Consider the following 57,036-nt stretch of genomic DNA (forward strand, 5'->3'; position numbering starts at 1 on the left):
AGGTCGTGCAGCTGGCCGGCCAGCGCTTCGGCCTCCTTCAGCAAGCCGTCGGCCTGCGGAGATTCCTGCTGCAGTTTGATGCCCGCCAGCTGAGCCAGCGCCACTACCTGCCCGGGCAGGTACGCCAGCCGGCGGGCGCGCACGAGCAGCGAATCGGCAGCTTCGGCGGTGCCGACGGACGCACTCAGCGCCGCTTTCAGGCGCACCACTTCTCGGGGCAAGGGCGTAGGCGCACGCGGGGGCGCCGGCGGCCGTTCGGTGCTGTCGGCAGCGGGCACGTCCTGCGCCCGTCCGGGAAATCCCCCCAGCCCCAACGTGAGCATCAGGAGAAAAAAGCCACCAAAGCGACGGAGCTGCTGCATGAGAAGGGGCACGAAAAGCGCCTGAAAAACCTACACACTATTCTGAGTAAATATATTAATTTATATTGTTATATACTTCAGCTTTATGAGCGCGGCTAGACCAATGGGCACGGACCTTAATCGCGCTCCTGGTCCACGCTGATGCCACCGTTGGTGGTCACAGCCTTCACGGTAGCGCCGCCCTGGCCCAGGCTGGCTTCCACCTCTTTGTGGAACATGCCCGACTTGGTTACCGGCAGCTCGGTGCGGATGCCGCCCATGTTGGTGCTGGTGAAGAGGCGGGCCGAATACGTGCGGGGCAGCTTCCAGTGAATGCCGCCGTTGGTAGTGGCCACATCCAGACCTTTGCCGTCCCACTTGCTGCCCGTGAGGGTGATGTTGACGCCGCCGTTGGTGGTTTCGCCCTTCACCTGGCCGCCCAGGTTGGCGAGGTTTACGCCGCCGTTGGTGGTTTCGAAGGTGATGGCCGAGTTGAGGTTATCGAGGCTGATGCCGCCATTCACGGTATTGAGGGCCAGGGCGGTGGTGCGGGGCACGAATATTTCGTAGCTCACGCTCCAGTTCTGGTCCTTGTCGGGGTCAGCGGCGCGCAGGGTGTTGTTGGCCGTGCCGATGGCGATGCGCTTGACGCGGTCGGTGGCTTCTTTTTCGGTGGTGGCCCAGGCCTGCACCCGGGCGCGGATGCGGACGTTGGGCCCATCCCAGCCGTGGACGGTGATGCCGCCGTTGGGGTCGGCGTTCACGCTCAGGGGCTGGCCGGCGGGGGCGCTCATGGTCAGGTCGCGGGTTTCGCAAAAGCCTTTCATCAATTTGTCGCCCCGGTTCCAGGAGTTGTTTTCGCAGGTGGTTTTGAACTGGGGTTCGGTGGTTTGGGCGGTGGCGGCGAAGGCACCGCACACCAGGGCGAGTACAGAAATCAGGTTTTTCATGGGGGTTGGGAAGTGAAGGTTTGGGGACGAAATAATGATGCGCTACGGACCGGGCCAGTTGTCAGTGGAGGCGGCCAACAAAAGGATTACCGGGCTTCGACCGATTCGTTACACGGCCCAGTCAAACTATTTTTCATCACCCCAACCAGCCGCTCACGGAGCGGGAAACATATCCCGCCGGCAAAATCTGCGTACAGATTTGCTCCACCAACCCATCTCCCGCCCTATGGATACCCTAGCCGCCGGCGTCACGCAGCTTCGCATTCAGCGCTTTGTCAACGTTTATTTTGTTGAAACCGGCACCCCCGGCGAGTGGGTGCTGATTGATACCGGCCTGCCCGGCAGCAAGAAAACCATCCTCGCCGCTGCGGACAAACTGTTTTACCCCGGCTCCCACCCCGAGGCCATCATCCTCACCCACGGCCACCTCGACCACCTGGGCTCGGCCAAAGAGCTGGCCGACCACTGGAACGTGCCCATTGTAGTGCACCCGCTCGAGCTGCCCTACGTAACCGGCCAGGCCCTGTACCCGCCCCGTGACCCCACCGTGGGCGGCTCGCTGGCCTTCATGAGCCGTTTCTTCCCCACCCAGCTGCCCAACCTGACCGACCGCGTGCAGGCCCTCGACGCCGACGACCCCAGCACGCCCTTCCTCATGAACTGGCGCTGGCTGCACGTGCCGGGCCACGCCCCCGGCCAGCTGGCCTTCTTTCGCGAAGCCGACCGCGTGCTGATTGGGGCCGATGCCTTCGCCACTTGCCACCACGACTCCGTGCCGGCCATTTTGCTGGCTGCGCCCAAAATCAGCCGGGCCGGCACGCCGTTCAACTACGATTGGGAAGCCTCGCGTAAATCGGTGCAAACCCTGGCTGCGCTGGAGCCCAAGGCCATTGGCTGCGGCCACGGCCCGGTTATCATCGGCCCGGAGGCAGCCGCTGGCCTGCACCAACTGGCCGATAACTACCCAATTCCGACCCACGGCCGCTACGTGAACGAGCCCGCCCGCACCGATGCCAGCGGCGTGGAACACCTCCCGCCCGCACCCAAAGACACGCTGCCGCTGAAAGCCGCCATCATCGGCGGGAGCCTGTTGGCGGCCGGCGCGGCGTGGCTGCTCACCGGCCGCCGCAAACACAAGAAGTCGAAAGCCTATAAAAAGGCCTACAAAGCCGCCAAAAAATCTGGTAGCTATAAGTCATTCACTCCCCCGCCGCTCTACCGAGGCGGCGTGGGCAGCTAAGCGCTGTTATGATTTCAACTGCCCCGCCACGCCCGTCAGATAGGCGGTGATGATGGTGGCGGCTAAGCGGGCGGTCTGGTTGTCGCGGTCGTAGAGCGGATTTAGCTCCACGATTTCGAACAGCCGGACCGCTTCTTTTTGGCCGGCCAGAAACGCGGCTTCCACCGCCTGTCGGGGCGTGAAGCCATCGGCACTTGGGGCCGAAACGGCCGGGGCGAAGGCTTCGGCGCAGCCATCAATGTCGAAGCTCACGAAGGCGGGGCCAGCCGTGGTGGCACGTTGCAGGGCGTGGCCGACGTACAGCTCCATACCGCCCTCCTGCACATGGGCCAGCGGCACAATGTGAGCCTGCTGCCGGTGCAGAAACTCGATATCTTCCCGGGTATTGAGGTTGGAGTGCAGGCCAATTTCGGTGAACCGCTCGCCCGGCAAAAACCCTTCGCGCAGCAGCCGGCCAAACGGGGTGCCGCTGCTGATTTCGGGCTTGTCCTTCACGTCGGCGTGGGCATCGAAATTGATACCGCCCACCGGCTGCCCGTCATTGGCATCCCAGAGGCCGCGCACGGTGGAGTAGGTGCCGTCGTGCGAGCCGCCCAGCACCACCACGTGCGGGTACTGGCGCAGCAGCTGGCCCAGCCGCTCCCGGATGTGGGCGTGGTTCTGGGCGTGGTCGGGGTGGCGCAGGGCAAGGTTGCCGGCATCGGCAATGCGCAGGTTGTCAAGGCTAATGCCGTGCTCCAGGTTGTAGGTTTTGTGGTAGCGGCGCAGCTCGCGGCGGATGGCGGCGGACGCACAGGCCGCACCGGCCCGGCCGCCTTCCAGCACGGTGCCGAAATCAATGGGCAGGCCCACGAGGCACACGTCGGCTGCGGGCAGTTCGGCGGCGGGGTGGATAAGTTCGCGAAGGAAAGTAGGCATGCCCCAAAAGTACGGAACCGGCCCGGCGAAGCAGTCGGAATGGAATTTCCTGGCTACTGCCGCGAGTAGGCCATGCCGTTGAAATTGAACAGCGTGACCTTGCCTTTGCCGTCGCCCACCGGGTAGGCCACGTTGCGCACCGTGTGGCCCTGCGCATCGGTGAGGGTCAGAAACCAGCCATCAAGCCGCCAGTGGCCGGTATTGGCCGAGGTGCCGCCAGTTTCGGCCACGCTGCGGTCCGTGACGGACGTGACCGTGGCTACGCCACTGCCCTGGCACGTGCCGTCGGCCTTGAAAATGAGCGCTTTCGAAACCGTGGCCTGCCCCATCGCCGAAGCAACCGTGGAGGTGCCGCCCTCAAATTTCCCCACCAGTTGGCTGGGGCTCTTGAACGGCCCCACGGCCGAGAAAATGCTCGCCCCGCTCCAGCTGAAGCCGCCGCCCAGCATGTTCATTTCGGCTGTTTCGGGCTTGGGATAGCCGTTCCAGGCAATGGACAGCGTTTTGCCCGTCACCGAATAGCGGCCCTTCGATTTGGCGGGCGTGGAGGCCAGTTCGGCCGCGCTCAAGCCCACGGGGTTCTCATAGGCCAGGCCATCGGGGCCGAAGTAATAGCTCATGGTCATAAAATTGCCCAGTACCGACTTCGTGACAAAAAACAGGCCCACGGGCTTGTTGCCGACCATATGGCCGGCCACCGGCGCAGGACCGGGCGCCACGGCCAAATGCGCCTGAGCGCGGCCCGCAATCAATAAACTTAGCAGGACGAAGCGAAAAAGGGCGGGGTGAAAATGGAGCATGAGCATAAGGTTGTAATTAGCAGCAGCTGATAAAGAGCTTTGAGTTTCTACTGGGCCGTGGTTTTGTAAGTAGTTCCGTTGAAACGGAAGTAATAGGCCTTGCCCGTTTTTTCGTCCAGGCTGGTGGGGAAGGCCAAGTTGCGAATGGTGCCTTGCCCGTCAGTCAGAGTCAGAAACCAGCCGTTCAGGCTCCAGCGGCCCGCTTGTTTGGAAGCCGACGAAACGTTGGTGACCGAGCCGGTATTCGCTTCCAGGTGCCCGTCGGTGAGGTTGTCGCGGGTGAAGGTGCCGTCGGCCTTGAAATTGAGCGTGCGGTACACCGCCAGCGAGCTGGCGGTAACGCTCACGGCGGCATTGCGGCCCTCAAACGTGCCCAGAAGCTGACGAGCGTTGCTGAACGGCCCCACGCAGACAAACCCGCCATTCCAACTGAAACCGCTTGGGTCGGACTTATACTCGTAGGTTTCCGACTGGCCGGCGGCCCAACGCACTGTCATCTGGTTGCCGTTCACGGCGTAGGTACCACGCCAGCGAGGGTCGACGGCGGCCAGGCCCGCGGGCGAAAAATTGGCGGGGTCCACATACACCTGACCTGCCGGCGTGAAATAGTAAATTCGCTCATTACTAAACACATTCATAAAGAAGAATAGCCCTACCGGCTTGCCGCCCGTGGTCCGGCCGGGCAGGGGCGCCACCACAGACGCGGGCGCAACGGCGGGAGCCGGCCGGGCCGCAACGGGTGCCGGAGCAGGTGCAGCCGGGCGTGGGGCGACGGCCGCCGGGCGCGCGGCCGGGCCACGGGCCGCGCCACTCAGGGCGTTTTTGCGAGCCAGCGCTTTGGTCATGCCATCGGAGTCGTCCACGCTCATGTAGGCTTCGTAGGCCTGCTGGTAGGCGGCGGTGGCGGCGGCTTTGTTGCCGGCGGCTTCCAGCTGCTGGGCTTTGGCAAAAACCGTGGCGCCGGGCGGCCCCTGATAGGCCGGCTGGGCGGCGGCACTCATCAGGCTAATGCTCAATAGCCCTAAGCTTAGCACGGCGAGCCGCCAAGTGCTGCGCAGGGAGAGTCGGGCCGAATTGGGTTGATACTGCATCTGAGGTTCGGCTTGCTTACAACCGCTTGTAGGCCACGTTATTGAAATAAAACCGCGTCACCTGCCCGGTTTTGTCGTTGGTTTCGATGGGGTAAGCCACGCCGCGCGTGGTGCGGCCGGCGGCATCGGTGAGGGTGAGTGTCCAGCCGGCCAGGGCCCAACGGCCTGCCGCCTCCCCTGAGCTGCCGACGTGGGCATTGCTGCCGCTGGTGTTGGTGGTGAAGGAGGAAGCGCTGCTGCCGCTGTAGCTGCCGTCAGCCCGGAAGTTTAGGCTGCTCACCGCCGCCGCTGCGCCGCTGCTGCTGCTCACCGAGTTGCCGCCCTCGAAAGTGCCCACCAGCTGCCGGGGGTTGGCAAACGGACTCATGCCCACGAAAATGCCCATATCCCAGGAAAAGGAATTGGTCGAAGGATTCTCAAAAATGGCCTTTGAGGTGTTGCCATCGGCCCATTTCATCACGAGCTGGCCGCCGGCCAGGCTATAGGTACCCCGGGCGTTGGCGGGCAAGCCGGCCAGACTCGTCGGCGTGAAGTCGACCGGATTATTATACACCTGCCCGGCCGGCGTGAAGTAGTAAGTGGCTTTTTCGAGCGAATGAAACGCCATGAGGTAGCGTGTCATGAAGAACAGGCCCACCGGCTTCCCGCCCACCACCTTGCCCGCCAGCGGCGCGGCCGAAGCAACGGGCGGAGTAGTGCATGCCACAGCAGGCCAATCCTCCGCGGCAGCGTCGCGCGGCGCGGCCGCCATCGAAAGCACCGCGCCAAACAGGGCACCGCAGCGCACGGCGCTACGCCAAAAGACGAAGATTCTCATGAGCTTGCCGGAAATAAAGGTTGCTAAATACCGTGAGTCATTTTTTTAAAGACCAATCATTCATCAGAGAAATTAGCTACCCAGCTTCACCGTGCCATCGTCGTTAAAAGTGCGCTTCACGGACTCTGAGCCTTTCACTACCAAGCCAAATACTTCACGGCCGCCGTTGGCATCCTGGTTCAGTATCATGCTCAGCGAGAGGGCGGGCTCGCTGTAGCTGAAGGTGCCGCCATAGGTTACCGGCTTGCCTTTCGAATTGGTATAGGTGAACTCGATGTTCTGACCCTTGATGGTGTACCGCCCCGTTTCGTCGAAATGGTAGCTGCCGTAGGGCCCCGGTATTTGCAGCTTTTTCTCGTAGCTCCCCGCCGCTCCCAACGTGAGGGTGCCCCCCACCCCACGCGTGTTGGTGGGCTTCTGGCCGTGGGCGGGGTCGTACACCAGATACACCGTGTAGGTGTACGTCCCGAAGAACTTGGGTGGCAGCCCGGTAGCCCATCCTAGTTGGGAGGCCGCCGAAGCCGTGGCACCGGTAGGCTTTTTAGGGGGTGCGATGGTCTGGCAATGGGCCGCTTCCGACATCGTTGCCAGCAGCAGGACGCAAAACAGTTTGTTCATGTAGCAGATAGGAGGAGAAATAGTGAGCAGAAGCAAGGTAAGGCCGGCACTCTGGGAAGAAAAGTAGCCGCGCGTTACCTTGCGCCGACAAGGAAGTCGAGCAAGGCTGATGGAAAGTCGATGTACTTGCTCCTTGGTCGATAAACCGGCGCCGCGGCGTTCTCCTTCTGCTCATGTCTGCTTCTCCCCCCTTCAGTTGCCTGGTTCTGGACGACGACCTGCTGGTGCGCGACCTAGCCGTCGGCTTCGTGGAGCAAATTCCTTCCCTGACGCTAGCTGGCAGCTACGACGACCCGCTGCCGGCTTTTGAGCACCTGGCCCGCACGCCCGTCGACCTGCTGATAACCGACATCGAGCTGCCCCGCCTCAACGGCCTCGACTTGGTGCGTGCCCTGCGCCAGCCGCCACTGGTCGTTTTCATGACCTCGCACCCGCAATACGCCCTGCCCACCTACGACCTCGACGCCGTCGATTTCCTGGTGAAGCCCCTGCGGTTCGACCGGTTCCTGCGGGCCATTGATAAGGCACTGCTCCTGCTGCGCGCCCGCGCCGCCAGCCCTGCGGTGCCTGAGCCAACGCCGTCGCCCCTTGCCGATACCGACGCGTTTTTCATCCGCACCGAGTTCCAGTATCTGAAGCTGCGCTACGCCGACGTGGCCTACGTGGAAGCCATGCGCGACTTTGTGAAAGTACATCTGCTCGACGGCACGGTGCACATCACCTTGGTCAGTCTCAAGCACATGGAAGAGCAGTTGCCGGCCGCGCTGTTTGTGCGCACGCACCGCTCTTATCTGGTCAACGCTCAGCACATTGCCGCCGTCACGGCCCAGGATGTGCGCGTGGGCAAGGTAGACGTGCCGCTGGGCCACACCTTCCGCGAAAGCGTGCTGGCGCAGGTGGTGCAGCAGCGCTTGCTCAGCCGCCACCCCGGCAAGGCTTCGTAGCTACTTGCTGGTCAGGATTTTCGCTAATTCCGAACCGCTATTTCAGCCACTGCTGGTACTTCTGCCAGCGGCAGCCCCAGCGTGAACGTGCTGCCTTGGCCGGGACCAGCGCTGGCCATCCACAGCTGGGCGCCGTTGCGCAGGGCCACGTCGCGGCTCAGTTTCAAGCCCAGCCCAGAGCTGCGGGGCTGGCCGGCCCCGGCGGCGCGGCGCTCCGGCGTTTCGGCCGGCACTTGCTGGCGGGGCGTGGGCACGGGCAGGCCCAGGCCAGTATCAGCTACGGCCAGCTGCCAGGTGCCGGCCTCGCGCCGGGCCGATACCCGCACGGTACCGCCTAGCGGCGTAAACTTAATGGCGTTGGATAGCAGGTTGCGCAGCATCAGACGCACGGCCGACGGGTCGGCCCAGACGTGTTCCTCGCCGGTCAGGTCGTGGTGCAAGGCCACCTGGCCGGCCTCCGCAGCGGGGCTCAGCAGGTCAAAATTTTCTTCGACCACGGCGGCCAGCGCCATGTTTTCGGGCTGGGGCGGGCCGGTGGCGCGCATTTGCAGCGCGGCCCAGTGCAGCAGGTTTTCGAGCAGGGCCAGCGTGTGGTCGAGGGTGCGGGTGAGGCGCTGGGTGTATTGGGCCAGCTTTTCGGGCGGCAGCGGCGGGCCGCTCAGCAGCCCCACAAAGGCGTGCAGCGAGTGCAGCGGCCCCCGCAGGTCGTGGCCGATGATGGAAAACAGCTGGTCTTTGGTCGCGTTAAGGGCGGTGAGCTCGGCGCGCTGCTGTTCAATCTGCTGGTTTTTGCGGCCCAGCAGGCGGTTCAGCCGCCACAGCACCAGCCCGCCCACGGCGGCCGCCACCAGCCCCAGCCCCAACCCCCACAGCTCGCGCTGCTGCTGGCGCAGGCGCAGCTGCTGGGCTTCGGCAGTGCGGGCCAGCATCTGGGCATGGTCGCGCTCCTGTCCAAGCTGGAAGTCGCCCTGCAAGCGCCCGATTTCTTCGGCTTTAGCCTGGCTGAACAGGGTGTCGTGCGCGGCCTGGGCCTGCTCGGCGTAGGCCAGGGCCTGGCGGTAGTCGCCGCGCTGCTTGAGGACGTGGGCCAGGGTTTTGGTGGCTTCGTATTTTGCGTTGGCACTGCCAATGCGTTGGGCAATGGCCAGCGCCTGACGCGCCCGAGCCTCGGCCAGCGCAGGCTGGTGGAGGCGGTCGGCCATGTCGGCCAGCTCGTTCAGCACGTACACCGAATTATCTTGGTCGCCAGCGGCTTGCAGCAGCTTCAGGGCGCGTTCGCGCACCTGCTGCGCTTCGGGCAGGCGGTGCTGCTGGTCGAGCCAGTCGCCGAACGAGCTCAAGACCACCCCCAGCTGCGCCTTCTCGCCAAAGCCCTCCGACACCCGGATGGCTTCGCGGAACAAGCCTTCGGCCTTCGGCGAATGCAGAGCCATGTAGCCGCTGGCCAGGTTGGTGAGGCAGTCGGCCAGCGCGCCCGGGTTGGCCGACTGCCGCACCAGCGGCAGGGCCTGTTCCAGATAATCCACCCCGCGCTGGTACTCAAACCGCCGCAGGTACACGTTGGCAATATTGTTCAAGCAATTGACCTGCAGCAGGGTATCGCGCAGCACCCGGGCCTGGCGCAGCGCGGGCAGCAGTGCCGCCAGCGCGCGGGGGAAGTCGCTGCGGCTGCTATAGATGATGCCCAGGCCGTTGCGCGTCTGAGCCTCGCTACGCACGTCGCCCCGGGCGTGGTAGAGGCGCAGGGCTTCTTCGCAGGCGCGCAGGGCCCCGGGGTAGTCGTCCTGCTCGTTGGCGGCCTGGCCCAGGGCCAGCAGCAGATTGGGCAAGTCGGGTTGGCCGGGGGTGCGGCGCGCCAGGGCCACGCCTTCGGTGAGGTAGGTGCGGGCCCGGACCAGATTGCCGTGCACCAGTTCGGCTTTGCCCAGCATACGCAGGGCCAGGGCTTCGCCTTCGCGGAAATTCAGACGGTGGGCCAGTTCTTTTGATTGCAGCAGCAAGGGCTGGGCCTGGTCAAAATGCCCTTCGCGTAGCAACAGCTGGGCCTGGTGGCGCAGGGCGCGCACCTGCGCGGTATCGGCCGGGGGCAGGCCGGCGGCCAGCAATGCCAGCAACACGACGGCTCCGCCCACGCGCCGGTACATAAAACAAAATCTTATGATTCGCCCAACCGCGTGCTTCAATTCATTACCAAGGCTTTCCATCCCGCATAGTTAAATAGAAATCCGGCAATTGCAAATATGCTTTTCCGGGCGCAGTCTTTGCCTGAACGGTGCCTGCTTCCAACCGGCCCAAACCCTATCCGGACCTACCTTCGAAAAACCATTTCGGACGCTGCTCATTCCTTCGCTTCCATGTTTTCTCGTTTTTCGCTGCCTTTGCTTGTTGCCCCTGGTCTGCTTCTGGCTTGGCCGGCAAGTGCCCAGGCGCCGGCCCAATCCGCTGGAGTTCCCCTGCCTACTTTTTACACCACCTACCGCTACACGGCCTATACCGTGTACGACACCACCAGCCTCGACCCGCCCACCCGGGTGAGCGGCGTGGGCGGCACGCTCACCCTGCGCCCGGCCGGCACCTACGAAAAACGCTTCACCATTCCCGGCAACAACAACGTCCCGATGCTGTTCAAACAGGATGGCACGTTCACTCTGGCCGGCGACAGCGTCCGCTTCGCCTTCCACGACCAGAAAGGGGCCGATGTGCAGCGCGGCACCTTCCGCTTCAACCCCGCCACCCGGCACCTCACCATCACCATCCTCGGCTACCCGGCCGGCAACCGGGGCGTGTACGAGCTGGTGGCCACTGAGCCCGCGCCTGCCGCCAAAATCGAAAAAAAGCGCCGCCGCTAGCCCCCGCCGCGCCCGGCATTTGGCTCCCCCCGCGCCTTCTGGCTAACTTGCGGCCTGTTTCACCGAAACCCACTTCGGTGAAGCCCGCGCAGCCCCGGCTTCGCGCCTCCAACCCTCATTCACTCAGTTACTCAGTCACAGCAAATGGGACGCGCATTCGAATTTCGCAAAGGCCGCAAAATGAAGCGGTGGGATAAAATGTCGAAAGACTTCACCCGCATCGGCAAGGAAATCGTGATGGCCGTGAAAGAAAACGGCCCCAACCCCGACACCAACGCCCGCCTGCGCGCCGCCATGCAAAACGCCAAGGGCGTGAACATGCCCAAAGACCGCGTGGAAGCCGCCGTGAAGCGCGCCAGCAGCAAGGAAGAAAAAGACTATTCCGAAGTGGTGTACGAAGGCTACCTGCCCCACGGCGTGGCCGTCGTCATCGAAACCGCCACCGACAACCCCACCCGCACCGTGAGCAACGTGCGCCTCATCTTCAACCGCAACGAGGGCACGCTGGGCACCGCCGGCAGCAGCGACTACACCTTCACCCGAAAGGGCGTGTTCAAGCTGGCCGCCGAGGGCCTCGACCGCGACGAGCTGGAGCTGGAACTCATTGATTTCGGTGCCGAAGACGTGTACGAAACCACCGAAGAAGACGAGCACGGCGCCGAGCACAAGTTCATCGTGGTCGAAACCGCCTTCACCGATTTTGGCCAGATGCAGAAGGCCCTCGAAGCCCAGGGCCGCCACGTGGTGAGCGTGAACCTGCAGCGCGTGCCCAACACCACCGTTACCCTCAACGACGAGCAGCTCGACGAAATCATGACCATCATCGAGAAGTTCGAAGACGACGAGGACGTGCAGGCCGTGTACCACACCGTGGGCTAAGGCTGTATTAAATTGTCATGCTGAACGCAGTGAAGCATCTGAGCAAACGGTAAATTAACCGGCATTGCTCAGATGCTTCACTGCGTTCAGCATAACAGGGCTTCCGTTTACCACCCCGATTCCCTCCCCGCCATGCCGCCCACCGCCCGCCCCCTCGCCTACCGCCCCGGGCTGGACGCCGTGCGTGCCGTGGCCATTCTGCTGGTCGTCGTCGGCCACTGGACGCTGCCTTCCTTCCCCATGAGCCTCATGGGCAGCATGACGTTTTTCGTGCTCAGCGGCTATTTCATCTCGGGCATTGTCTGGAAACAGGAAGTGTACGTGGGCGCGCCTGGGCGCTGGGGGCGGCGGCTGGGTGTGTTTTACCTGCGGCGGCTGGTGCGCACGCTGCCGCCCTACTACCTGTCGCTGGCGCTGGGCTTTGCGCTGCCACTCGTCACGCTGCACCAGTACCCCGGTTGGTTTCTGGTGCCGGTGTCTAACCTCTTGTTCTACCGCTTGCAGCACTGGGGCGAAGGCGTGGGCCACTACTGGACCATGGCCGTCGACGAGCAGTTCTACCTGCTATGGCCGGTGCTACTGGCCGTGGTACCCAGACGGGTGCGCTGGCTGACGCTGGTGGCAGCCGCCGGCCTCATTTTCCGCATTGCCTGGAGCACCTGGGTACGGCCCAACCTGGCCTTCGCCCTGCTCCCCGGCTGCCTCGATTTGTTCGCCGCCGGGGCCATCCTGCGCCACGCCGAGCAGCTGCCAATGGTGCGGCGGCTGGCCCGTTTCCAGTGGGTTGCGCTGGCCTGGCTGGCCTGGGCCGCCCTCTGGGCCGCGCTCTACCTCACCGGTTCGCACTACATCTGGCAGCTCATCTACGCCAGCGCCGGCTGCCTGCCCGCCGCCCTTACCCTCAACTGGGCCCTGCACCAGGCCACCCGCCCCGCCGCCGAAAACCGCCTGCTCACCGCCCTACGCTGGGTGGGCCAGCGCAGCTATGGTTGCTACCTCTACCACTTGCTGCTGCCTGTTTTCTACCAGCGGGCCGTGTTCCGGCTGTTTCCGCTCGCGGGCGAGCACGGCGCGAGCTCACGGGCTTTCTGGCTGAGCCCAACTATGCTGGTAGTAGTGCTGCTGCCCCTGTTGCTTCTGATGGCCGCTGGCTCGTGGCGCTGGCTCGAAGCCCCGCTCAACCGTTGGAAAGAACGGCTGGCTTATTCCTAAAACCGCCAAAAGCGCCCCTTTTTCGTAATCCTGCATTGGCATTGCGTTAGGCGCAAGCTCGGGCTGCAACCCAAACCACCCGGCAAAACCTCCTACATTTGGTCTGCCAATCCTTCGTCCTGCTCAAAACCAGCCCCAACCCTTATGCTCAACTACCTCATCAATTCCTTCAAGCGGAAAATGGCCCGCCGCATCACCCAAAAGCACCCCATGGTGCTCGATACGTTTGCCATTCCCGGCATCGGCAACGGGCAAGTGCAATTTGCTAACTGGGAAAATCCGCTGGTTGAAAAGAAGGTATTCACGAAGGAGACGGTTGACTTTTTCAAGAAATTCCTCCACCCCGGCGACTTCGCCATCGACATTGGGGCCAACATTGGCCACACCACCGTGCAAATGGCCCTGGCCACCGGCCCCACTGGCCTCACCCTCGGCTTCGACCCCAACCCCTACGTCTTCGAAATCCTGCAGCGCAACGCCACGCTCAACCCCGAGCTGGCGCGCATCGGGGCCCACAACCTCGCCATCTCCGAGCAGGACGACGAGTTCTACTACAACTCTTCCGAAGCCTCCTTCAACAATGGCGGCATCTCCAAAACGCCGAACAACAAACACGGTAAATATGCGCTCAGCACGAAAATAAAGGGAGTTAATCTGGAGTCATTTCTGGAAAAAGAATACCCCGATTTCCTCAGCAAACTCACGCTAATCAAAATCGACACTGAAGGCTACGACAAGGAAATTATCCGTTCCATTTCCAGCCTCATCACCAAATACAAGCCGGTAATCATTTCCGAATGCTTCGGCAAAAATTCCGATGAAGAGAAATTCGAGCAATTTAATCTGCTGGAATCCCTGGGCTATTCACTGTTCTATTTCACCGATTTTGTCGCTACCACAGAGATTATTCCTATCAAGCGCAAAGAAGATATGTTGAAATACAAACACTTCGATTTTTACGCGACGCCCAACGCTTAAATTTCAATAATTACCTTATAAAAAGGCCGCCGCTGAAATTTCAGCGGCGGCCTTTTTAATTAGTCGGGTCTAATTAACTAATCCACGTTGTCGTGCAGAAACCGGTTATCGCCCAGCAGCTCATTATCATCCGATAAGTTGAAACGGGAAATATTCTGGGCCGAGCTAGGCTCCACGTTTTCGAGTTTCACCTGGCGGCGCAGGTAGGCGGGCGTGTCGTACTGGCTCACTGCCTCGGGCGGCAGGCCGTTGCTGAGCTCCTGCAGGCGACGGCGGCGCTCCAGCGCCTGGGCATCCATGGCAGGACGCGGGCGGTGTGCCTCTGGACCGATGGCGGGGACAGCGGCGGCGCTCGACGTGAGCACGGGCTCGGTCGGGGCGCTGGCCGGAATACCAGCCAGCGGCGGCGCGTTGTGCGCCGAAGGTCCGTTTAGGTCATGCATCACGCGAGCCGGCTCCGGCGCGCCGAAGCTAGGCACGAACGGGGCCGAAGTAGCCGGCGCACTCGGCGCAGCCTCCGGACGCGGAGCTTCTGCCACCGGAGCCGGAGCTACAATCGGCTCCTGCGAGGCGGCGCCTCCCATTGCCGGCGTGGTAATGGAATGTGCCTCGCGGGCAAAACCTGTGGCAATTACCGTCACCCGAATGCTCTGACCCAAGCTGTCATCGATGCCGTGGCCGAAAATCATTTCGGCGTCCTGCCCGGCTTTCTCCTGGATGTACTCCGTGATTTCCGTCAGCTCGTCCATTTCCAGCTCGTGCTCTACGCCCGACATGATGGAAAGCAGGATGCGCTGCGCCCCGTGAATGTCGGTGTTATTGAGCAGCGGCGAGTTCAGGGCTTCCTCGGCAGCGCGGCGGGCGCGGTTTTCGCCTTCGGTCACGCTGCTGCCCATCACGGCTGCCCCGCTGTCCTTCATCACCGTTTTCACGTCTTCAAAGTCCACGTTCACATCAGCCGTTACCGTAATGATTTCGGCGATGGACTTGGCAGCCGTGGTCAGCACGGTATCGGCTTTGGCGAAGGCGGCACCCATCGTCAGGTTGCCGTAAATCTGCGGCAGCTTGTCGTTGAGAATCACCAGCACCGTGTCGCAATGCTCGCTCAGCGCCTTGATGCCTTCTTCGGCCTGCTGGCGCTTCTTCTTGCCTTCGAACATGAACGGGGCCGTCACGATGCCTACCGTGAGGATGCCCAACTCCTGCGCCACCTGCGCAATTACAGGGGCAGCGCCAGTACCGGTGCCACCGCCCATCCCGGCCGTGATGAAAAGCATCTTGGTGCCTTGGTTCAGCAGGTCGCGGATTTGCTCCTTGCTCTCAATGGCGGCCTGGCGGCCACGCTCGGGCTTGGCACCCGCGCCGAGGCCTTCGGTGAGGTCGACGCCAATTTGCAGCTTGTTGGGCACCGTGGAGCTTTGCAGCGCCTGGTGGTCGGTGTTGCAGATGATAAACTCCACGTCCTTGATGCCCTGCTTGTGCATGTGCTTCACGGCATTGGAGCCACCGCCGCCAACCCCAATCACCTTGATGATGGACTTGCTCTGGGCGGGAATATCGAATTTGTAATTCATAATTTTTGAGTTATGAGTTTTGAATTATGAGCTATGAGTTATGAATCAGCGACCTTTTCGGTTTGCCAATTCATAACTCATAATTCATAACTCATAACTAAATACTAGTAGGATTTATCGTCGTAATCGTCAATCAGCAGCCCTTTGGTGCGGGTGATGATGTCCTTGAAGAAGCGACTGGCGGCACCGGGCTCTTTGGGCTTGGCGGGCTGCGGCGCGGGGGCCGGAGCCGCTGGCGTAGCAGCACGCGTTTCCACAGGCGCGGGCGCAGCCGGAGCTACGGGTGCAGCGGCTGCCGGGGCGGCATAGTAAGAAGGCACGACTACCTGCTCCTCTTCGTAGCTGGGGCGCGAAATCTGACGCTCGTCGAGCGAATGGTAGCCCGACAGCACGAGGCCTACGGTAGTAGCGTACATCGGCGATTTTACGGCCTCAATACGGCTCTTGCCGAGGTGCTGGTTGGGGTAGCCGATGCGGGTATCGAGGCCGGTGATGTACTCGGTTAGCTGCTCCAGGTTTTGGAGCTGCGAGCCGCCGCCGGTGAGCACGATGCCGGCCGACAGCTTGTCGTGCAGGCCCATGCGGTAGATTTCGGCATAAACCAGCTCCATGATTTCCGACATGCGGGCCTCAATGATATAAGCCAGATTTTTCAACGAAACCTCCTTGGGCGGGCGGTTAGGCAGGCCGGGGATGCTCACGATTTCGTAGTCGCTGGCTTCCTGGGCAATGGCTTTGCCGAACTTCACTTTCAGCTGCTCGGCTTGGCCGGGGGCCACGTTGCAGCCGGTTTTGATGTCCTGCGTGATGATGTTGCCGCCGAAGGGCAGTACCGCCGCGTGGCGGATGATGCCATCTTTGAACACCGCCAAATCGGTGGTGCCGCCGCCAATGTCAATCAGGGCCACGCCAGCCTCTTTCTCCTCCTCCGAGAGGATGGACATGGAGCTGGCGAGGGGTTCGAGAATCAGGTCGGCGATTTCGAGGCCGGCCTTGGTCACGCACTTGTTGATGTTGTTGATGGCCGTGCTCTGGGCCGTGATGATGTGGAAGTTGCCTTCCAGGCGCACGCCTTCGTAGCCCACGGGGTCGGAAATACCTTCCTCGTAGTCCACTTTGTAGTCCTGCGGCATCACGTGGATGATTTGCGAGCCGGGCTGGGTCACCAGCCGGTACATGTCCTGCGTGAGGCGCGCCACGTCGTCCGGGCCGATGGTGTCGTGCGAGTTTCGGGTGATGCTGCCGTTGTGCTGGAGGCTCTTGATGTGCTGGCCGGCGATGCCGACGTTTACCACTCCAATGCTAATTCCGGATTGTTCTTCGGCCTGCCGAATGGCCCGTTTGATGGCGTCTACGGTCTTGTCAATATTGAGCACGATGCCGCGCGAAACCCCTTCGGACACGGCTTTGCCCATGCCCAGAATTTCGAGTTTACCGAACTCGTTTTTGCGGCCCACCAGGGCAACGATTTTTGTGGTACCAATGTCGAGCCCGACGACGATTTTGTCTTGTTGCATAGGATGCGGTGCTGGCGAGCAGTGAAAAAGCGGTGGGTTGGGAATGAAAATCAAAGACCTAACGGTCTATTTTTCAGCAAATTGCTATTCGCAAATAATCTGATTTTGGTATTCGACGTTTACGCGGTGGTAGGTGTCCCACCCCAAAACTGACGGAATTTGACGGTAAAATACCATAAGCTTCGCGAATTTTTCAGAAATATTTTCGGGGAGCCCGAATTCAATACGTTGGTCGCCCACTTGCTGCGTGAACGACAGCTTGCCGCCGGGCTCAATAAACACCTCCGAAACCTGCGCTTTCCAGAATTCGTGCTCGTCTACGTAACGCAAAAACTCCAGGTAGCGCCGCCCGGTGCTATCCTGGAAAAATCCAGTTGGCAGACTACCTCCGCCGGGTCGCGCCACAGTGGCCACGCGGGCCGTAAACAGGGGCGAAAGCGGCAAGGCGCGCCCTTCGGCATCGACGTAGGTATCGAGGCGGGTGTCGGGGTGCGTGAGGCGGGCGATGGGGCGGTTCTGCCGCACATCGGCGTGCAGGTTGCCGGCGAGGTCACGGTACACCTGGGCATCGCGCACGAAGGCGTGCGCTTTCAATCGAGCTTCCAGTTCGCGCAGGCGCGGGCCTTCGGGCTGGGTACCGATAACGGGCTCTTTACCGCCCTTGGTGAGCAGGGCCGTGACTCCGCGCTCAGAAATAAAATAGTTATCGAACTCGTTGGCAATGTTCACCTTCACGGCATCAACCGAGCGGTTGGCCTGGCGCACGGCGGCGAAAGCGCCCAGCGCGCCCAGCACCAGCAGGCAGGCAGCGGCCACGAGTAAGTTTCTAACGGTGCGTTCCAAATTCAGGGTATGAGGGTGCGAGGGTAGGCGGGTATGAGTTGGAATTTTCTGTCATCCTGAGCGGAGCGAAGGGCCTTCTCACGCCATAACAAGCTGTTCAACGGTGGGAAGGTCCTTCGCTCCGCTCAGGATGACAGGCGATTTAAGGTTCTATTTCCACCGTTCTGTTAGTATCAATTTAAGCTGCGGCACTAGTGTGTCGATATCCCCCGCGCCTACCGTGGCCAGCACATCGAACGACGGGTCGGTTTGGGCGGCGGCGAGGGCTTGTTCTTTGGTCACGAAGGCCTTGGTGGGAGCGGTAATTTCGGCCAGGAGCATTTCGGCGGTTACGCCGGGTAGCGGCTTCTCGCGGGCCGGGTAAATATCCAACAAAAACACCTCATCTGCAATACTTAAGCTCTTGGAAAAACCAGCGGCAAAGTCGCGGGTGCGGGTGAATAAATGAGGTTGAAAAATGACGCGCAACCGTTTGGTGGGGTAGAGTGCTCGCACCGAACGCAGGAAGGCCTCGATTTCGCGTGGATGATGGGCGTAATCGTCTAAATAAACGTTTTCGGGGGTGGTAACCACGAATTCGAAGCGGCGTTTTACGCCCCGGTAGGCGGCCACAGCGGCGCGCAGAGCCTCCTCCCCTACACCCTGCAGCTGGGCCACGGCGGCGGCGGCCAGCATGTTTTCGACGTTGTGGTAGCCGGGTACTGCCAGCTCCAGGCCGGGCACGGCGCTTTCGGGACGGTGCAGGTCGAAGTGGAAACGGTGGCCTTCGGCGGTGATGTTGGCGGCGTACAGGTCGGGGCCTTGCTCCGGCGTGAGGCCATAGCGGATGACGCGGGTGCCGGGCGGCACGGCGGCGGCCACGCTGGCATCGGCAGTGTGGTTGAGGAGCAGGATGCCGCCGGGCTTAATCTGGGCCACGAAGCGGCGGAACGACTCAATCAGGGCCGACTGGTCGCCGTAGATGTCGAGGTGGTCGGCATCGGTGCTGGTCACGATGGCCACGTCGGGGAACAGCGTGAGGAAGCTACGGTCGTACTCGTCGGCCTCCACCACGATGGGCGCTTCGGGCGTGGCGGGCAGCAGTAGGTTGCTCCCCAGGTTCACCGAAATACCGCCGAGGAAGGCGCCAGCGTCGAGGCCGGCGTGGTGCAGCAGGTGGGCCACCATGCTGCTGGTAGTGGTTTTGCCGTGGGTGCCGGCTACCGCAATGGTGTAACGCCCTTCTGTGAGCACGCCCAGCACCTGGCTGCGCTTACGAATGTCATAGCCCTCAGCCTTTAGCCAGGTCCACTCCACGCTGTCGGCCGGGATGGCGGGCGTGAGGACCACCAGTGTCTGTGCGCGATGTTCGCGGACTTCGGCCGGGATGTTCGCCACGGCATCGGCGTAGTGAATGGCAATGCCTTCGGCGGCGAGGGCGCGGGTAAGGGGCGTTTCGGTTTTGTCATAGCCGCTCACCTGGTGGCCGTTGGCGCGGAACCAGCGGGCCAGGGCCGACATGCCAATGCCGCCAATGCCGAGGAAGAAAACGTAAGGAAACTGATTCAAGGGGTTGTTTTTGTATTGTCTGAACGTCATGTAGAGCGTAGCGAAGCGTGACGTTCTATTTCTTAATCAGCTTCAACAGTTCGTCCACAATTGTTACGGTTGCATCGGGCCGGGCCAGTTCGCGGACGCGGGTGCTGAGCTGCTGTTGCCGCTCGGAGTCGCTTAGGAGGCGGAGGGCTTCGTCATACAGGCGCTCAGGGGCGTGCTCGTCGGTGATGAGCACGGCGGCACCTTTGCTGACAAGGGCCAGGGCGTTTTTGGTTTGGTGGTCTTCGGCCACGTTGGGCGAGGGAACCAGGATGCTGGCCTTGCCGGTGAGGCAGAGCTCGGACACGGACAGCGCGCCGGCACGGCTGATGACAACATCGGCGGCGGCGTAGGCCAGGTCCATGCGCTGGATGAACTCCAGGGCGTGGAGGCCGGCGGCCTGGTCGGCCTGCTGCCGGGCTTCGGGAAAGTAGAGTTTGCCGGTTTGCCAGAGGAGCTGGATGCCGGCTTCGCGCAGGCGCGGCAGGGCGACGGCGGTAGCTTGGTTGAGGGTGCGGGCGCCGAGGCTGCCCCCAATGATGAGTAGGGTTTTCTTATTGGGGTCGAGGCCGAAGAACTTCAGAGCTTCAGCGCGGTCGCCGTGAGAAATTTCGGCGCGGACGGGGTTGCCGGTGAGCACGAGCTTATCGGCCGGAAAGAACTTCTCCATGCCATCATAAGCCACGCAAATTTTATTCACTCGCTTGGCCAGCAGCTTATTCACCAAGCCGGCGTAGGAATTCTGCTCCTGAATGAGCGAAGGAATGGCCCGCGATGTGGCCGCCAGCAGCACCGGAGCCGAAGCGTACCCTCCTACCCCGACCACGGCATCGGGCCGGAACTCTTCAATCAGCTTGCCGGCCTTGCGCACCGAGCGGAATACGCGCACCGGAAACAGCAGGTTCTGGGGCGTGAGGCGGCGTTGCAGGCCCGTGATGTCGAGGCCCACGATTTTGTAGCCGGCGTCGGGCACGCGGGTCATTTCCATACGGCCGTTGGCCCCCACGAAGAGGATTTCGGCATCGGGCAGGCGGCGGCGCAGCTCGTTGGCAATGGCTACGGCCGGGAAAATGTGCCCGCCCGTGCCGCCGCCGGAGATGATAAAACGAAGGGGAGAATTGTTCATGGGTAACGAAACGTCGGGGAAAGCGTCGGGCTGAGCGTGGCCGCAACCCGACGGTGACCATTACGCATACTGGGCGCGCTGGCTGGGAATCCGGGCCGTGTCTTCCGGCTCACCTGTCATGGGGCGGATTTCACGCTCGCCGCGGCTTACGGCCAAGATGATGCCGATGCTGATGCCGGTGAAAATAAGCGAGGTACCGCCCATGCTCAGCAGCGGCAGCGGCAGGCCCGTGATGGGGCCAAGGCCCACGGCTACGCCCATGTTCACCAATGCCTGGAGCACAAGGCTGAAACTCAGCCCCGCCGAGAGCAGCCCACCAAACGCGCCGTAGCTGTTCATCACCGTTTTCAGCCCTCGGTAAAGGAAGGCGAGGTAAAGGAACAAGATAGCAAAACCGCCCAGCAGACCATATTCTTCGATGATAACGGCGTAGATAAAGTCGGAATAAGGGTGGGGCAGGATGTTGCGCTCGGTGCTTTTGCCGGGGCCCTTGCCCACAATGCCGCCCGTGGCAATGGCGATGTAGCTGTGCTCGAGCTGGAAAGGCGTTTTCTTGGTCTTGTCGGTGAAGTTGGTGACGCGCGACATTACCGTGCCCAGGCGCTGGCCGGCCGCGAGGCCCGCACCGCCCAGCACCACGAAAATGCCTACCATCACGGCCATGTGCTTGAGCGGCACCCTGCCGATGAACATGAGCAGCATGCAGGTGGCAAACAGCAGCAGCGCGGTCGAGGCATTACTCAGGATGATGAGGCTGCAAATGGTGCCCACCCACAGCATCACCGGCAGCAGCGTTGACTTGAAGTCGTCGAGGTGCTGCTGGCGGCGGCTGAGCATGCTGGCCAAGTGCGAAATCAGCGCCAGCTTGGCCAGGTCAGACGGCTGAAAGGTCTGGTTAATCACCGGAATGGTCATCCAGCGCGAGGCCCCGTTGGTTTCGCCGCCCATGAAAAACGTGAACAGCAGCAGCGGCACACTCAGCAGCAGCGCATAGAGCGACCAGCGCGAATAGTGGCGGTAGTCGGCGCGGTGGGCCAGCCACATGCACAGCAGCCCCAGCATAATCAGGCTGGTGTGCTTGAAGAGGAAGGCTTCGGTGTTGCCGTTCATCTTCTTATAAGCCAGCGTGCCGGTGGCCGAATACACCACGGCAATGCTGATGAAGGAGAACAGCAGCACGATGGCCCACAGAATGGGGTCGCCTTTGAGGTTGCGTTGCAGCCAGTCTTTCATGACAATGAGTGAATGAGTGAGAGGGTGAATGAGTGAATGTTGGGATTGGGCGAATAGGTAGGCGTGAAACCGCCATTCACTCATTCACCCATTCGCTGCTTCACGCATTGAATGAATTGCTGGCCGCGGTCCTCGTAGTTTTTGAACAAGTCGAAGCTGGCGCAGCAGGGCGAGAGTAGCACCACATCGCCGGGAACAGCGAGGGCAGCGGCGCGGGCCACGGCATCGGCCATGCTCTGGGTTTCCTCCACGTGCGAAACAATGGGGTCAAACGCGGTGCGCAGCTTGGCGTTATCCACGCCGAGGCAAATGAGGGCCTTCACGCGGTGCTCAGCCAGGTTGAGCAGGCTGCGGTAGTCGTTGCCTTTGTCGGTGCCGCCGGCAATCCAAATGATGGGCTGGTGGATGCCATCGAGAGCGTACCAGGCGGCCTCCACGTTGGTGGCCTTACTGTCGTTGATGAAGCGGACGCCCTTGATTTCACCCACCAGCTGCAGGCGGTGGTCGGCATTGTGAAAAGTGGCCAGGGCGGCTTCAATCTGCTCGGGTTCGAGGCCGGCCACGCGGGCGGCGAGCACGGCGGCCAGGGTATTCTGGCGGTTGTGCTGGCCAATGAGCGGCGAACCTGCGGTATTCACCTCCACCCCGGCGTCCTCGTCAATACCGGGCGTGAGGTTGGTGCAGAGCATATCTTCTGACACATAGTAGCCGGCGAGGTGGATGTCGTGGCGGTGGTGCAGGCTGAAGGGCAGTTGGCGCGTTTCGAGAAAGGCCGACTGGAAATACTGGCCCGTCACCTCATCATCGGCATTGTAGATGAAAGCGCCGTTACTATCCAGGTTGCGGGTGATACGCAGCTTGGCCTGGGCGTATTGTTCGAGCGAGTAGCCGTAGCGGTCGAGGTGGTCGGGGGTAATGTTGAGCAGAATGGCAATCCAGGGCTGAAATTCGTGGGTGTCATCGAGTTGGAAGCTGCTCAGCTCCACCACGTAGTATTCGAATTTGTCTTCGATTACTTGCTCGGCCAGCGAGTAGCCTACATTGCCGGCCAGGCCCACGTTCAGGCCCGCCGATTTTAGCAGGTGGTAGGTGAGCAGCGTGGTGGTGGTTTTGCCGTTGGTACCCGTGATGCAGATGCACTTGGCGCGGGTGTAGCGGCCGGCAAACTCAATTTCGGAAATAATTGGGGTGCCCTTCTCGCGCAAAGCCTGGATAACCTGCGCTTTTTCGGGGATGCCGGGGCTTTTCACCACCTCGTCGGCCGCCAGAATTTTATCCAGCGAGTGCTGGCTTTCCTCAAAGGCAATGCCGGCGGCAGTGAGCTGCTGCTTGTAGTCGGGCTGAATGGGGCCGCGGTCGGACACGAAAACCGTATGGCCTTTGGCCTGGGCCAACAGGGCCGCGCCCACGCCGCTTTCGGCCGCTCCGAGGATTACAATATGCATATTGGGGACTTGGGGTCTTGGGGACTTAGGGTCTTGGTTTTTTGGAATCTGGACAGGCGGAATTATTTCAGAGCGGAATCCCAGGCGGCTGAAGTATCGGAATCGAATCCAAGTACCCGAGACCCTAGGTTCCCAAGTGCCTTCTACCGCAGTTTCAGGGTAACCAAGGTAATGACAGCCAGCATAATACCCACAATCCAGAAACGCGACACGATTTTGGATTCGTGGTAGCCCAGCTTCTGGTAGTGGTGGTGCAGCGGCGACATGCGCAGCAGGCGGCGGCCCTCGCCGTATTTCTTGCGGGTGTATTTGAAGTAGCTCACCTGCACAATAACCGACAGGTTTTCAATCAGAAACACACCGCAGAGCACCGGAATCAGCAGCTCTTTGCGCACAATGAGGGCCAGCACCGCGATGATGCCGCCCAGCGCCAGCGAGCCCGTGTCGCCCATGAAAACCTGCGCCGGATAGCTGTTATACCACAGAAAGCCGATGCAGGCTCCCACAAACGCGGTACAGAAGATGACCAGCTCACCCGAATCAGGAATGAACATGACATCCAGATAATCAGCCAATAAGGCGTTGCCACTCACAAAGGCGAAGATGGCCAGCGTGACCCCGATGATAGCCGAAGTGCCGGCCGCCAGGCCGTCGAGGCCGTCGGTGATGTTGGCGCCGTTGCTCACGGCCGTAATCAGGAAGATGACGATGGGGATGTAGAGGAAGCCGTAGAGGCCATTGAAGAACGTGCCGGCCGTGGCAAACAAGTCGCCGTAGTTCAGCTCGTTGTTCTTCATAAACGGCACGGTGGTAATCATCAGGTGCACGTCTTTGAACACTTTGCTGGCATCGACGGCCGAGAACGTACCGTTGGGCAGTAGGTACTCGCGCACCGTGATTTCGTTGCTGTAGAACAGTACCCAGCCCACCGTGATGCCCAGGCCCACCTGGCCCAGCACTTTGAAGCGGCCGCTCAGGCCTTCCTTGTTCTTGCGGAAGACTTTGATATAGTCGTCCAGGAAACCAATCAGGCCCAGCCACACCGTGCTCAAAATCATGAGAATGATGTAGATGTTGCGCAGGCGGGCCAGCAAAATCACCGGCACCAGAATGGCCAGGATAATGATGAGGCCGCCCATGGTGGGAGTGCCTTTTTTCTCGTTCTGGCCCTGCAGGCCGAGGTCACGGATACTTTCGCCCACCTGCTTGCGCTGCAGCAGACGGATGAGGCGGTGCCCGAACGTTTGGGCAATGAGCAGGGAAATAACCACCGCCAAGCCGGCGCGAAACGTGGTGTATTGAAACACGCCGGTGCCCGCCAAATGGAAATGTTCGTGCAGGTAACGGAAGAGGTAATAAAGCATTCGGTAATCGGTTAGCGGTGGGGCTTATTTGCCCAGCGCGGCAAAAGTTTCGGCAAGTACTTCCTTATCATCGAAGTGCGACTTCACGCCGCGAATTTCCTGATAATTCTCGTGGCCCTTGCCGGCCACCAGCACAATGTCGTGCGGGCCAGCCAAGCGCACGGCGGCTTCGATGGCCGCCCGGCGGTCGGCCACGGTCTGCACTTTGGTCGAATCAGGCGCGGTGACGCCGGCCTGCATCTGGGCCAGGATTTCGGCCGGGTCCTCGAAGCGGGGGTTGTCGGATGTGAGAATGACTTTGTTGGAAAGCCGGGCCGCCAGGTTGGCCATGATGGGGCGCTTGGCCGCGTCGCGGTTGCCGCCGCAGCCCACTACCGTGATGATGTGCTGGCTGGGCTGGCGAATTTCGTGCAGGGTTTGCAGCACGTTTTCGAGCGCGTCGGGCGTGTGGGCGTAGTCGATGATGCCCGTAATTGCCTGCGTGCCTGACACTACCGGCTCGAAGCGGCCGGGTGCCGTGGTCAGGCCAGAGAGAATGGTGAGCACCTCAGTGGGCTCCTCCCCCAGCAGCACGGCCGCGCCGTACACGGCCAGCAGGTTGTAGGCGTTGAACACGCCGATGAGGCGAAACAGGATTTCGCGACCTTCAATTTCAAGGTGCAGGCCGTGAACTTCGTTGGCCACCAGCTTGGCCCGGAAGTCGGCCGCCCCGCGCAACGAGTAGGTGGCGCGGCGGGCGGCGGTGTTTTGCAACATCACCGGGCCACGTTTGTCGTCGGCATTGGTGAGGGCGAAAGCGGTTTTGGGCAGGTGGTCGAAGAAGGCTTTTTTGGCCTTCAAATAATTGTCGAACGTACCGTGGTAGTCGAGGTGGTCGTGGGTGAGGTTGGTGAAGATGCCGCCGGCGAAACGCAGGCCGGTGATGCGGTGCTGGGCCACGGCGTGGCTGCTCACCTCCATGCAGGCGTGGGTGCATCCTGCGCCTACCATGCGGGCCAGCAGCGCATTCAGCCGGATAGCATCGGGCGTGGTGTGAGTGCTGGGAATAACTTCCTCGTCAATCTGGTTCTGCACCGTGCTCAGCAGGCCAGTGTGGTAGCCCAGCTCGCGCAACAGCTTGTGTAGCAGGGTAGCGCAGGTGGTTTTGCCGTTGGTACCGGTCACACCCACTAGCGTGAGCTGGCGCGAGGGGTGGCCGTAGAAGGCCGCTGCCACGTGGCCCAGTGCTTCGGCCGAGTCGGCCACCAGCACGTAGGCCGTGGCGGGGTTCAGCACGGCCGGCAGTTCCTCGCAGATAACGGCGGCCAGCCCTTCCTCTACGGCTCCTTCAATGAACTTGTGGCCATCGGTGGCGGTGCCGCGCAGGGCGCAGAAGGCCATGCCCGGCCCGGCTTCGCGCGAGTCGAGGGTGAGGCCGGTGATGGGTACGTCGGTGGGGCCGTGCTGGGCGAGCACGTTCACGTCGGTGAGCAGGGAGAAGAGCGGCAGGGAAATCATTAGGTGAGTTATGAGTTAAAAGTTATGGGTTAAGAGTTGAGGCACATGGCTTATCTAACTTTTAACTCTTGACTTTTAACTGATTTAAGCGCGGCGCACAGCCGGTTTAGCCGGCGCGGGCTTCTTGGCGTTTTTGCTGGGGGCGGGTTGCCGGGGTTCTTTTTGCTTATCGGCTTCTTTCGATTTGTCGGCCGCTTTAGCCGCAGCAGTTGCTGTAGGCTTGGCAGTGGCAGCCGGCTTAGCCGAAGGCTTGCTGGGTTTGGCGTTCGGCTTCACGCCGGCCGAACGTTCGGCTACGGTGGGCTGCACGTGGGCCTTCTCGCCGTCGGCAAACGACTTGCGGGCTTTGGCGGGCTCCATGTCCACGGGCACCAGCAGCTTGTTCTCGGCGAGGTCGGTGTGCTCTGGTTCGGGCAGGGCCACAGGCGCGGCAATGCGCGGGCCGGATTCTTCCAGTGTCAGCGTAATCAGGTCGCCGCGCTTGATGGGCGTGCCCGGAGCCAGCGACTGCTCGCGCACCCGGCCCGAACCCACGGCCTTTACATGCAGGCCCCGGTTTTCGAGCAGAAACAGGGCATCACGCAAACTCAGGCCGCGAGCCAGCGGCACGCGGTTGGGGCGCACGGGGTTCACCACCAGCGCCACGGTGCGGGCGTGGAAAGCAGTATCGGAAGCGCCGCGCACCCACTCCTCGCCGCCGGTGGCCTGGGTGTTGCCCACCAGGCCCAGCTTCTGGCACACGAGGGCCAGTTCATCCTGCATGCCGGCACGCACCAGCGGCACATGGCTCTTGTTCAGGCGGGCTTTGGCCAGCAGCGGGCGCTGGCTCAGCAGGTCGCGGGCCATGCACTTGTCGGCCACCTCGCGGAACACCGGCGCGGCCACGTCGGCTCCGTAGATGCGGCCGTTGCGGGGCGAATCTACTACCACGATGCAGCTGTACTTGGGCTTGTCGGCCGGGAAGTAGCCGCAGAAGCTGGTCGAATACGTCTTGGTGTACTGGCCATTCTTGAATTTCCAGGCCGTGCCGGTTTTGCCGGCAATGCTGTAGTCCTTGGGCCGGATGCTGCGGGCCGTGCCGGCTGTCACCACCCCTTCCATCATCGACTTCAACTTAGCCAGCGTGGCATCGGAGCAGATTTTGGGGTTCAGCACCTTGGTTTCGTTGTGCTGCAATACCTGGTCGGCCTGCTTGATTTCGCGCACAATCATGGGCTGCACCTTCACGCCACCGTTGGCCACGGCGTTGTAGAAGGTCAGCGTTTGCAACGGCGCCAGCTTCAGCTCATAACCGATGCTCATGGTAGTGAGCGAAGTGCGGCTCCAACTGCGGTCTTTGGTGTCCTTCACGTAGGGCAGCGCCTCGCCGGTCATCTGGAAACCCAGCGGCTTGTCGAGGCCAAACTTCTTTAAGTAGTCGGTGTACTCGGTGGGGTTGCCCGAGAAGTATTTGTCGACCAGCTTGGCCACGCCGATGTTGCTCGACTTCTCAAACACCTGCTGCACCGTGATGCGCCCGTAGCCGTGCGAATCCGATTTCACGGCCCCGCCCACGTACATGCGGCCATTGCCGGTGTCCACCATGTCGTCGAGCGTCAGCTCGGGGTGCGCCTCAAACAAGGCCATCATCGAGGCCAGCTTAAAGGTGGAGCCCGGCTCGGTGCGGCCCTGGTCGGCGAAGGCGTAGTTGTAGTCCTCTTTATAGGTATCGTCCGATGCCTTGCCTAGGTTGGCCACGGCCTTGATTTCGCCGGTCGCCACTTCCATCAGAATCACGCAGCCATACTGGGCGTTGTTATCGACCAGTGACTTGTAGAGGGCGTTTTCGGCCACGTCCTGCAGGTTGATGTCGAGTGTGGTTTTCACGTCGTAGCCCGGCAGGGGCTTGATTTCGGTCCCGTCATACACCGGCTTGATGCCGCCGGGCACGCGCTCAAACAGCGCCTCGCCCGCTTTGCCGGCCAGGCTCTGCTCGAAGGTGTACTCCAGGCCCGCGCCGTGGTGGTCCTCGTTCACGAAGCCGATGGTACGCTGCGCCAGCCCGCCAAATGGCCGGAAGCGCTTGTCCACCTTCTCAAAAATGGCCCCGCCCCGGTTTCGCTTCTCGCGGAAAACTGGCCAGGTCGCCATCAGCTTCTTCTCCTGAAAGTTGATTTGGCGCGAGTTGAGGCGGATGTAGCGCTGCTTGGCCGAGTGCGCATTCACCAGCCGGCGGCGGTACTCCTGCACGCTGCGGTCGCCGAAGAAATGCGACAGATGCCAGGCCAGCGAGTCAATCCCGGCCTTGAACACGCCGTCTTCCACCACGCCCGGGTCCCAGGCCACGCGGTAAAACGGCAGCGAAGTAGCCATAATACTCTCGTTATCTGAGTAAATATTGCCCCGCGTGGCTGGCACCGCCTGGTAGCTGATGCGCCGCTCCTGCTCCAAAGCGCGCCACTTAGCGCCTTCCTGAAACTGAATTTTGGTCGCCTTCCAAAAGATGGCACTTGAAAATACAGCTACCCCCAAAAAGGCCAGCCGTACCCGCGTAACTATCGACTTCTTAACACTGCCTTTCATCGGGAATGAGCTTTAACGGTCTGCTTATCTGCCGATTGTTTCTTGTGCGAGTTTGTACCCTTTTGTGCCTTATTCTTATTGTAGGGCTTATTCGACTTCTTGCTATCGTTGTGCTTGGCGTTTTTCGCAGCCCGAGGCGCGGCTACGGCTCGGCGCGAAGCCTGTGGGGCAGCCACACTACGCGGCGCTGGCGCAATCGGCACCGAGTCGCCATCCAGCGCCTGGGGCGGGGCAATGATTTCGGGTCCGCTGTCCACGTCCGTGCCATCGGCGGGGCGCTTGCGGCCGGCGAGTTGGTCGGCGCGCAGGGCGGCGGTGGAGTCACGGTCGGCGCGAGCGGCCAGGGTATCGGCCGTTAGCACGGGCATCAGCTCCAGCTCGGCGGCGTCGAGGTGGCCGGCGGGCACGGTAATGCGGAAGGGTGGCGAGGAGCTTTCGACCAGCCCAATAGCGGCCACTTTGCGGGCCACTTCGCTTTGCTTGCTGGCCTCCATGTAGTCCGATTTCAGGGTAGTATAGTCGGCCCGCAAGTCCTCGGTTTCCTGCTTGAGGCGCTGGATGTTGCGGTTCATGCGGTTGCCGTAGTGCGTGTTGCCGATATAAAGCAGCACCAGCAGCATCACAAACAGCAGGTGCGGCAGGAAGCGCACCGGCAAGCCCTCGCGGAACAAGCCGTCGACACTCGTGGCCCGGTCGAGCAACGAAAACAGGCTCCACGAGCTGCGCGGGGCCGCTTCGGCTTCGGGTTCGCGCTTGGGGCGTTTTTCGCGCTTGGGGGCGGGGGCCGGCGTGGGTTCGGGCTCGGGGGCTACGTACTCGGCTACGGGAGGTGCGGGCGCTACCTCCGGCTCGGGCGCGGCTACCGGACGCGGCACGTTGGCGCGGCGCGGGGCATCGGTGGGACGGAGCGTGTTAGCGGCCATCGGCAAGTTCTAGTTTCTAATTGCAACCCGCAATTTAGCACTTCGGGCGCGGCTGTTCAACGCTACTTCAGCCGGGTCAGCTTCTTCGGGTTTGCGGTTCACGGCTTCAAAGGGCTTGCTTTCATTACCAAAGAAGTCTTTTTCGACCTCGCCGAAAAACTTGCCCTTGGCAATGAAGTTTTTCACCAGCCGGTCTTCCAGCGAGTGGTAACTCATTACCACCAGCCGGCCGCCGGGGCGCAGCACGTCGGCGGTTTGCAGCAGCATCTCCTGCAAGGCCTGCATTTCCTGGTTCACCTCGATGCGCAAAGCCTGGAAAACCTGGGCCAGGTACTTGTTCTCCTTGCCGCGGGGCGTGCAGGGCTGAATGGCCTGCTTGAGTTCGGCAATGGTTTCGAGGCGACGGCCGCGCCGGGCCGTGCCCACGGTAGCGGCCAGCGTGCGGGCATTGGTCACCTCGCCGTACATCCCGAAAATGCGGTGCAGGTCAGCTTCTTTGTAATCGTTGAGGATATCGGCAGCCGTCAGCGGACCGTCGGGGTCCATACGCATGTCGAGCGGGCCGTCGAAACGGGTCGAGAAGCCGCGCTCAGGCGTGTCGAACTGGTGGGAGCTCACGCCGAGGTCGGCCAGCAGCGCATCCACGGGCAAGGCCCCGGCCTGCTGCAGTTCGGCCGCCAAATCGCGGAAATTGGCTTTGATAAAGGTGAACTGCGGGCGGGCCAGCTTGGCAGCTTCGGCCTCAGCGTCGGCGTCCTGGTCGAAGCTGTAGAGGTGGCCGGTGGTCAGCCGTTCGAGGATGCGCGCCGAGTGGCCGCCCCCGCCGAAGGTTACGTCCACGTAGCGGCCATCGGGCTGCAGGTCCATCGCAGCGAGGCACTGGGCCAGCATCACGGGGCGGTGGTAGGCCTGGTCGTTGTCGTATTCGGTCGTGCTCATGCAGCCAGGCCGCCGAGCGGCGGGGTTTCAACGGATAAGAATTTCTGCGCCAACTTACTAAAGCTCTGCTGGTCTTTGATAAGGAACTCGTCGTAGCGGGCCGGGTCCCAGATTTCGCAGCGGTTGCCCAGGCCCACGATAATGGCTTCCTTTTCGATGCCGGCGTAGCGCAACATGCTGCGGGGCAGCATAAAGCGGTTGATGCTATCGAGCTCGACCTCGGTCATGCCCCGGAAAAAGTTGCGCTGAAACTGGCGGTACTCTTCGTTGAACTCGTCCAGCGCCATCACCTTCTCGTGAATCACGCGCCAGGCGGCGCGCGGGTACAGCACCAGGCAGGGCTCGAAGCCGCGCACCAGCACCAGTTGGTTGCCCGACTGCTCGGGCAGATTGCCCTTCACTTTGGCCGGCAACACCAGCCGTCCCTTGGGGTCGAGCTTGCATTCGTATTCGCCGGAGAGCAGGTTCATGGGCACGGGCGGCCGGCTGGGAAAACGGCGACATTAGCAAATGTACGGGAACCCCTGCGAAAATCAACCACGATTTACCATTTCCTACCACAAATACAAAAAGGCCTTTCCAGCGTTTTAAAACCAGTTTTCTCAAGCTTAATGTGCGTTGGCACCAGCCACCGAGCAGAGGATTGAAGCAGGCGATGAAGGGGACGAGGCTAGCGGGACGCCCGGTATGTTGCACCTGCCCGGGCCGGATTCCATACACCGGATAAGGGGCACCGGGCCGTACCTTTGCAGTCGTTATGCGTCCTCATTCCCTGTTCCGTCGCTTCGTCAGTGTTCTGCTGGCCGTGCTGGTGCTCATCACCTCGGTGGGCCTCACGGTGCAGCGCCTGACCTGCCGCATGAGCGGGCGGAGTACGGTAGCCATATCCGTAGCCGGGCGGGCCGAGCTGCGCGGTTGCATGGGCGAGCTGGCCCCGGCCACGCCCAAAGCCGCCGATGGCTGCTGCGATTTCAGCAAGCACGAGCACAAGCTGAGCAGCCCGGCGCATGAGTTGGCCGCCAAAATTCTGGTACCGACTCCGGCGCTGTTGGCCACCGTGCACGCGCTGAGCTGGCCGGTTTCGAAAGCCACCGCATTTTCGCTGGCAGCGGCTGCCCCGCGCTGGTTTGCGGCCGATGCCTCGCCCCCACCCCTCGGGGGCCGGGCGCTGCTGGCCTTTGTGTGCACCCTGGAAGTCTAGGTTTTTCTGAGTTTTTCCCTGCTGCATTAGTGGCGGAGGGAACGGCCGTGGCTATTTACAACGGCTATTCAATCAGGAAATCTTAACTACCAGATTGTATGAAACTTATCAGCGGAATCTTTCCGCACATTTTAGTACCTGCGCTATTCACGGTTTGGCTACCCACCGGGCAAGCGGCCGCCCAATCGGCGGCCATTGCGCCGGTGCGCGGTGAGGTAACGGAGGCCGGCAAGGCTACTCCCCTGCCCGGCGCGGTGCTGCGCTGGCTCTACGACGCGGCCGAGGCCGGCGCACCGGTTATCACCACTACTTCGGATGCGGGCGGACACTTTGTGTTGGTGCGACCGGCGCGGGCAGCCTCGCGGCTGGTAGTGCAAGCCCTGGGCTACCGGCCCGATACGCTGGCTGTACCCGTGAGCGGCGCGCCCTACCTGCGGGTGGCCCTACGCGCCGGCGCCGAGCTGGGCGAAGTGGTGGTGACGGACCGTGCCCCGGCCTACTCTTCCCTCACGCCGGCCAACGTGCAGATGATTTCGGGCCGCGACCTCACCAAATCGGCCTGCTGCAACTTGGCCGAGAGCTTCGAAACCAACGCCTCGGTAGAAGTCACGACTTCGGATGCGGTTTCGGGAGCCAAGCAAATTCAGCTGCTCGGGCTCGATGGCAGCTACTCGCTGCTGACCGTGGACAACCAGCCGGCCCTGCGCGGGCTGGCCGCCCCCTACCGCCTGGGCTACCTGGCCGGGCCGTGGATTGAGAACATCGAAATCATTAAGGGCACGGGCTCGGTGGTGAATGGCTACGAGGCCATTTCGGGCCAGGTAAACGTGAAGCTGAAGGAGCCGGAGAAAACCGACCAGCTGCTGTTCAACGCCTACGCCAACGACCTCGGCAAATTCGATGTGAACCTGAACACCTCGGCCCGCATCAGCCCGAAGTGGAGCACGGTGCTGCTGCTGCACACCGACCACCTCGGTAACCGCGTGGACCGCAACAAGGACGGCTTCCTGGATTTGCCGCTGGCCACGCAGTTCAACGCTTTTAATAAGTGGAAGTACATCTCGGGCAAGGGCATTGTGAGCGAAGCGGGCCTTGGTGCGCTACGTGAAACCCGACAGGGGGGCCAGCTCGATTTCCGTGATACCGGCGAGGCGTCGTTTACGCAGAATTACGGTACCACGCAGGCCACCACCCGCTACACCGGCTACGCCAAAACCTCCTACACTTGGCCCGCGCGCCCCTTCCAAAGCCTGGGCCTGCTGCTGACCGGCACCGACCACGACTTCACCTCGCGGTATTCTTACGGCTACCAAACCCTGCATACCGACCACGACCCCAGCCTGCCGGCCTACCCTGTCACAAACCGCAGCTCGCGGACATACGATGGCAGCCAGCGCACCGGCCAGGCCACGCTACTGTTTCAGAGCGCGCTGGGCAACACGGCGCACGTGTACCGCACCGGCCTGAGCTTCCTCTACGACAACTATGACGAGCGCCTGACCGCCGGCCGCAGCTACCTCACCGACACGCCGGCCTCCGTGGAAGCCCGCGAGCACCGCACCCGCCGCGAGCTGGTACCCGGCGCCTTCGCCGAATACACCTACCAGAACAGCCGCAACCTGACCGTGGTAGCTGGCCTGCGCGCCGACCATCATAACCTCTACGGCTGGCAACTGACGCCCCGCCTCAACGTGAAGTATGATGTGTTGAAAAACACGGTATTGCGAGCCGCCGCCGGCAGCGGCTTCCGCGTGGCCAACCCCATTGCCGACAACGCCGCCATGCTGGCCAGCGCCCGTGAGTTTGTCATCGCCCCCGGCTTGCGGCCCGAAAAGGCCTGGAACTTGGGGGGTAGCGCCACGCAGTATTTCACGGCGCTGGGCCACCCGGCTACGTTCATTCTCGACTACTACCACACCGAATTTGTGAACCAGACAGTGGCCGATATGTACACTGACCCCGGCATCATTTCCATCGACAACCTGCAGCCGGGCGGCCGTTCCTTCGCGCGCAGTCTGCAAGCCGAGCTTCAGGTAGAACTGCTGAAAGGGCTGCAAGTGAAGGGCGCATATAAATACCTGGATGTGCGTAGCACCTACGGAAACAGCCTGTTAGCCAAGCCCCTCACTCCTGCCCACCGTGCCTTCCTGAACCTGGGCTACGCCAGTGCCTTCGATAAATGGCGGGCCGATTTTACGGTGCAGTGGTTCGGGCAGCGGGCGCTGGCGCACATCACCGACGAGCATGCTCACGGCACCGGCCATGTGTACGCCCCCGCAACTGCTCCTCGCTACGCCCTGCTCAACGCCCAGCTGACGCGGGCTTTCAAGCGCCTAGAAGTGTATGCGGGAGTCGAAAACCTTACCAACTACCGCCAGCCCAACCCCATTGAGGGCGCCAATAACCCGTTTGGGCCCACGTTTGATGCCGCCATGGTGTGGGGGCCGGTTTACGGCCGCCTCACCTACGCGGGTCTGCGCTATCGCATCGAGTAAAGCGTGGGAAGCCTTAGCTGAGGTTTCCGCGCAATCAATTTTTCCGGCAGCAATTTTGTTAGGTTGCTGTCACCCGCTTTTAATTTTTAATAATGAAATTCCTCCTCCCGCTTTCGCTTTCGTTGCTCGCGCTGTTTAGCTTCTCTTCCTGCGCTCAGGCTCAGACTACTCCAGCCGCAGCACAAGCCGTTACTAACGGCCTGGCCACGGCCCAATTCAAAACCTCGGCCGTGTGCGACATGTGCAAAGCCCGCATCGAAAAAAGCCTGGCCTACGAGAAAGGCGTGCAAAGTGCCGTACTCGATGTGCCCACCAAAGTCCTCACCGTGACTTACAAGGCCGACAAAACCACGCCCGCCGCCCTGCGAACCGCCGTGCAAAAAACCGGTTACGACGCCGACGAGCTCACCGCCGACGCCCGCGCCTACAACCGCCTGCCCGATTGCTGCAAAAAGACCAACGCGGTCCACTAAGGACCACGGATTCATCCGGATTTTTCGGATTCCACGGATTTTGTGGACGGTTTGTAAGCAGTTTAGGAATTACTGTTCAGCAAAAAAGCCGCTTTAATAAGCGGCTTTTTTGTATTCTGTGGGATACGTCCACAAAATCCGTGAAATCCAAAAAATCCGGATGAATCCGTGGTCTAGTAAAACGGTTCTGCTTCCTGTAATCGCCGGGTCACGTAGGCCCCGGCGGGCGTGACGATTCCGGCCAGGAAATGCGCGACCAGGGTGTGGTGCATCTGGACGGGCGACAGGAACTCGGCATCGGCGGAGCGGAGGTTACGCATCTGCTGCTGCCAGAGGCGCGCCAGAAAGTCTACGTCGAGGTCCTCCTGATACAGCTGCTGGGCAATACCCTGGCACAGATTGGCCCGAACATAAGCGAACATGTGAGCGTTGCGTTGCACCTGCCACTGTTGCCACACCGCAGGGTACAGCGCTTCGGCATCCCGAAAAAATGCCGTGTTCCCCTGCGCCATTTTCTGGTTGACCAGCACCCGCACGGCTAATAGCTCTTCGACCGCAGTAGAGCATTGTCGGCGCAGCTGCGCCAGTTCGGCGCGCATCTGCTCACCGTAGCTTTTGAGGACGGCCTGCACCAGTGCTTCCTTGCCTGCCGGAAACTCGGCGAGCACGGCGCTTTCGGGCTGGTCGAGCCGGGCGGCCACATCGGCCATCGACACAGCCGCGATGCCAGCCTGGAAGTACAGCGTCTGCGCCATTGCAACGGCGTGGGAACGGTCCAGCCCAACGGGCGGCTCGGCTAAGGCATTGGACGGCATGGACATGGCTGACAACTATAAATGAGCAACCCTAATGGTGCCCGCCTATAAGACGCTTTCAGAACGTATTTGGTGGCATTCTGCGTATTCTGCCGGCTACATAAATCTACGGGTGGGCCATTTTTCAACCCCAATCGACCGGCTGCATCGTTCAACAGCCCCGCTGTGCACGGTGGAAAATCCAAAGTCTACCGCCCACAAAATCTGTGGAATCCGAAGATTTCCGGCGAAACGGAGTCCGACGCAGCCAATTCGTGGTCAGGCTTTAGCCCGCCACAAGCGCCACCACGGCAAATACGGCTGGTCGTGGTGTTCGTAGTGATAACCAAAGAAATAACAGCTCACAAATGCCCAAACGTGGTGCCGAAACTGGCTGCGCGACTTGTGCGGATTATCCGTTGCGTGCTCACCCCGGTGTGGCAGGTAGGTTCCGAAAAAGAATAGCTGCAAGGTAGCCAGCACCGCCGGTATCATCCAGAAGGCGATGACGTTGGCCTGGGGAAAGAATAGCTTAAGGACGTTGTAGGTGGCGGCCATCAACAGTATCTGCCACCAGGTCACGTAGTTCCACGCGAAGCGCAGGAACCAGGGTAGGAAACCCGGGTGACGGCCGTCGTGAAAATCGGGGTCGGCAGCGGTTCCGACGTGGCGGTGGTGGGCGTGGTGCTTGGGCAGCTGCCCGGGAAACCAGTTGTAGGCAAAAAGCCCGGCAGCCAGCGTGCCCAGTGCGTTATTTAGGCGCTTGTTGGGGCTCACCACGCCGTGCATGGCATCGTGCGCGGTAATGAACAGGCCAGTGTAGAAGTGGGTTTGCAGCAGGGCTAGCAAGTAGGGCGCGGGCGAGTACCAGTCGGGCTGGTACCGGGCCAGCAGGAAGCCCAGCAACGCCGCCCACAGCACCACAATCAGCCCGCCAATGGCCACGCCGGTAGTGCCGACGGGTGCTGGCGCTACGCGCTTGGAGGGGATTGCTGCGGTGGGATTCACGCCGAAATTATAGAGACAACAGCCGCTCGCGCACCTGCTCCATCAGCCACATCGGGGTGCTGGTGGCCCCGCAGATGCCCACCGACTGCCCTGGCCGGAACCAGGCCGCATCGATTTCGGCCACGTTGGAAATGAAGTGAGTGAGCGGGTTGGTTTCCTTGCACACTTGGTACAGCACCTTGCCATTGGAGCTTTTGGTGCCCGACACAAACACAATCTGGTCATACTGCGCGGCGAAGCGGCGCAGGTCCTTGTCGCGGTTGCTCACCTGCCGGCAGATGGTGTCGTTGGCATTCACCTGGTAGCCCCGCGTTTCCAACTGATTCTTAATATCATAGAAGCTGTTGGTACTCTTGGTGGTTTGGCTGTAGAGGGTGATATTTTCGGGCAACTCGTGGCTCAGTAGCTCGTCAAGGCTTTCGAACACCACGGCATTGCCGCTGGTCTGGCCCAGCAGGCCGAGCACCTCGGCGTGGCCGTGCTTGCCGTAGATGAAGATTTGCTCCTTCTTGTCGTAGCTGGCCTTGATGCGGTTTTGCAGCTTCAGCACCACCGGGCAGCTGGCGTCAATCAGGGTCAGGTTGTTTTCCAGGGCCATCTGGTAGGTGGCCGGGGGCTCGCCGTGGGCGCGAATTAGCACGGCCTCATTGCGCAGCTCGGCCAGCCGCTCGTGGCAGATGATGCGCAGGCCCCGCTCTTCCAGGCGCTGCACTTCCTCGTCGTTGTGCACGATATCGCCCAGGCAATAGAGGTAGCCCTGCTCGTCGAGCAGGTCTTCAGCCATTTGAATGGCGTAAATCACGCCAAAGCAAAAGCCGGAATTGGGGTCGATTCGAACGCTGAGGTGTAGGAAGGGCATACGCCAGAACTAACCACGAAGCCCCCCGCAAGGTTGCGGAGTACGGGCGGGTTGTGCCGAAAATACGTTAGCCGGGCTTAATTCAGTTTGCACTACCCCGAAAGCGTTGCGTAAGCCTGAGCTTATGCGGCACTTCTACTCCTTCACTTTGCTCAGGCGCTGGGCCTCTTCCTCACTCACGTGCCCGCGACCTACTAGGAAGCCGCGCACTGTGCGGAACGCCTCCGCATCGAGCCCAGTGCCGGGGTGGTTGAGGGCGGCGTTAAGCAGCATTTCCTTGTCTTCCTCCACGTGCTTGCTCAGGCCCAGGAAAGCGGGCAGATTGCTTTCGACCGAAAAGCGCAGGAAGCGGATTTCGGGGTTTTGCGGGTCGAGGCCTACGGCTTGCTCAAAGGTTTTGGCCGCGTCCTGCACGTAGGTGAGCTTGTTGAACATCGACGCATCGCGGGCCCGGATGGCCTCGGAAGCGGCTTTGTAGCCCAGCACCAGCGCGTCGCGGTCCTGATAATCAGCCAGGAGCTTGTAGAATTTTTCGCCGGCGGCTTTGTCGGCGGCGGCCTGCTCGTAGTGGCGGCGCAAAATGGCAGGATGGTAAGGGGAAGTCGACGACACGGTGTGGGAGGTGAGGTTGGAGGAGAATGGACGGACGGCCTTGGCGACCGGGCGGGCGGGCCCGGAAACCGGCGGCATACCGCCGCCCCGCCGAGCACTACTACGCAAATCGGCCGCCAAGGACGACGCCCCAATCCCTACAATAACCGCAAGAAACAGAACCTTGGGAATTCGCATATTCGGCAAAAATACGGCGTGAGGCCGCAACGTAGCTGGAATAAGGCAAAAGCCGGGCCCAAAAATGGCTTCAGATGCGCGACAGCCGGTAGCGGAAATACGAGCCCAGCAGCAGCAGCAGCTTGGTATTGTCGGGCACACGCACCCGCTCGCCCAGGATGCGGGCGGCCGGCAGCTTCTTGATTTTATAGAAGAGCTTGAGGTAGTAGACGTAGGCCAGGTACACGCCCAGCTTGGCCGAGCGCGGCAGCTGCTGGATGCCCGCGTAGGCCGCCTCAAAATCGGCTTTGATGTCGGCCTCAATCTCGGTTTTGGTGGCGTCGTTGAAACGCGAATACACCACGCCGGGGAAATACACGCGGCCCCGGTCCTCGTAGTCGGAGCGGATATCGCGCAGGAAATTTACCTTTTGAAACGCCGAGCCCAGGCGCTGGGCCGGCTCGCGCAGCCGGTCAAACATGGCCGCGTCGCCGTCGCAGAAAATGCGCAGGCACATCAGCCCCACCACTTCGGCCGAGCCGTAGATGTATTCCTGGTACAGGCCGGGGTGGTAGTTCTGGTCCTCCAAATCGAGGGCCATGCTGTGCAGGAAGGCTTCGATAAACTCCCGGTCGATGCCATACCGCTGAACCACGTGCTGAAATGCTTGCAGCACGGGGTTGAAACTCAGGCCCGTATCCAGCGCTTCATAGGTCTGGCGGCGAAAATCGTCGAGCAGCGCGGCCTTGTCGTGGTCGTGAAAGGTGTCCACGATTTCATCGGCCCAGCGCACGAAGCCATATACGGCGTACACCGGCAGGTGCAGCCGCTCATCGAGCGTGCGAATGCCCAGCGTGAACGAGGTGCTGTAGCGCCCCGTGATGAGCTTGCTGCACGCCAGGCTGGTATCGGTGAAGAGTTTAACGTGGTCCACTTATTTGAATTATGAGTTATAAATTATGAATTATGAAATGGCAGAGTCGGCGACGCTAACTCATAATTCATGACTCATAATTCAGAATTCTCTTTCAGCACTTCGCCCGCCACTACCTGCCCCGAAATAAGCGAGGGCGGCACGCCCGGGCCGGGCACGGTGAGCTGACCCGTGAAATACAAATTACTGACCTTTTTGCTTTTCAGCGTGGGCTTCAGAATAGCCGTTTGTTTCAAGGTATTAGCTAAACCGTAGGCGTTGCCTTTGAAGCTGTGGTAGTCGGCGATGAAGTCGCGGTGGGCATAGCTGCGCTTGTACACCACGTACTCGCGGATGGGGTGGCCGCAATGCTTTTCGAGGCGGTCCATCAGCAGGTCGTAGTAGCGGTCACGGGTGGCCTCGTCGTCGGTCAGGCCGGGGGCCACGGGGATGAGCAGGAACAGGTTTTCCTGACCTGCGGGGGCCACGGTGGGGTCGGTTTTGCTGGGCACCGAGGCGTAGTAGAGCGGCCGGGTGGGCCACTGCGGCTGCTCGTAAATCTCGCGGGCGTGCTGGGTCAGGTCCTCGTCGAAGAAGAGGTTGTGGTGGCGCAGCTTGTCGAGCCTGCGGTTGACACCGAGGTAGAACAGCAGGCTGGATGGGGCCATCACCCGCGAATCCCAGTATTTCTCGTCGTAGTGGCGGAACTCTGGTTTCAGCACCTGCTGCTCGACGTGGTGGTAGTCGGCCCCGGCCACCACAGCATCGGCCGCAAAGAAGCCATTGGCAGTGCGCACACCGGTGCTGCGGCCATTCTCGACCACGATTTCTGTCACTTCCTGGTTGTATTCGATGCGCACGCCTAGCTCTTCGGCCAAGCGCACCATACCTTCCACAATTTTGTGCATCCCCCCTTTCGGGTACCAGGTGCCCAGCGCCAGGTCGGCGTAGTTCATCAGGGAATACAGCGCAGGCGTATTTTCCGAAGTTGCGCCGAGGAAGAGGATGGGAAACTCAACCAGCTCCAGCAGGCGCGGGTCGTTGAAGAAGCGCCGCACGTGCTTGTGCATGCTTTGCAGCACGTCCATGCGCACCATGTCGATGAGCAGTTTGGGGTCGGCAAATTCGAAGATGGAGCGGCTCGGCGCGTACACCAGCCGGTTGATGCCTACTTCGTACTTGTAAGCGGCCTGCTTCAGAAACTCATCCAGCCGGGCGGCGCTGCCGGGCTCGTAGCGCTCAAACAACGCCCGCAGTTCGCTCATTTTGGCCGGAATATCCACGGGTTCCGGCCCTCTGAAAATCACCTGATAAGACGGGTCCAGCCGCACTAGCTCGTAGTAGTCAGCCACTTTCTTGCCGAAACGGGCGAAGTACTTCTCGAACACATCGGGCATCCAATACCAGCTCGGGCCCATGTCGAAGGTGAAACCCTGGGCGTGGAACACCCGCGCCCGCCCGCCGGGGCCTTCGTTTTTTTCGAGGATGGTGACGCGCCAGCCGGCCTGGGCCAGCGTGGTGGCCGCCGCCAGCCCGGCAAAGCCCGCCCCGATGACGACGGCTTGTTTGGTATCAGTAGGTTGCGAAGGGAAGGGCAAGGGCTAGCAGTAACGGAATCGGTGGAACGGGCAGACGAAATACGCTCAAAAAGAAGCCGCCGGCCCAGCGCCGCAGATGCAGCAGCAGGCCGGCGGCCACCGCGCGGGCGCGGCAAAGGCTAGTCTTCTAGGGTGTCGGCGGCATCGGCAGCAGCCGAGGCACCTACCGGGGCATACACGTGCAGGGCCGATTTCAGGTCCTTGCGGGCAATGTGGATGCGGTTTTTGACGGTACCAATCGGGATTTGCAGCTTCTCGGCAATCTCCATATACTTGTAGCCGATGTAGTACATCATAAATGGCGTGCGGTAGTCGGTACCGAGGCTGGAAATGGCCTCGTTGATGTCGCGCACCACAAAATCGGACGTAGCGCCGTTGTGGGTGATGTAGTTCTGGTCGGTGTTGAAATACTGGAAATACTCCGTCGAATCAATGTTGGAGCTGCGCTTGGTAATCTTGTTGTAGTTGTTGATGAAGGTGTTGCGCATGATGGTATACAACCACGCCTTCAGGTTGGTACCGGCTTTAAACTTGTCCTTGTTGAGCAGGGCTTTGAGGAGGGTTTCCTGCACTAAATCCTTGGCGTCGTCAGCGTCTCGCGTCAAATTCATGGCGGCGGGCCGGAGCGTCAGCGAAATCTTCTGCACTTGCGAGGTAAATTCGAGCGAATTCATGCTGTTTAGCTTTTCGTGACCGTTTGTTAAACAAATATACGAGCCGGTCGCCATACCGGCTAGCCCGGGCCCAAAGAATTTTGCTCGGCGCGCCTACTTTTCGTCGTAGGCGCGGCAAGGTACGGCCGGCTCCGGTTTTAGCCCGGTGAACTTGCCCCAAAAGCCCGTGATGTTTATGTGAAGTTTTCGGGCGTAGCTACGGAGTGGGCCGCCAACCGGTTTGCTCCGTTCAGGCCGCTACCGGCTCGGGCTCGTGCTCCCCCACCAGCGCCAGGAAATCGGTCATCAACTCCGGCACCACGCAGTTTTTGGGCAGTTCCAAGCCCTCCTGCCGGGCCAGCGGCCCATAAAGCACAAGAAGCTTATCGGGGCACATGGCGGCCACTTCGCGGGCAAACTCCCCTATTTTGCTGCGCTCGGGCTGCGAGGTGAGCACCGTGGCAATGGCATCGGGGCGGTAGGTTTTGCACACCGCATGCAGTTCAGCAGTGGGCAGGTTTTGGCCCAGGTACAGGGTGTGCTGGCTGCGCGCCCGCAGGGCGTAGTTCATAAACAGCAGCGCCAGCTCGTGCATCTCGTTGGCGGGCAGGAACAATACCCAGCGCCGAGCCGAGGTGGGCACGCAGGGCAGGGCATCGGTGGCGGCCAGCAACTTCTGGCGCAACAAATGGGCCAGCAGGTGCTCCTGTGCCGGGTTCACCGTGCCGGCCAGCCACATCAGGCCGATGCGCTGCAGGAGCGGATAAGCCACGAAGAGCATCATCTTTTCGAAGCCCAGCTGGTCGGTGGCTTCGTTGAGGAGGTAATTGAGGCGCTGCTCGTCGAAACTGAGCATGGCAGCCAGCAGGGCATTCACCTGCTGGTGGTAGTCGTGGGCATCGTTGCAGCAGGCCAGCACGGCCGCCTGAATCTCGGCATCGCTGAGGCAGGCCACCTGCGAAATGCGCTTGCCCCGCCCGCACAGCGTGCTCACGTTGAGCAGGCGGCGCAAATCATCGTCGCAATACATGCGAATGTTGGTGGCGGTGCGCACCGGCCGCAGCAGGCCGTAGCGTTGCTCCCACATTCGAATGGTGTGCGCCTTGATGCCCGAAAGCTGCTCTAAGTCGCTGATGGAGAAATGGCCCATTGGGATAATTAAAAATTGTTATCAGAGAATTAAAAATCAGCGTGCAGAATCCGGGCTATAATTCGGCGGCTCGGGGGTCGTTTTTAATTTTCTCTTTAATTCTTAACTGATGTTGTTTTCGGGCCAGTTCCAGGTATTTGGGTGAAACCCACAGCAGACCAAACTCGGCCGAGCCATCGCGGCCCGTGGTTTTGTGGTGGGTTTTGTGGGCCATGTTGAGTGCCCGCAGGTAAGTATTCTGTGATTTTTTCCAGAAGCGCAACCGGCCGTGAATCAGCACATCGTGCACAAAAAAATAGACTGTGCCGTAGCAGGCAATGCCCACGCCCACCCAGAACCACCAGCGCCCACCATTGTCGCCGGTAATGAACAGGGCGGCCGAAATGGCCCCGTAAATCAGAAAAAACAGGTCGTTGCGCTCTACCGGGTGCGGGTGGCGCACGTGGTGCGAGCGGTGCAGAAACCACAGCGGCCCATGCTGCACAAATTTGTGCATAAACCACGCCCAGAATTCCATGAATCCGAAGGTGCTAAGGGTGATGCCAATGGCGGCCAGGGCTGTCATGCGGAGGTAACCGTTGCGGAGAAAAAGTTGTTTGCCGGAAACGTAAAAACGCCGCTCTGGTCCATTTCGGGCCAAAGCGGCGTTCAAGATACTACTTTCCCGGGGGGCGGTGGCAGCGGCAAGGCCCGGGGCGCCCTACCAGCCAATCTTTTCCTTGCTGAGAAAAGCGGCAATTCCCTTGCGGCAGTCGTCGGAGCCGCGGGCTTCGGCGTTGCGCTGGGCCGCGTAGCGCAGGCCCTCTTCGAGGTCGAGTTCGGGCAGGTGGGCCAGCATTTCCTTGGTGACTTCCATGCTCTGGCCCGAGTTTTCGCGGCACAGGCGCTGGGCGAAGGCGTGCACGTTGGCCGCTAGCTCTTCTTTGGAAGCCAGGAAGGTGATTAGGCCCATGTCGAGGGCAGTTTGGGCCGAAACGGGGTCGCCGGTGAGTAGCAGCTGCTTCGTGCGCGACTCGCCGATTTTGCGCAGCAAAAACACGCTCACAATAGCTGGTAGAAAACCGATTTTAACCTCGGTGTAGCCAAACTTGGCCTCGGGCACGGCAAAGGTCAGGTCGCAGATGGCGGCCAGGCCGCAGCCGCCGGCCAGCGCATGGCCCTGCACCTGGGCAATGACGACTTTCTTAAGGGTATAAATCTGGTGGAAGAGCTGCATGAGGTGCGTGCTGTCCTCCAGGTTATCGGTGTAGCCGAAGCCCTGCAGCTCTTGGATGTAGGCCAAATCGGCCCCGGCGCAGAATACCTCGCCGGCCGAGCGCAGCACAATGACCTTGGCATCTTCGTCGTTTTCGGCGAACTCAAAGGCCTGTTTTAGCTCGGTTACTACATCGGCATTCAGGGCGTTGCGCTTGTCGGGCCTATTGAGGGTGATGTAGCCGATGCGGTCCTGGGCTTCGTACTGAATGTAGCGGAGGGCTTCGAGTTCGGGAGTGAGCAGGTTTTCCATAGGGGCGGGGTTGGCGCAAACGGATGGTTACAGCTGGGATGCCGTCGGCCGAGGAAAGGTGGCATCTTCCTGGGCAATTAACGCAAAAAATATACGGATGGACTGCCGTGCTCGGCCAAGTACCCGACCAAACCGGCGAAACGTGCTGACTGCCGGCCCATTGGCGGCCTTGGGCCTAACTCGGAGCGGGCCGGGCAGGCGGTTGCCTGCGGCGGCAACTTTAGCGGGCAGCCAGCGGCGGCGCGCACCGAAAAGCGCCCCGCGCCGTGACGTCCCAGGTGCGGAAGCCTTGGGCACGCAGCAGGGAATCCTGCCGGGCCACGTACCAAATTTTGCAGCTCGAATCGAACACCACCCGCACCTGCGGGCCAAACACGGCAGCAACGGTTTCGGGTTTCAGGCGGGCGTTGCGGCGCAGCACCAGCACATCGACGGGCGCGGGCCGGGTGGCGGTGGAAATCTGGTTGGAAACGAAAGCCACTCGCAGGCCGCGCCAGCGGGCCAGCACCACGGGGCCGGGTCGGAAATACAGGGCCGGCTTGGCGCTGTCCGGGTCGCTGAGGCGCTGCACGGGCACGGTGCAGCCGCGCCAGCCCACGCGGTAGGCCGTGCGCCGCGCCGCCCGCCGGATGATGCCTGGCAGCAGCCGGTAGGTACGCTCGGTTTCGGTAAGCGGCAGCGAGTCGGGCGTGACAAACTCGGCCGCCGCGCCCTGCCAGAACCCCACCGCCGAGCGGCGCGGGATGCTGTACACAATGAATTCTTCGGTGGGCGCCACGGCGCGGGCCTCGGCCACGCGGCTACCGCCGTAGCAGCACAGCAGCAGTGCCATGCCGCGCAGCCAGCCCAGCCGGCGGGTATTCAGCCACGCCAGCCCGGCCCCGATGATGCCGAAAAGCAGCACTGTTTGGAGGGCCGAGACGTGAATGTCGCGCACGACCCAGCCGGAGAAGTAGCGACTTATCAGGAAGATGTATTCGTTGAACATCCATACCATCGATTCAAATGCCCACGCTATAAAACGTGGCAACAAATCGAGCCACCACGCCGCGCCGGCGGGTAGCAGCAGGCCAATACCAGCCATCAAGCCCTTCACCGCCAGCAAGGCCAGCCCCACGTACACTGCCCCGCTCGAAATAGGCACGGCCACAAGGTTGGAAAACAGAAAGCTGAACGGGAACTGATGGAAGTAATACAATCCCAGGCCAAACGTGGCCACCTGCGCTGCCAGCGACAGCGCCACGGCCTGCCACACCTTATCAAGAAACCAGCCGCTGCCGCGCCAGGCCCATTGCACCGCTTTGGGCTGCCAGGGCCGGCGACGGGCGTAGAAATACGCTTCGACATCAAGCCAGCCGGCAATGCGGGGCTGCACATACACAATGCTGAGCACCGCCAGAAACGAAAGCTGAAACCCCACGTCGGCCACCAGAAACGGGTTCCAGACCAGCAGCCCAAACGCGGCCACACCCAGCGTGTTGAAGATGGAATCCTGCCGCCCCAGCGCCCGGCCAATGATGATGACCGTGAACATGACCGTGGCCCGCAGCACCGACGCCGACAGCCCCGTGAGAAAGGCGTAGCTCCAGATTACGCCCAGCCCCACCAGCGACGACCACAGCAAAAAGCCCTTCACCCGCCCAAACAGCTTGCGCAGCACCCATGACATGGCCGCGAACAACAGCCCCACCTGCAAGCCGCTCACGGCCATAATGTGCGTGGTACCGGTGGCGGTATAGGCCTGCTTGGTGGCCAGGTCCACGTCGTCTTTAATGCCCAGCACCAATGCCGAGGCAATGGCATACTCACGCTTGGCCGAGATGTAGTGCCGAAAAACGCCGTCGAGCTGCGCGGCTGCACGCATACTCCAGTAAATCAGAATATTCGGCGGACTATTTCGCAGCACCCGGTATTGGTCCGGGTGAATGTATTGCTGGTGATACACTTGCCGGTACTCCAGGTAGCGGGCGTAGTCGAACTCGCCGGGGTTGAGCGGGGGCTTGCTGGGGTCGGGGTGACCGCGAATGAGCCAAACCTCGCCATACTGCGGCTGCGCAATGCCCGCTACCCGCGGCAATGACACCCGCACGCCGCCCGTGGCCCGGCGCCAGCGGCCGGCCACGCGCACGGCCTGCACTTTCAGGGTGGTGGCGTAGGTGGCGGCCCGCACCACGGTGGCTTCGTCCACCACGGCCTGGTAGCATTCCACTGTGTCGCCAAAGCGGTAGAGGTGGTCGGCGCGGCGGCTTTCGGTGGCGCGCTGAGTGAGCGTGGCCCCAAGCGCGACGATGCTGAGCAACGACAGCAGGCCAGCGGCATCGGCGGCGGCGGGAGTTCGCTGGCGCACGGCCCAGAAAATCAGCACCATGCTGCATCCGGCCAGTACCACAGTAGCGGGCCACAGCTCCGGCCAGCTTGCGCCAAGGTAGAGGTAGCCCACAATGCCGAGGATGAGCGCGGGGGTGTAGCGCACGAAGGGAAAAGTGGCCCAGGTAATCATCAGCAGGTAGAAAAAGGAAAGGGTATTGGGCTGGCAATGTACCGGTTTGAGCCGGAACAGCCAAGATACGGCCCGGCCGTGCCTGCCCCGAGCCGTATCTTGGGCCTTCGAAGTTCCCCTCCCCCGCCCATGCTTTCCCTGCTCCGCCGCCTCAAGCTCAGCTACGCTGCCTACAACGTTTTTCAGCGCCGCCGGCTGGCCCACAACCTGCCCATCTACCAAAAGCTGGGGTTAAATAAGCGCTACTTCTCCCCCATCAGTAGCCGCGATTTTGCCCACCTGCCGGCGGGCGCGGGCCTGCCCACCGTGGCTCCGCTGGCCGAGCGGCTGGCCGCCACTCCGGCCTTCGCTGCGCTGCCCGCGGCCAGCCAGGCCAGCCTGCGGGCTTTCGAGGACAACGGCTTTGCCATCCTGCCGGGCTTTTTTGGCCACGAAACCGTCGATGGCATCAACCAGGAGTTGCATCAGCTCATTGCCACGCGGCAAATCAGCGTGCGCTACGTCAACAAATTCATGTTTGCGTTTCGCAAGTCGGCCCGCATCCAGGCGGCGGGCGAGGGCGCGCTGCGCGAGTTGGTGGCCGCGCTGCTGGGCCACGAAACCAAGCTCTTCCAGAGCATCAACTTCCTGACCGGCAGCCAACAGCGCACGCACTCCGACAGCATCCACATGAGCACCTTCCCGCTGGGCGGCATGGCAGCGGCTTGGGTGGCATTGGAGGATATTACGCTGGACAACGGCCCGCTGCACTACTACCCCGGCAGCCACAAACTGCCCTACTACCTCAACGCCGACTACCAGAACGAAGGCACCGAGTGGCTCATCGGCGATAAAGCCTACACCGAATACGAAGCCTACATCAACCAAAAAATCCTCGAAGCCGGCCTGCCCAAACAGATTTTCCTGGCGCGCAAAGGCGACGTGTTCATCTGGCACGCCAACCTGATGCACGGCGGTGAGCCCCACCGTGACCCGGCCCAGACGCGCAAAAGCATGGTATTTCACTACTTCAGCCAGGCCCACATCTGCTACCACGAAATTACGCAGCGCCCAGCGCTACTGTAGCAACAACGTCTTGCTGAGCGCATAGCATCAACATTAAGCTGCCCTTATCCCAGCACCATTTTGAAGTGCTGAATCCCCGCTTCCTCAAACATCTCCCCTTCCTTCCGAAATCCGTGCCGCTCGTAGAAGCGCACGGCGTTAATCTGCGCGTTCAGGTACACTTCGGCATCGGGTAGCTCGGTTTGCACGTCGGCCAGCACGGCATGGAGCAGCGCGGCCCCAATTTGCTGGTTGCGGAAACCTTCGAGCACGGCGAAGCGCTCTAGCTTCACGCCGTTATCGGTTTCGCGCCAGCGGGCGGCGCCGGCGGGTGTGCCGTCTTCGGCGCGGGCCAGGTAGTGGCGGGCGTCGGTGCGGTCGTGAAGGTCATTTTCGAGGGTGGCGGGCACACCCTGGCCTTCCACAAACACTTTTTCGCGAATGGTGAAGGCGGCGTCAAGGTCGCGCAGGTCGGTGATGCGGTAGGCGGTGGCGGGCATGAGTCAGATACATAAAATTGTCATCCTGAGCGCAGCGAAGGACCTTATCACGCTGGAAACTCCTGACGTGATAAGGTCCTTCGCTGCGCTCAGGATGACAGTTGATTATTATTTATAGCGCCTGCTCGTGGTTCACGGGCAGCTCCGTTTCTTCGGCCCCCGGCTGGTCACCATCCAGCAAACCTTGCTCGCGCAGGCGGCGCTCGTGGCGCTCGTCACGGCGGGGCGCGCCATTGGCCTGGGCCTGACGGGTCATTTCTTCGGTGTCGTACTTATCGTAGGCTTCCACGATTTCCTTCACCAAGCGGTGGCGCACCACGTCTTCGGAATTCATCTCGACGTAGCCAATGCCCTGCACGTTTTTCAGGATGTCCATGGCCTGCATCAGGCCCGACTTCTGGCGGGTGGGCAGGTCAATCTGGCTGCGGTCGCCGTTTACCATCACCTTGGCCGTGGGACCCATGCGGGTCAGAAACATCTTAATCTGGCTCGGCGTGGTGTTCTGGGCTTCGTCGAGCAGCACGAAGGCGTTGTTCAGCGTGCGGCCGCGCATGTAGGCCAGCGGGGCGATTTCGATGATTTTATTTTCCTGGTAAAACTTCAGCTTTTCGGCCGGAATCATGTCCTCCAAGGCGTCGTAAATCGGGCGCAGGTAGGGGTCCACCTTCTCCTTCATGTCGCCGGGCAGGAAGCCCAGGCTTTCGCCGGCCTCCACCACGGGGCGCGAGATGATGATTTTCTTCACCTCTTTGTTCTTGAGCGCGCGCACGGCCAGCGCCACCGAAATATAGGTTTTGCCGGTACCGGCTGGGCCGAGGGTGAAGGTCAGGTCGTGGGCCATCACGGTATCCACCAGCTTTTGCTGGTTGGGCGTTTTGGCTTTGATAACCCCGCCTTTGGCCCCAAACAAAATGACGTCGGGCGAGGCGGCCAGAACCCGGCCCTCGGCTTCTTCGGAAGTGGCGGAAAGGTATTGGTTGACGGTTTTATCGGTAATCTGGCCGTACTGGTGGTAGTGCTCGATGAGCGAGGAAAGCAGGTCGTTGATGCGGGCAATGACTTCCGTCTGGCCCTGGATTTTGATTTCGTTGCCGCGGCTGATGATTTTGGAGCCGGGGAAAGCGGCGGCCAGCTGGCGGATATTCTGGTTGTCGGGGCCGAGGAAATCGACCAAAGACATGTTTTCGAGGGTGATGATTTTTTCGACCAAGTTGGAAGAGAGGGGGAAAGAGAAAGGGTGTGGGAAAAAGGGCCCGTTTTCGGCCCGAATCGGCTACTTTTGCCCCGATTCGGGCGCTGGAACAATACTACGAAAAACTACGGAACACAGGCATGGGGTTGATTACGCTGCTCACCGATTTTGGCTACCGCGACCATTATGTGGCGGCCCTAAAAGCGCGGCTGCTGCACCTGGCCCCGGCGGTTCCGGTCATCGACATCAGCCACGGCGTCGAACCCTTTAACATCGCGCACGCCGTTCACGTTCTCCAAAGTGTGTTTCGGGATTTTCCGGTGGGTACGGTGCACGTCATCGGCGTGGCCGACCACGGGGCGGGGGCCGAGCCCGGCTGGCTGGCCGCCGAATTTGAAGGCCACTACTTCGTGAGCGGCGACAACGGCATTCTGGCCCTGCTGGCCAATGGCACGCCCGAAAATCTGGTCGCGTTGCCGGCCGCCGTCACCGCCTCCCCCACCCGCGATGTGCTGCTGCCCGCCGCCGTGGCCCTGGCCCAGGGCGCGCTGCTAAGCGACCTAGGCCCGGCCGTTACGACTCAGCACCAGCTCAACAACCGCCAGCTGCGCCTGCAGGACCACCGCATCACGGGCCATGTGGCGCACGTCGACCACTACGGCAACCTTATTACCAACATCTCCCGCACGGCGGTGGAGGCCGTGGGCCACGGCCGCCCGCTGGCCATCCACTTCGGCCGCGACGTGGTGCGCGACCTGCACCCACACTTTTCGGCCGTGCCCCCCGGCGAGGCGGTGGTGGTATTTAATAGCCAGAATTTTTTGTGCTTGGGCATTTGCCAGGGCAATGCGGCGGAGTTGCTGGGGCTGAATTTTGACTCGCAGGTGGACGTGCGGTTCCAGGCGGAGTAAGATTTCGGCTGTCATTGCGAGCGAAGCGCGGCAAACGAAGTTCAGCGTAGCTAATCCTTCCTCTCAGCGGCGACTGATTCTGAGCTGCGACAAAGCCCTATTCGACACAGGTATTTTCAAAGCAAAAGCCCCGACTCAATTCAGAGCCGGGGCTTTTCACATTATCAGGGTAGTCGCTGAGAAAAGGAAGGATTAGCTACGCTGAACTTCGTTTGCCGCGCTTCGCTCGCAATGACAAACGACACCTCTCGATGCCCGTCGTTCTATTTCAGCGCCCCTTTCAGGTCGCTCACGGCTACGCCTTGGGCATCTTTCGCTTCGGGAACCACGGCGGCCATGCCGAAGAATTCGTGCGTGGTGCCGTCATAGAGCTTGTAGTTGGTTTTCACGCCGGCGGCGGTGAGCTTATCGGCCAGCGTTTTGCCTTCGCTTTTCAGCGGGTCGTAATCGGCGGCGATGATGGTGGTGGGCTCCAGACCTTTCAGGTTAGCGGCCACGAGGTTGATGCGCGGGTCTTTCAAATCAGCCGGGGTGCGCTGGTAGTTCTTGAAGAACCACTCCATGCCGCCTTTGTTGAGGGGCGCGGTCTGGGTGTTGGCCTGGTACGAAGGCGTATTGGTGTCGGAGCCGGCAATGGGGTACACCAGCACCTGGTACTTGGGCAGGGCCACTTTCTTGTCGCGGGCCATGATGCTGACGTTGCAGGCCAGGTTGCCGCCGGCACTTTCGCCTACTACGGCCACTTTGTTGGGGTCGCCTTTCATGCTGGCGGCGTTTTTCAGCACGTACTGGTAGGCGGCGAAGGCATCATCGTGGGCGGTCGGGAACTTGTGCTCCGGGCCTTTGCGGTATTCCACCGATACCACCACGGCGCCCACCTGCTCGCACAGAGCCTGGGCCGAGGCGGCGTAGGTATCATTCGTGGCAATAACCCAGCCGCCACCGTGGTAATACACGATAACCGGGTACGAGCCGGCGCCACCTTTGGGCGTGTAGATGCGGGCCTTCACGCCGGGCATCAGGGCTTTGGTCACGGTGTCGCAGTTCAGGGGCGGCGCGGGAATGTTGCTGGCGCGCATCTGCTTCATGGCCGCGTCGGCGGCGCTGGGCTGCTTGCGGGCCTGCGCGGCAGTGAGTTCGGGCAGGGGCTTGTTGTTGAAGCTCATAAGCTGCTCGATGACGGCCTGCATCTCGGGCTTGAGATTGGGTCCCCAAGCGGGCTTGGGGCCGGTGGGCTTCACGGCGCCGGTGGCGCCGGTGCTATCGGCCTTGGCCGTTACCGCCGAGCTGTCGGAAGCGGCGTTGGTGTCTTCCGATACTACGGTAGCCGTTTTGTCGGCTTCGGTGGCGGTGGGCTGGCTGTTGCAGCTGGCCAGAAACAGGCTACTGGCCAGGGCGGGGGCGGCCAGCCACGCAAAGGCCAGTGGACGGGTTGAGGAAAGCTTCATGATTGAGAACAGAGAAAGTATGAAAGAATGAAGAAATGGTGTTGTGCTGCGGTCTTACGCCTAAAGGCTCCCCGGGTTGGCGACAATTGTTTATTTCTGGCCGACAGAATTTTACGAAATCAATATCTCTATCCCTTTGCGCAAACCTTAGCGCACTCATAAATAGAAGTTTACCTTGTTTGGAAGGTTAGGCTGGCGTAAATTCGCTGTCTTGATTCCCGCTCAACAATTCCCGGTACTGATTCCTCAATGAGAAAACGTTACGCTTTGCTGGCGCTGTGGCTGCTGGCCCAGCTGGGCGGCTACCCGGCCCAGGCCCAAACCACCATCAAAAAGGTTGTGCTCCAGTCCTTTTGGTGGGATTATTACAACGACACGTACCGCTTTAAGTGGGCTGATTACCTGACCGAGCTGGCCCCGCGCCTGAAGGAAATGGGCATCGACGCGGTGTGGCTGCCGCCCACGCCCAAAAACAAGAATGCCACCAACGACGTGGGCTACTCGCCCTTCGACCCCTACGACCTCGGCGACAAATACCAGAAGGGCGACGTGCGCACCCGCTTCGGCTCAAAAGACGAGTTTCTGCGCCTGGTAGCCGTGCTGCACGCCAATGGCATCGAAGTGATTCAGGACGTGGTGCTGAACCACACCGACGGGGCCGGCGGCCCCAACGGCGACGGTGGCCAAGACCCCGAGCCTAACTTCTCGCTGGCCAGCAACAACGGCTACAAAACTTTCCGCTACAGCTCCTTCGCCACGCCCTTGCCCGAGGCCGGCGACAACGGCGCGGCCTACGCTGCCCGTCAGGGCCGCTGGCCCCGCAACTACGCCAACTTCCACCCGCAACTGGGCCACCAGAGCACCAGCGGCGACCAGGCCGCCCCGTACTTCGGCCCCGATTTCTGCTACGGCAACGATGGCGGCAACGACGGCTACGGTCAGCTCAGCCCCAATTACTTAGCACTTTACCCAGGCGCGTTCAATCCGGTTCAGAGCGCCGGCTACAGCCAGACCCAGGCCCGCAACTGGATAGTGTGGATGAAGAAGCAAACCGGCGTGGACGGCTTCCGCTGGGACGCGGTGAAGCACTTCAGCTACAACGCCCAGCAGGACCTGAGTTTCAACCTGAAGTACAACGCCGGCTGGGCCAACGGCGGCGAGGGCATGCTCAACGTGGGCGAATACGTGGGCGGCAAGGGCGACCTCGACAGCTACGTGACCAGCGTGAAGGGCCAGAACGGCGGCAACGACTTCCTGATGGGCACCTTCGATTTTGGCTTGCGCGGCGCTATTTACGGCATGGTGAGCGGCGGTGGCAACTATGATTTGGGGCAGATTCCGAGTCAGCAGCAGGACCAGCGCGTGGCCTACTACGCCGGCTCGAACACTTACGTGCACCGCACCGCGCCCTTCGTGAACAACCACGACACGTTCCGGCCCCAGCTCAGCGCCACCGGCAACTACACCGGTTGGAACTCGGGCGACGAGCTGGCGGCCCACATCGACCCGTTCGACGCGCGCCTCTCGGCGGCCTACGCCATTGCCTTTGCGGTGGACGGCAACCCGCACATCTTCATCGAAGACCTGTTCAACCTGGGCAGCACGGGCAAGCGCTACGCCCACGTGCCCACCTCCACCACCGACCTGCCCACCCGCTCCGACCTCGTGAACCTGCTGTGGTGCCACCAGCACTTGGGCTTCAAGGACGGCTCGTATAAGGTGCGCTACCAGGCGCAGGACTATCTCATCATCGAGCGCAGCACTAAGGCCATCATCGGCATCAACGACAGCTACGACAACTGGCAGGAAAACTACGTGGATTCGGACTTTGCGCCCGGCACTGTGCTCAAGGACTATTCGGGCGCGAATGGCAATTACACCTACACCGTGCCGGCCGACCAGCGCGTGCGCATCAACACGCCCCCCTGCAACGGCAGCGCCCTGCTGGGCCGCCGGGGCTATTCGGTGTGGGCTCCCGTGGGCCAGGACAATTCGACCTACACCCCACCCCGCGCCACCGAAACCACCCAGGAATGGGAAATGGCCGACGACCTCGGCGACCTGAACTGCAGCGGTCTGGGCCAGGGCGGCGCACTCCCCTCGAACTCGACCAACACCCGGCTGGTGGGCAAAATTTATACTCAGGCCGGCCAGCCCGTGAGCTACAACCTCTATCCCGAAGCCGGCGGCAACACCCGCAGCCTCACCATCGGGGTGTATAACCTGCGCGGCCTGCTGCTGAGCAGCGCCAGCGGCACCACTGTCGCCACCGGCACCTACACGCCGAGCACCACCGGCTGGCTGGCCCTGAAAGTGCGCAACGCCACCGCCACCGTGGCCGGCCAGCGCTGCTTCGTGAAAGTGAGCTACACAGCCCCAGCCACCGTGAACACCCTCACGGCCCCCGCCCCCACCAACCAGGTGGCCATCTGGACCAGCAACGACGCCTCGGCCGATGCCACCGACTGCCGCAACTGGGAAGCCGGCGTGACGCCCACCGCCAGCACCGACGTGCTGGTACCGGCCGGCACCAGCTTCGCCCCCACTCTGCCCGCCGGCACCCTGGCTGCCCACAGCCTCACCGTGGAAAGCGGCGCCAGCCTGACGTTGGCCGCTGGCACCACCCTACGCGTGAGCGGCAACGTGGTGGCCGCCGGCCCAATAACCGGCTTTGGTACGCTGGAGCTGAACGGCAGCACCGAGCAGACCCTGAGCACCGGCAGCAGCACGGCATTGGCCCTGAATAACCTAATCATTAACAACTCCGCCAACGCCCGCCTGCTCAGCCCCGTGAGCGTGAGCGGCGCGCTGGCTTTCACGGCTGGGCATCTGGCTATTGATAACCAGAACCTGACATTGGGTAGCACAGCTACCGTGACCGGGGCCGATGCCAGCCGCTACGTCATTACGCCCGACGTGGCCGTGACGGGCGGCTTCGTGGTGCGGCCCGTGCCGGGCGATGGCTCGGCCGTGGCCTTTCCGGTGGGCACGGCAGCTTCGTTTACGCCGCTCACGCTGACGAACAGCGGCGTCAGCACCACGTTCCAGGTGCGCACCTTTAGCGGCTTGCTCACCAACGGCACCAGCGGCACGCCTTACGCCCGCACCGCCGAGTTCGTGAACCGCACCTGGGAGGTGACGCCCGCCTTGGCCACCGGCCCGGTGGTAAACATGAGCCTCCAGTACAACGCCGCCGACCAGAACGCCAGCTTCGTGCCCAGCCAGGCCAGCATGTACCGCAACCACGGCGGCGCGGGTGAAGCCTGGACCGAGTTGGGCCGCGCCACCGTCACCGGCAGCGGCCCGTTCGTGGCCACCTACGCGGGCATCAACTCCTTTTCGAAATTTGCCCTCGGCAATTCTACTACGCCACTCCCGGTCACGCTCACCCGCTTCGAAGGCCGCCGCACCAGCGCCAGCACCGTGCGCCTGGACTGGGCCACGGCTTTGGAGAAAAACAACGCCGGCTTCGACATCGAGAAATCGGCCGACGGCCTGCAGTTCCGCCGCCTGACCACCGTGCCGGCCCGGGGCGGCAGCCAGCCCACCGCCTACACCTACGACGACCTCAACGCGCCCACCGCCGCCTATTACCGCCTGCGCCAGCGTGACCTCGACGGCAGCACGAATTACAGCCCCGTGGCCTACGTGCCCGCCACCGCTAGCCCCTACGTGGTGCTGCCAAACCCCAGCCACGGCGACGCAGTGCAGCTGATTGGCGGCCCCGCCCTGGCCGATGACGCGCCCCTGCACCTCACCTTGAGCTCGGTGCTGGGCCGCACGCTGCTGGCCCCCGCGCCGGCCCCGCGCGCGGCGCTGGCAGAGCAGCTTAACTCATTCCTGCGTCAGGCCGCGCCGGGCGTGTACGTGGTGACGCTGGTTGGCCCCGACGGTCTGCCTCAGCGCCTGCGCGTGGTGCGGGAGTAGAACGATGTAGAGACGCGACACTTCGCGTCTCGGCAGCCGGGCCATCTCAATAATTGGTCAAGGCAAGTTGTGAAACGCGGAGACGCGAAGTGTCGCGTCTCTACATCATCCCGGCAAATTCAAGGCTCATAAGCCCCGGCTCCCGTTGCGGAGCCGGGGCTTTTTACTTTTGCCGCTTCAATTCCCACTTCCCGAATGCTGATTCGTATTGTTCGCATGAGTTTTGAGCCGACGCAGGTGCCGGCCTTTCTTGCCCTTTTCCGCGCCACCGAACACCGAATTCGGCAGCAGCCCGGCTGCCGCTTTCTGGAGCTTTGGCAGGATGCCGACAACCCCGCCATCTACTGCACCCACAGCCATTGGGACGATGCGGCCGCCCTCAACGCCTACCGCAAATCCGCGCTGTTTGGCGAGGTATGGCCGGCCACCAAGCGGCTATTTGCCGCACCACCCGTGGCTTTTTCGGTGAATCCGGTGTTGTAACCGTATTAGCTTCCTAAATAAACTCGCTTTATAATATGTCTCCCGATTACTTCGCCTTCTACGGCCTGCCCCAATCCTTCCGGCCCGATGAAGCGGCCCTCAAGCGACTCTACTACGCCAAAAGCCGCGAAACCCACCCCGATTTCCACGCCACCACCTCGCCCGAAAACCAGGCCGAGATGCTGCGCCAGGCCACCCTCAACACCGACGCCTACCGCACCCTCGCCGACCCCGACCAGCGCATGGCCTACCTGCTGCGCCAAAATGGCCTGCTCGAAGAAGGCAAGCAGGAGCAGCTTCCGCCCGATTTCCTGATGGACATGATGGACCTGAACGAGGAATTGATGGAGCTGGAAATGGACGCTGACCCGGCCGGCATCGCCAAAGTGGCCGCCGAAGTTACCGCCCTGACCGATACCCTCGACGCGGGCATCGAGCCGGTTCTCGCTGGCTATGAGCAGCTCCCCGCCGACCACCGCCCGGCCGCGCTCCAGCAAATCCGCACCTACTACCTAAAAAAGCGGTATCTGTTGCGCATCCAGCAGCAAGTTGCTACCTTTGCAGCCCGCTCCTGATACCGGCAGAGCGGATTTGTTCTAAAAAGTTCATCCTGCCCGGATGGCGGAACCGGTAGACGCGTTGGTCTCAAACACCAATACCGCAAGGTGTGCCGGTTCGACTCCGGCTCCGGGTACTTTTTACGGTTCTCTTTACTGAAAACCGCCTTTAATCAGCCGAAAACCGGCCCTGCTCTCACCTGAGCGGGGCCGGTTTTCGGCTTTCTGCATATGAGCGTTTAGCAACCATTTAGCAAATGAATTTCTCTGCTAAAATCAAACTCCGCAAGCCCGTTCGGGCCGACGGCACCTGCCCGGTGCTGCTCCAGGTTATCATCGGCAAGACGATATGGCCTCACAGTCTGAAACTTGGCTGGCCACCCCAGCTCTTCGACGAGGAGTTGGGCCGCTGCCTGACGAGCCTTCCCCCTGCTCAGCGCGGGCCGGACTACAAGGCGGTGCTGGAGCAAGCCACGGCCGACGCCGGCGGCACGCTGCCGCTGCTGGCCAAGCGGGCCCAGGACTACAACCTGCTCATCGGCCAGGCACTGGCCAAGGCCAACGAGGTATTCGTGAGCTGGCGGCTGAGCCAGCAGGTGCTCACGCTCGAGCGCTTCAAGCAAGACTTCAGCACGGCCGGCAGCAAAGACGACTTCCTGACTTACTTCAAAGCCAAAATCACCGAGCGCTACCGCAAGGGCAAGATTACCCAGACCACGAAGAAGAACCACTTCAGTACCTACAACGCGCTGCTGGCCTTCCGGCCCTACATTCCCTTTAATACCCTTACCCCGGAATTTGCCGATGACTTTGACGCTTA

At 61.5% G+C, this 57,036-nt stretch carries 50 protein-coding genes and 1 tRNA gene (2 of these 51 running past the window's edge); 16 read left to right on the forward strand and 35 right to left on the reverse strand.

What is annotated here, in order from left to right; genetic code table 11:
• Positions 1-362 carry the 5' portion of a sensor histidine kinase gene (locus I7X13_RS17250; RefSeq protein WP_233454831.1) on the reverse strand. Its footprint begins 1,564 nt before the window's first position, so 362 of the gene's 1,926 nt are visible here — the first part of the coding sequence; it begins with the start codon at positions 360-362; the stop codon falls past the left edge of the window.
• Between the two features lie 116 nt (positions 363-478).
• Complete coding sequence (locus I7X13_RS17255; RefSeq protein WP_198076425.1) at positions 479-1,291, reverse strand: DUF4097 family beta strand repeat-containing protein; 813 nt, start codon at positions 1,289-1,291, stop codon at positions 479-481.
• A gap of 226 nt (positions 1,292-1,517) precedes the next feature.
• Here I7X13_RS17255 and I7X13_RS17260 point away from each other — a divergent pair, with 226 nt between their 5' ends.
• Positions 1,518-2,531: an MBL fold metallo-hydrolase gene (locus I7X13_RS17260; protein WP_198076426.1), complete on the forward strand. Its 1,014-nt coding sequence runs from the start codon at positions 1,518-1,520 to the stop codon at positions 2,529-2,531.
• A gap of 6 nt (positions 2,532-2,537) precedes the next feature.
• On the opposite strand, the gene I7X13_RS17265 is transcribed toward I7X13_RS17260, so the two are convergent.
• The 5 genes from I7X13_RS17265 to I7X13_RS17285 form a co-directional block, all read right to left on the reverse strand.
• The gene (locus I7X13_RS17265; RefSeq protein WP_198076427.1) at positions 2,538-3,449 is read right to left on the reverse strand and encodes an arginase family protein; all 912 of its coding nucleotides are present in this window, start codon (positions 3,447-3,449) and stop codon (positions 2,538-2,540) included.
• Between the two features lie 53 nt (positions 3,450-3,502).
• Positions 3,503-4,249, reverse strand: a complete 747-nt coding sequence (locus I7X13_RS17270; RefSeq protein WP_198076428.1) for a hypothetical protein — start codon at positions 4,247-4,249, stop codon at positions 3,503-3,505.
• A gap of 47 nt (positions 4,250-4,296) precedes the next feature.
• Positions 4,297-5,250 (reverse strand): hypothetical protein, encoded by a 954-nt coding sequence (locus I7X13_RS17275; protein WP_198076429.1) that lies wholly within the window; start codon positions 5,248-5,250, stop codon positions 4,297-4,299.
• 106 nt (positions 5,251-5,356) lie between these two features.
• Positions 5,357-6,157 carry a hypothetical protein gene (locus I7X13_RS17280; RefSeq protein ID WP_198076430.1) on the reverse strand — a complete coding sequence of 267 codons (801 nt, stop codon included), beginning with the start codon at positions 6,155-6,157 and terminating at the stop codon, positions 5,357-5,359.
• Positions 6,158-6,229: 72 nt separating this feature from the next.
• Positions 6,230-6,775 (reverse strand): hypothetical protein, encoded by a 546-nt coding sequence (locus tag I7X13_RS17285; protein ID WP_198076431.1) that lies wholly within the window; start codon positions 6,773-6,775, stop codon positions 6,230-6,232.
• A gap of 173 nt (positions 6,776-6,948) precedes the next feature.
• On the opposite strand from I7X13_RS17285, the gene I7X13_RS17290 reads away from it, so the two are divergent.
• Positions 6,949-7,719 (forward strand): LytR/AlgR family response regulator transcription factor, encoded by a 771-nt coding sequence (locus I7X13_RS17290; protein WP_198076432.1) that lies wholly within the window; start codon positions 6,949-6,951, stop codon positions 7,717-7,719.
• Positions 7,720-7,742: 23 nt separating this feature from the next.
• On the opposite strand, the gene I7X13_RS17295 is transcribed toward I7X13_RS17290, so the two are convergent.
• Positions 7,743-9,863, reverse strand: coding sequence for a tetratricopeptide repeat-containing sensor histidine kinase (locus I7X13_RS17295; RefSeq protein WP_198076433.1), 2,121 nt, complete (start codon positions 9,861-9,863; stop codon positions 7,743-7,745).
• 210 nt (positions 9,864-10,073) lie between these two features.
• Between I7X13_RS17295 and I7X13_RS17300 the strand changes: the two genes are divergently transcribed.
• The 4 genes from I7X13_RS17300 to I7X13_RS17315 all read left to right on the forward strand — a co-directional run bounded on the left by I7X13_RS17300 (position 10,074) and on the right by I7X13_RS17315 (position 13,637).
• Positions 10,074-10,568 carry a hypothetical protein gene (locus I7X13_RS17300; RefSeq protein ID WP_198076434.1) on the forward strand — a complete coding sequence of 165 codons (495 nt, stop codon included), beginning with the start codon at positions 10,074-10,076 and terminating at the stop codon, positions 10,566-10,568.
• 144 nt (positions 10,569-10,712) lie between these two features.
• Positions 10,713-11,447 (forward strand): YebC/PmpR family DNA-binding transcriptional regulator, encoded by a 735-nt coding sequence (locus I7X13_RS17305; protein ID WP_198076435.1) that lies wholly within the window; start codon positions 10,713-10,715, stop codon positions 11,445-11,447.
• A 132-nt stretch (positions 11,448-11,579) separates the two neighbouring features.
• Complete coding sequence (locus tag I7X13_RS17310; protein ID WP_198076436.1) at positions 11,580-12,659, forward strand: acyltransferase family protein; 1,080 nt, start codon at positions 11,580-11,582, stop codon at positions 12,657-12,659.
• Between the two features lie 144 nt (positions 12,660-12,803).
• Positions 12,804-13,637, forward strand: a complete 834-nt coding sequence (locus I7X13_RS17315) for an FkbM family methyltransferase (RefSeq protein ID WP_198076437.1) — start codon at positions 12,804-12,806, stop codon at positions 13,635-13,637.
• A gap of 77 nt (positions 13,638-13,714) precedes the next feature.
• On the opposite strand, the gene ftsZ is transcribed toward I7X13_RS17315, so the two are convergent.
• From ftsZ to mraZ, 13 genes are all read right to left on the reverse strand, one after another.
• A complete protein-coding gene (gene ftsZ, locus I7X13_RS17320) occupies positions 13,715-15,211 on the reverse strand; it encodes a cell division protein FtsZ (RefSeq protein WP_198068862.1) in 1,497 nt (498 codons plus the stop codon).
• 104 nt (positions 15,212-15,315) lie between these two features.
• Positions 15,316-16,728, reverse strand: a complete 1,413-nt coding sequence (gene ftsA / locus I7X13_RS17325) for a cell division protein FtsA (RefSeq protein WP_198076438.1) — start codon at positions 16,726-16,728, stop codon at positions 15,316-15,318.
• An 84-nt stretch (positions 16,729-16,812) separates the two neighbouring features.
• A complete protein-coding gene (locus I7X13_RS17330; protein ID WP_198076439.1) occupies positions 16,813-17,571 on the reverse strand; it encodes a cell division protein FtsQ/DivIB in 759 nt (252 codons plus the stop codon).
• Between the two features lie 150 nt (positions 17,572-17,721).
• Positions 17,722-19,149 (reverse strand): UDP-N-acetylmuramate--L-alanine ligase, encoded by a 1,428-nt coding sequence (murC, locus tag I7X13_RS17335; RefSeq protein ID WP_198076440.1) that lies wholly within the window; start codon positions 19,147-19,149, stop codon positions 17,722-17,724.
• A 25-nt stretch (positions 19,150-19,174) separates the two neighbouring features.
• A complete protein-coding gene (gene murG / locus I7X13_RS17340; RefSeq protein WP_198076441.1) occupies positions 19,175-20,272 on the reverse strand; it encodes an undecaprenyldiphospho-muramoylpentapeptide beta-N-acetylglucosaminyltransferase in 1,098 nt (365 codons plus the stop codon).
• 60 nt (positions 20,273-20,332) lie between these two features.
• Positions 20,333-21,505: an FtsW/RodA/SpoVE family cell cycle protein gene (locus I7X13_RS17345; protein ID WP_198068867.1), complete on the reverse strand. Its 1,173-nt coding sequence runs from the start codon at positions 21,503-21,505 to the stop codon at positions 20,333-20,335.
• Between the two features lie 80 nt (positions 21,506-21,585).
• On the reverse strand, positions 21,586-22,950 hold the full coding sequence (murD, locus tag I7X13_RS17350; protein WP_198076442.1) for a UDP-N-acetylmuramoyl-L-alanine--D-glutamate ligase: 1,365 nt from the start codon (positions 22,948-22,950) through the stop codon (positions 21,586-21,588).
• A gap of 143 nt (positions 22,951-23,093) precedes the next feature.
• Positions 23,094-24,314: a phospho-N-acetylmuramoyl-pentapeptide-transferase gene (gene mraY, locus I7X13_RS17355; protein WP_198068869.1), complete on the reverse strand. Its 1,221-nt coding sequence runs from the start codon at positions 24,312-24,314 to the stop codon at positions 23,094-23,096.
• A 24-nt stretch (positions 24,315-24,338) separates the two neighbouring features.
• Entirely contained in the window at positions 24,339-25,811 is a 1,473-nt protein-coding gene (locus I7X13_RS17360; RefSeq protein ID WP_198076443.1) for a UDP-N-acetylmuramoyl-L-alanyl-D-glutamate--2,6-diaminopimelate ligase, read from the reverse strand.
• Between the two features lie 84 nt (positions 25,812-25,895).
• Positions 25,896-28,373, reverse strand: coding sequence for a penicillin-binding protein (locus I7X13_RS17365; protein WP_317191586.1), 2,478 nt, complete (start codon positions 28,371-28,373; stop codon positions 25,896-25,898).
• Positions 28,370-29,296, reverse strand: a complete 927-nt coding sequence (locus tag I7X13_RS17370; protein ID WP_198076444.1) for an FtsL-like putative cell division protein — start codon at positions 29,294-29,296, stop codon at positions 28,370-28,372. The genes I7X13_RS17365 and I7X13_RS17370 overlap by 4 nt, the downstream gene beginning before the upstream one ends.
• A 9-nt stretch (positions 29,297-29,305) precedes the next feature.
• A complete protein-coding gene (rsmH, locus tag I7X13_RS17375; protein WP_198068873.1) occupies positions 29,306-30,235 on the reverse strand; it encodes a 16S rRNA (cytosine(1402)-N(4))-methyltransferase RsmH in 930 nt (309 codons plus the stop codon).
• A complete protein-coding gene (gene mraZ, locus I7X13_RS17380; RefSeq protein WP_198068874.1) occupies positions 30,232-30,705 on the reverse strand; it encodes a division/cell wall cluster transcriptional repressor MraZ in 474 nt (157 codons plus the stop codon). The genes rsmH and mraZ overlap by 4 nt, the downstream gene beginning before the upstream one ends.
• A 287-nt stretch (positions 30,706-30,992) precedes the next feature.
• Between mraZ and I7X13_RS17385 the strand changes: the two genes are divergently transcribed.
• From I7X13_RS17385 to I7X13_RS17395, 3 genes are all read left to right on the forward strand, one after another.
• A complete protein-coding gene (locus tag I7X13_RS17385; protein WP_198076445.1) occupies positions 30,993-31,436 on the forward strand; it encodes a hypothetical protein in 444 nt (147 codons plus the stop codon).
• Between the two features lie 98 nt (positions 31,437-31,534).
• On the forward strand, positions 31,535-33,931 hold the full coding sequence (locus tag I7X13_RS17390; protein ID WP_198076446.1) for a TonB-dependent receptor: 2,397 nt from the start codon (positions 31,535-31,537) through the stop codon (positions 33,929-33,931).
• Positions 33,932-34,023: 92 nt separating this feature from the next.
• Positions 34,024-34,404: a heavy-metal-associated domain-containing protein gene (locus I7X13_RS17395; protein ID WP_198068877.1), complete on the forward strand. Its 381-nt coding sequence runs from the start codon at positions 34,024-34,026 to the stop codon at positions 34,402-34,404.
• Between the two features lie 173 nt (positions 34,405-34,577).
• On the opposite strand, the gene I7X13_RS17400 is transcribed toward I7X13_RS17395, so the two are convergent.
• From I7X13_RS17400 to I7X13_RS17450, 11 genes are all read right to left on the reverse strand, one after another.
• Positions 34,578-35,225, reverse strand: coding sequence for a TetR/AcrR family transcriptional regulator (locus tag I7X13_RS17400; RefSeq protein ID WP_198076447.1), 648 nt, complete (start codon positions 35,223-35,225; stop codon positions 34,578-34,580).
• A gap of 252 nt (positions 35,226-35,477) precedes the next feature.
• Positions 35,478-36,206, reverse strand: coding sequence for a fatty acid desaturase (locus I7X13_RS17405; RefSeq protein ID WP_317191587.1), 729 nt, complete (start codon positions 36,204-36,206; stop codon positions 35,478-35,480).
• 7 nt (positions 36,207-36,213) lie between these two features.
• The gene (locus tag I7X13_RS17410; protein WP_198076448.1) at positions 36,214-37,065 is read right to left on the reverse strand and encodes a 4-hydroxy-3-methylbut-2-enyl diphosphate reductase; all 852 of its coding nucleotides are present in this window, start codon (positions 37,063-37,065) and stop codon (positions 36,214-36,216) included.
• 135 nt (positions 37,066-37,200) lie between these two features.
• Positions 37,201-37,677: a hypothetical protein gene (locus I7X13_RS17415; protein WP_198076449.1), complete on the reverse strand. Its 477-nt coding sequence runs from the start codon at positions 37,675-37,677 to the stop codon at positions 37,201-37,203.
• A gap of 247 nt (positions 37,678-37,924) precedes the next feature.
• Positions 37,925-38,767 carry a phytoene/squalene synthase family protein gene (locus I7X13_RS17420; RefSeq protein ID WP_198076450.1) on the reverse strand — a complete coding sequence of 281 codons (843 nt, stop codon included), beginning with the start codon at positions 38,765-38,767 and terminating at the stop codon, positions 37,925-37,927.
• A 74-nt stretch (positions 38,768-38,841) separates the two neighbouring features.
• Positions 38,842-40,344, reverse strand: coding sequence for a phytoene desaturase family protein (locus I7X13_RS17425; protein WP_198076451.1), 1,503 nt, complete (start codon positions 40,342-40,344; stop codon positions 38,842-38,844).
• Positions 40,345-40,463: 119 nt separating this feature from the next.
• Positions 40,464-41,018 carry an RNA polymerase sigma factor gene (locus tag I7X13_RS17430; RefSeq protein ID WP_198076452.1) on the reverse strand — a complete coding sequence of 185 codons (555 nt, stop codon included), beginning with the start codon at positions 41,016-41,018 and terminating at the stop codon, positions 40,464-40,466.
• 229 nt (positions 41,019-41,247) lie between these two features.
• Positions 41,248-42,147 carry a MerR family transcriptional regulator gene (locus I7X13_RS17435; RefSeq protein ID WP_198076453.1) on the reverse strand — a complete coding sequence of 300 codons (900 nt, stop codon included), beginning with the start codon at positions 42,145-42,147 and terminating at the stop codon, positions 41,248-41,250.
• Between the two features lie 55 nt (positions 42,148-42,202).
• Positions 42,203-42,712, reverse strand: a complete 510-nt coding sequence (locus I7X13_RS17440; protein ID WP_198076454.1) for a sterol desaturase family protein — start codon at positions 42,710-42,712, stop codon at positions 42,203-42,205.
• A gap of 135 nt (positions 42,713-42,847) precedes the next feature.
• Entirely contained in the window at positions 42,848-43,654 is an 807-nt protein-coding gene (locus tag I7X13_RS17445) for an enoyl-CoA hydratase/isomerase family protein (protein WP_198068886.1), read from the reverse strand.
• A 220-nt stretch (positions 43,655-43,874) separates the two neighbouring features.
• Positions 43,875-46,154, reverse strand: a complete 2,280-nt coding sequence (locus I7X13_RS17450; RefSeq protein WP_198076455.1) for a ComEC/Rec2 family competence protein — start codon at positions 46,152-46,154, stop codon at positions 43,875-43,877.
• A gap of 129 nt (positions 46,155-46,283) precedes the next feature.
• Here I7X13_RS17450 and I7X13_RS17455 point away from each other — a divergent pair, with 129 nt between their 5' ends.
• A complete protein-coding gene (locus tag I7X13_RS17455; protein WP_198076456.1) occupies positions 46,284-47,219 on the forward strand; it encodes a phytanoyl-CoA dioxygenase family protein in 936 nt (311 codons plus the stop codon).
• Positions 47,220-47,263: 44 nt separating this feature from the next.
• Here the strand turns inward: I7X13_RS17455 and I7X13_RS17460 are convergent, their stop codons facing one another.
• Complete coding sequence (locus tag I7X13_RS17460; RefSeq protein ID WP_198068889.1) at positions 47,264-47,698, reverse strand: GNAT family N-acetyltransferase; 435 nt, start codon at positions 47,696-47,698, stop codon at positions 47,264-47,266.
• Between the two features lie 112 nt (positions 47,699-47,810).
• The gene (locus I7X13_RS17465) at positions 47,811-48,908 is read right to left on the reverse strand and encodes a PhoH family protein (RefSeq protein ID WP_198068890.1); all 1,098 of its coding nucleotides are present in this window, start codon (positions 48,906-48,908) and stop codon (positions 47,811-47,813) included.
• 122 nt (positions 48,909-49,030) lie between these two features.
• Between I7X13_RS17465 and I7X13_RS17470 the strand changes: the two genes are divergently transcribed.
• Positions 49,031-49,801 carry an SAM hydrolase/SAM-dependent halogenase family protein gene (locus tag I7X13_RS17470; protein WP_198076457.1) on the forward strand — a complete coding sequence of 257 codons (771 nt, stop codon included), beginning with the start codon at positions 49,031-49,033 and terminating at the stop codon, positions 49,799-49,801.
• A 263-nt stretch (positions 49,802-50,064) separates the two neighbouring features.
• On the opposite strand, the gene I7X13_RS17475 is transcribed toward I7X13_RS17470, so the two are convergent.
• Entirely contained in the window at positions 50,065-51,249 is a 1,185-nt protein-coding gene (locus tag I7X13_RS17475) for an alpha/beta hydrolase (protein ID WP_198076458.1), read from the reverse strand.
• A gap of 249 nt (positions 51,250-51,498) precedes the next feature.
• On the opposite strand from I7X13_RS17475, the gene I7X13_RS21790 reads away from it, so the two are divergent.
• The 5 genes from I7X13_RS21790 to I7X13_RS17500 all read left to right on the forward strand — a co-directional run.
• Entirely contained in the window at positions 51,499-55,176 is a 3,678-nt protein-coding gene (locus I7X13_RS21790; protein ID WP_198076459.1) for an alpha-amylase domain-containing protein, read from the forward strand.
• Positions 55,177-55,371: 195 nt separating this feature from the next.
• A complete protein-coding gene (locus I7X13_RS17485) occupies positions 55,372-55,659 on the forward strand; it encodes a putative quinol monooxygenase (RefSeq protein WP_198076460.1) in 288 nt (95 codons plus the stop codon).
• A gap of 35 nt (positions 55,660-55,694) precedes the next feature.
• Positions 55,695-56,234, forward strand: coding sequence for an iron-sulfur cluster co-chaperone HscB C-terminal domain-containing protein (locus tag I7X13_RS17490; protein WP_198076461.1), 540 nt, complete (start codon positions 55,695-55,697; stop codon positions 56,232-56,234).
• Between the two features lie 37 nt (positions 56,235-56,271).
• Positions 56,272-56,353 (forward strand) — tRNA-Leu (locus I7X13_RS17495).
• A 120-nt stretch (positions 56,354-56,473) separates the two neighbouring features.
• Positions 56,474-57,036, forward strand: partial view of a tyrosine-type recombinase/integrase gene (locus tag I7X13_RS17500; RefSeq protein WP_198076462.1) — the 5' end (the start) only. Its footprint extends 688 nt past the window's final position; 563 of the gene's 1,251 nt are visible here — the first part of the coding sequence; its start codon is at positions 56,474-56,476; its stop codon lies beyond the right edge, outside the window.

Origin of the sequence: Hymenobacter negativus, assembly GCF_016056375.1 — a bacterium.
Lineage (GTDB): Bacteria > Bacteroidota > Bacteroidia > Cytophagales > Hymenobacteraceae > Hymenobacter > Hymenobacter negativus_A.

What these genes read in the sequence shown, in the direction of transcription:
- I7X13_RS17490 (WP_198076461.1), top strand. Translation starts at nt 55,695, where the DNA reads ATGTCTCCCGATTACTTCGCCTTCTACGGCCTGCCCCAATCCTTCCGG.
- I7X13_RS17410 (WP_198076448.1), bottom strand. Translation starts at nt 37,065, where the DNA reads ATGCCCTTCCTACACCTCAGCGTTCGAATCGACCCCAATTCCGGCTTT.
- I7X13_RS17370 (WP_198076444.1), bottom strand. Translation starts at nt 29,296, where the DNA reads ATGGCCGCTAACACGCTCCGTCCCACCGATGCCCCGCGCCGCGCCAAC.
- I7X13_RS17255 (WP_198076425.1), bottom strand. Translation starts at nt 1,291, where the DNA reads ATGAAAAACCTGATTTCTGTACTCGCCCTGGTGTGCGGTGCCTTCGCC.
- I7X13_RS17395 (WP_198068877.1), top strand. Translation starts at nt 34,024, where the DNA reads ATGAAATTCCTCCTCCCGCTTTCGCTTTCGTTGCTCGCGCTGTTTAGC.
- I7X13_RS17290 (WP_198076432.1), top strand. Translation starts at nt 6,949, where the DNA reads ATGTCTGCTTCTCCCCCCTTCAGTTGCCTGGTTCTGGACGACGACCTG.
- I7X13_RS17365 (WP_317191586.1), bottom strand. Translation starts at nt 28,373, where the DNA reads ATGAAAGGCAGTGTTAAGAAGTCGATAGTTACGCGGGTACGGCTGGCC.
- murG (WP_198076441.1), bottom strand. Translation starts at nt 20,272, where the DNA reads ATGAACAATTCTCCCCTTCGTTTTATCATCTCCGGCGGCGGCACGGGC.
- murC (WP_198076440.1), bottom strand. Translation starts at nt 19,149, where the DNA reads ATGACGTTCAGACAATACAAAAACAACCCCTTGAATCAGTTTCCTTAC.
- I7X13_RS17485 (WP_198076460.1), top strand. Translation starts at nt 55,372, where the DNA reads ATGCTGATTCGTATTGTTCGCATGAGTTTTGAGCCGACGCAGGTGCCG.
- I7X13_RS17430 (WP_198076452.1), bottom strand. Translation starts at nt 41,018, where the DNA reads ATGAATTCGCTCGAATTTACCTCGCAAGTGCAGAAGATTTCGCTGACG.
- I7X13_RS17305 (WP_198076435.1), top strand. Translation starts at nt 10,713, where the DNA reads ATGGGACGCGCATTCGAATTTCGCAAAGGCCGCAAAATGAAGCGGTGG.
- I7X13_RS17315 (WP_198076437.1), top strand. Translation starts at nt 12,804, where the DNA reads ATGCTCAACTACCTCATCAATTCCTTCAAGCGGAAAATGGCCCGCCGC.
- I7X13_RS17390 (WP_198076446.1), top strand. Translation starts at nt 31,535, where the DNA reads ATGAAACTTATCAGCGGAATCTTTCCGCACATTTTAGTACCTGCGCTA.
- I7X13_RS17345 (WP_198068867.1), bottom strand. Translation starts at nt 21,505, where the DNA reads ATGAAAGACTGGCTGCAACGCAACCTCAAAGGCGACCCCATTCTGTGG.
- ftsZ (WP_198068862.1), bottom strand. Translation starts at nt 15,211, where the DNA reads ATGAATTACAAATTCGATATTCCCGCCCAGAGCAAGTCCATCATCAAG.
- I7X13_RS17285 (WP_198076431.1), bottom strand. Translation starts at nt 6,775, where the DNA reads ATGAACAAACTGTTTTGCGTCCTGCTGCTGGCAACGATGTCGGAAGCG.
- I7X13_RS17360 (WP_198076443.1), bottom strand. Translation starts at nt 25,811, where the DNA reads ATGATTTCCCTGCCGCTCTTCTCCCTGCTCACCGACGTGAACGTGCTC.
- I7X13_RS17400 (WP_198076447.1), bottom strand. Translation starts at nt 35,225, where the DNA reads ATGTCCATGCCGTCCAATGCCTTAGCCGAGCCGCCCGTTGGGCTGGAC.
- I7X13_RS17295 (WP_198076433.1), bottom strand. Translation starts at nt 9,863, where the DNA reads ATGTACCGGCGCGTGGGCGGAGCCGTCGTGTTGCTGGCATTGCTGGCC.
- I7X13_RS17450 (WP_198076455.1), bottom strand. Translation starts at nt 46,154, where the DNA reads ATGATTACCTGGGCCACTTTTCCCTTCGTGCGCTACACCCCCGCGCTC.
- I7X13_RS17265 (WP_198076427.1), bottom strand. Translation starts at nt 3,449, where the DNA reads ATGCCTACTTTCCTTCGCGAACTTATCCACCCCGCCGCCGAACTGCCC.
- mraY (WP_198068869.1), bottom strand. Translation starts at nt 24,314, where the DNA reads ATGCTTTATTACCTCTTCCGTTACCTGCACGAACATTTCCATTTGGCG.
- mraZ (WP_198068874.1), bottom strand. Translation starts at nt 30,705, where the DNA reads ATGAACCTGCTCTCCGGCGAATACGAATGCAAGCTCGACCCCAAGGGA.
- rsmH (WP_198068873.1), bottom strand. Translation starts at nt 30,235, where the DNA reads ATGAGCACGACCGAATACGACAACGACCAGGCCTACCACCGCCCCGTG.
- I7X13_RS17280 (WP_198076430.1), bottom strand. Translation starts at nt 6,157, where the DNA reads ATGAGAATCTTCGTCTTTTGGCGTAGCGCCGTGCGCTGCGGTGCCCTG.
- I7X13_RS17300 (WP_198076434.1), top strand. Translation starts at nt 10,074, where the DNA reads ATGTTTTCTCGTTTTTCGCTGCCTTTGCTTGTTGCCCCTGGTCTGCTT.
- I7X13_RS17260 (WP_198076426.1), top strand. Translation starts at nt 1,518, where the DNA reads ATGGATACCCTAGCCGCCGGCGTCACGCAGCTTCGCATTCAGCGCTTT.
- I7X13_RS17270 (WP_198076428.1), bottom strand. Translation starts at nt 4,249, where the DNA reads ATGCTCCATTTTCACCCCGCCCTTTTTCGCTTCGTCCTGCTAAGTTTA.
- I7X13_RS17470 (WP_198076457.1), top strand. Translation starts at nt 49,031, where the DNA reads ATGGGGTTGATTACGCTGCTCACCGATTTTGGCTACCGCGACCATTAT.
- murD (WP_198076442.1), bottom strand. Translation starts at nt 22,950, where the DNA reads ATGCATATTGTAATCCTCGGAGCGGCCGAAAGCGGCGTGGGCGCGGCC.
- ftsA (WP_198076438.1), bottom strand. Translation starts at nt 16,728, where the DNA reads ATGCAACAAGACAAAATCGTCGTCGGGCTCGACATTGGTACCACAAAA.
- I7X13_RS21790 (WP_198076459.1), top strand. Translation starts at nt 51,499, where the DNA reads ATGAGAAAACGTTACGCTTTGCTGGCGCTGTGGCTGCTGGCCCAGCTG.
- I7X13_RS17385 (WP_198076445.1), top strand. Translation starts at nt 30,993, where the DNA reads ATGCGTCCTCATTCCCTGTTCCGTCGCTTCGTCAGTGTTCTGCTGGCC.
- I7X13_RS17445 (WP_198068886.1), bottom strand. Translation starts at nt 43,654, where the DNA reads ATGGAAAACCTGCTCACTCCCGAACTCGAAGCCCTCCGCTACATTCAG.
- I7X13_RS17435 (WP_198076453.1), bottom strand. Translation starts at nt 42,147, where the DNA reads ATGGGCCATTTCTCCATCAGCGACTTAGAGCAGCTTTCGGGCATCAAG.
- I7X13_RS17475 (WP_198076458.1), bottom strand. Translation starts at nt 51,249, where the DNA reads ATGAAGCTTTCCTCAACCCGTCCACTGGCCTTTGCGTGGCTGGCCGCC.
- I7X13_RS17275 (WP_198076429.1), bottom strand. Translation starts at nt 5,250, where the DNA reads ATGAGTGCCGCCGCCCAGCCGGCCTATCAGGGGCCGCCCGGCGCCACG.
- I7X13_RS17455 (WP_198076456.1), top strand. Translation starts at nt 46,284, where the DNA reads ATGCTTTCCCTGCTCCGCCGCCTCAAGCTCAGCTACGCTGCCTACAAC.
- I7X13_RS17440 (WP_198076454.1), bottom strand. Translation starts at nt 42,712, where the DNA reads ATGACAGCCCTGGCCGCCATTGGCATCACCCTTAGCACCTTCGGATTC.
- I7X13_RS17310 (WP_198076436.1), top strand. Translation starts at nt 11,580, where the DNA reads ATGCCGCCCACCGCCCGCCCCCTCGCCTACCGCCCCGGGCTGGACGCC.
- I7X13_RS17460 (WP_198068889.1), bottom strand. Translation starts at nt 47,698, where the DNA reads ATGCCCGCCACCGCCTACCGCATCACCGACCTGCGCGACCTTGACGCC.